This window comes from Streptomyces sp. NPDC043861, from assembly GCF_056435905.1.
Map to the genome: position 1 here is coordinate 517,725 of NZ_JBWKDP010000001.1, position 40,501 is coordinate 558,225.

Annotated in this window: 27 protein-coding genes and 1 tRNA gene (1 of these 28 running past the window's edge); 21 read left to right on the plus strand and 7 right to left on the minus strand. The window is 69.1% G+C overall.

Annotated features, from left to right (window positions below):
* The 19 genes from AC068D_RS02115 to AC068D_RS02205 form a co-directional block, all read left to right on the plus strand.
* Positions 1-34, plus strand: the 3' portion of a protein-coding gene (locus AC068D_RS02115; RefSeq protein WP_478820982.1) for a VOC family protein. 350 nt of this gene lie to the left of the window's left edge; 34 of the gene's 384 nt are visible here — the last part of the coding sequence; its start codon lies off the left edge, out of view; it ends in the stop codon at positions 32-34.
* Positions 35-155: 121 nt separating this feature from the next.
* On the plus strand, positions 156-1,103 hold the full coding sequence (locus AC068D_RS02120) for a beta-ketoacyl-ACP synthase III (protein WP_478820983.1): 948 nt from the start codon (positions 156-158) through the stop codon (positions 1,101-1,103).
* Positions 1,104-1,305: 202 nt separating this feature from the next.
* The gene (locus tag AC068D_RS02125) at positions 1,306-4,005 is read left to right on the plus strand and encodes a SpoIIE family protein phosphatase (protein WP_478820984.1); all 2,700 of its coding nucleotides are present in this window, start codon (positions 1,306-1,308) and stop codon (positions 4,003-4,005) included.
* A gap of 282 nt (positions 4,006-4,287) precedes the next feature.
* On the plus strand, positions 4,288-5,469 hold the full coding sequence (locus AC068D_RS02130; RefSeq protein ID WP_478820985.1) for an ROK family transcriptional regulator: 1,182 nt from the start codon (positions 4,288-4,290) through the stop codon (positions 5,467-5,469).
* Between the two features lie 295 nt (positions 5,470-5,764).
* Complete coding sequence (locus tag AC068D_RS02135; protein WP_478820986.1) at positions 5,765-7,303, plus strand: sugar ABC transporter ATP-binding protein; 1,539 nt, start codon at positions 5,765-5,767, stop codon at positions 7,301-7,303.
* The gene (locus tag AC068D_RS02140; protein ID WP_478820987.1) at positions 7,300-8,370 is read left to right on the plus strand and encodes an ABC transporter permease; all 1,071 of its coding nucleotides are present in this window, start codon (positions 7,300-7,302) and stop codon (positions 8,368-8,370) included. The genes AC068D_RS02135 and AC068D_RS02140 overlap by 4 nt, the downstream gene beginning before the upstream one ends.
* 96 nt (positions 8,371-8,466) lie before the next feature.
* Positions 8,467-9,513 carry a substrate-binding domain-containing protein gene (locus tag AC068D_RS02145; protein WP_478820988.1) on the plus strand — a complete coding sequence of 349 codons (1,047 nt, stop codon included), beginning with the start codon at positions 8,467-8,469 and terminating at the stop codon, positions 9,511-9,513.
* A gap of 203 nt (positions 9,514-9,716) precedes the next feature.
* A complete protein-coding gene (locus AC068D_RS02150) occupies positions 9,717-10,865 on the plus strand; it encodes a Gfo/Idh/MocA family protein (protein ID WP_478821387.1) in 1,149 nt (382 codons plus the stop codon).
* 13 nt (positions 10,866-10,878) lie between these two features.
* Positions 10,879-11,883, plus strand: a complete 1,005-nt coding sequence (locus AC068D_RS02155) for a sugar phosphate isomerase/epimerase family protein (RefSeq protein ID WP_478820989.1) — start codon at positions 10,879-10,881, stop codon at positions 11,881-11,883.
* A 301-nt stretch (positions 11,884-12,184) separates the two neighbouring features.
* Positions 12,185-15,892: a ThuA domain-containing protein gene (locus tag AC068D_RS02160; RefSeq protein ID WP_478820990.1), complete on the plus strand. Its 3,708-nt coding sequence runs from the start codon at positions 12,185-12,187 to the stop codon at positions 15,890-15,892.
* A gap of 88 nt (positions 15,893-15,980) precedes the next feature.
* Positions 15,981-17,111, plus strand: a complete 1,131-nt coding sequence (locus AC068D_RS02165) for an inositol-3-phosphate synthase (protein ID WP_478820991.1) — start codon at positions 15,981-15,983, stop codon at positions 17,109-17,111.
* A 146-nt stretch (positions 17,112-17,257) separates the two neighbouring features.
* Positions 17,258-18,544, plus strand: a complete 1,287-nt coding sequence (locus AC068D_RS02170; protein WP_478820992.1) for an SCO3242 family prenyltransferase — start codon at positions 17,258-17,260, stop codon at positions 18,542-18,544.
* A complete protein-coding gene (locus AC068D_RS02175; RefSeq protein WP_478820993.1) occupies positions 18,541-19,386 on the plus strand; it encodes a sugar phosphate isomerase/epimerase family protein in 846 nt (281 codons plus the stop codon). Before AC068D_RS02170 ends, AC068D_RS02175 begins: the two co-directional genes overlap by 4 nt.
* A complete protein-coding gene (locus AC068D_RS02180; RefSeq protein WP_478820994.1) occupies positions 19,383-20,006 on the plus strand; it encodes an EboA domain-containing protein in 624 nt (207 codons plus the stop codon). The genes AC068D_RS02175 and AC068D_RS02180 overlap by 4 nt, the downstream gene beginning before the upstream one ends.
* Positions 20,006-20,854, plus strand: a complete 849-nt coding sequence (locus AC068D_RS02185; RefSeq protein WP_478820995.1) for a TatD family hydrolase — start codon at positions 20,006-20,008, stop codon at positions 20,852-20,854. The genes AC068D_RS02180 and AC068D_RS02185 overlap by 1 nt, the downstream gene beginning before the upstream one ends.
* A 13-nt stretch (positions 20,855-20,867) precedes the next feature.
* Positions 20,868-22,067 (plus strand): metabolite traffic protein EboE, encoded by a 1,200-nt coding sequence (gene eboE, locus AC068D_RS02190; protein WP_478820996.1) that lies wholly within the window; start codon positions 20,868-20,870, stop codon positions 22,065-22,067.
* Entirely contained in the window at positions 22,064-23,488 is a 1,425-nt protein-coding gene (locus tag AC068D_RS02195; protein ID WP_478820997.1) for an alkaline phosphatase family protein, read from the plus strand. Before eboE ends, AC068D_RS02195 begins: the two co-directional genes overlap by 4 nt.
* Positions 23,489-23,522: 34 nt before the next feature.
* A complete protein-coding gene (locus AC068D_RS02200; protein WP_478820998.1) occupies positions 23,523-24,551 on the plus strand; it encodes a sugar phosphate isomerase/epimerase family protein in 1,029 nt (342 codons plus the stop codon).
* 214 nt (positions 24,552-24,765) lie between these two features.
* The gene (locus AC068D_RS02205; RefSeq protein WP_478820999.1) at positions 24,766-25,407 is read left to right on the plus strand and encodes an HAD family acid phosphatase; all 642 of its coding nucleotides are present in this window, start codon (positions 24,766-24,768) and stop codon (positions 25,405-25,407) included.
* A 183-nt stretch (positions 25,408-25,590) separates the two neighbouring features.
* Here AC068D_RS02205 and AC068D_RS02210 read toward each other — a convergent pair whose 3' ends face one another.
* A complete protein-coding gene (locus AC068D_RS02210; RefSeq protein WP_478821000.1) occupies positions 25,591-26,898 on the minus strand; it encodes a DUF2254 domain-containing protein in 1,308 nt (435 codons plus the stop codon).
* 212 nt (positions 26,899-27,110) lie between these two features.
* Here AC068D_RS02210 and AC068D_RS02215 point away from each other — a divergent pair.
* Positions 27,111-27,195, plus strand: a tRNA-Leu gene (locus AC068D_RS02215).
* On the opposite strand, the gene AC068D_RS02220 is transcribed toward AC068D_RS02215, so the two are convergent.
* From AC068D_RS02220 to AC068D_RS02245, 6 genes are all read right to left on the minus strand, one after another.
* Positions 27,160-27,699, minus strand: a complete 540-nt coding sequence (locus AC068D_RS02220; protein ID WP_478821001.1) for a hypothetical protein — start codon at positions 27,697-27,699, stop codon at positions 27,160-27,162. The two genes, AC068D_RS02215 and AC068D_RS02220, sit on opposite strands and share 36 nt — an antisense overlap.
* A gap of 642 nt (positions 27,700-28,341) precedes the next feature.
* A complete protein-coding gene (locus AC068D_RS02225; RefSeq protein WP_478821002.1) occupies positions 28,342-31,236 on the minus strand; it encodes a SpoIIE family protein phosphatase in 2,895 nt (964 codons plus the stop codon).
* 252 nt (positions 31,237-31,488) lie between these two features.
* On the minus strand, positions 31,489-31,971 hold the full coding sequence (locus AC068D_RS02230) for a hypothetical protein (RefSeq protein WP_478821003.1): 483 nt from the start codon (positions 31,969-31,971) through the stop codon (positions 31,489-31,491).
* A gap of 605 nt (positions 31,972-32,576) precedes the next feature.
* A complete protein-coding gene (locus AC068D_RS02235; RefSeq protein WP_478821004.1) occupies positions 32,577-35,210 on the minus strand; it encodes a helix-turn-helix transcriptional regulator in 2,634 nt (877 codons plus the stop codon).
* A gap of 593 nt (positions 35,211-35,803) precedes the next feature.
* Complete coding sequence (locus AC068D_RS02240; RefSeq protein WP_478821005.1) at positions 35,804-38,437, minus strand: LuxR C-terminal-related transcriptional regulator; 2,634 nt, start codon at positions 38,435-38,437, stop codon at positions 35,804-35,806.
* 242 nt (positions 38,438-38,679) lie between these two features.
* On the minus strand, positions 38,680-39,195 hold the full coding sequence (locus AC068D_RS02245) for a WhiB family transcriptional regulator (protein WP_478821388.1): 516 nt from the start codon (positions 39,193-39,195) through the stop codon (positions 38,680-38,682).
* 468 nt (positions 39,196-39,663) lie between these two features.
* Here AC068D_RS02245 and AC068D_RS02250 point away from each other — a divergent pair.
* On the plus strand, positions 39,664-40,501 hold an 838-nt coding region (locus AC068D_RS02250), incomplete at its 3' end, for a HAMP domain-containing protein (protein ID WP_478821006.1).

Sequence of the window (40,501 nt, forward strand, 5' to 3'; positions counted from 1 at the left end):
CGAGCCTCCCGCCGGCGCGACCGGCGCCGCCTGAACCGCTGCGGGAGTCTCCAACAGGCCGGTCGGTTTCCTGTGGGATCACCCGCCCCCCTACCCGTGAGTCGCTGACGAGACTGGAACGCTCCGACACCGACGACAAAAGGGGGACCCCGGGCATGACCGGCACGCGAATCGCCGCGCTCGGGCACTACCAGCCCGCCCAGGTACTCACCAACGCCGACCTGGCGGCCATGGTCGACACCAATGACGAGTGGATCACCAGCCGGGTCGGGATCAGGACCCGCCATGTGGCCGGACCCGACGAGCCCGTGGACGAACTTGCTGCCCATGCCGCGGCGAAGGCGCTCGCATCCGCCGGGCTGGCGCCCGCCGACATCGACCTGGTCCTGGTCGCCACCTCCACGGCGACCGACCGCTCTCCCAACACCGCTGCCCGTGTCGCCGCCCGCCTCGGGATGGCCGCGCCCGCGACGATGGACCTCAACGTCGTGTGCGCGGGTTTCACCCACGCCCTTGCCACCGCCGACCACGCCGTGCGGGCCGGTTCCGCGGCCCGTGCGCTGGTGATCGGCGCCGACAAGATGTCCGACGTCACGGACTGGACCGACCGCAGCACCTGCGTACTCGTCGGCGACGGCGCGGGGGCCGCCGTGGTGGAAGCGTGCCCCGATGCGGCCGGGGCGGGCATCGGACCGGTGCTGTGGGGTTCGGTCCCGGGGATGGGTCACGCCGTACGGATCGAGGGCATGCCGCCCCGCTTCGCCCAGGAGGGCCAGACCGTCTACCGCTGGGCCACGACCCAGCTGCCCCCGATCGCCCGCGAGGTGTGCGAGCGGGCCGGGGTCGCCCCCGAGGACCTCGCGGCCGTCGTCCTGCACCAGGCCAATCTGCGCATCATCGAGCCCCTGGCCCGGCGCATCGGCGCGGTGAACGCCGTCGTCGCCCGTGACGTCGTCGAATCCGGCAACACCTCGGCTGCCTCCATCCCGATGGCCCTCGCCAAGCTGGTGGAACGCGGCGAGGTCGCCCCGGGCGCACCTGCGCTGCTCTTCGGCTTCGGCGGCAATCTGTCCTACGCGGGTCAGGTCGTCCGCTGCCCGTGAACGGCAGGGCGGTCCGCCGCCCGTGAACCGCAGGGCGTCCGCCGCCCGAATGGGCATGGCCATGACCCCCTTGCACGACGGCACCTGTCGAATGGGTGTGCGGGACGGGGGTGGGAGCGGCCCTGGGCGAGCACTGGCACTCCTCGGGGCGGAAGGCGCCCTGGAGGTGCGCGGCGGCCCACCCCTGACGCATCCTTGCTGTGTGACCTGGTACGGCGCGGCCAGGCGCGGCCAGGCCCGGGAGGACAGGCCGAAGCGCGGGCCGGGCAAGAGCGGTGTCCACCGCCCGGACGAGCTGGACCTGGTGCTCGCCGAGGCCGCGGTCAATGCGATCGGTGCGGTCGGTGGCTACGCCGGCGGGGTGTACCTGCGCTCGGAGACGCCGGGGCTGCTACGCCTGGCCGTGTTGGTGGGACTGCCCGGTGAGCTGTTCAGGCCCTGGTGGCGGATGCATGTGAACCGCCCGTTCCCCGTCGCCGAGGCGTTCCGCTCGGGAAAGGCCATCCATCTCGCCGATGCCGAGGATGCGATGCGCCTGTTCCCGCAGCTCATGGCCGGACTGCCCTTTCCGTTCGGCTCGCTGTACGCCCCCGTCCACAGTGGCAGTGACCGGTTCGGAGTCCTTGTGGCGCTGCGACCCGCCACAAGCGGCGAGCCGGTCGGAGAGGCCGACCGCCGCCGTTTCGACGATGCGGCCGAGCGACTGGGTACCGCCCTCGCCCGGCTCGAGTCACGGGGGACCCATGTCCGCTGGGCCGGCGAACCCGTCGTCGCCCAGGCCACCGAGGGTGCGGGGCCCCCGTTGCGCATCGGCCGCTTCGAGTGGGACCTCGGGAGCGGCCGGCTGACCGCGGACGCCGAACTGTGCGACATCCTCGGCATCGAACCGTCGCGCTTCGGCGGCACGATCGATGCTCTGGCGGCGGCCGTGGACCCCGAGGACGTGCACCAGTTGTGGGCGGTCGCTCAGCAGCCGGACCAGGACGACGGATCCGTGAGCCGCAGGCTGCGGTTGCGGCGTGCCGACGGCTCCGCGTCGCTCGTGGAGTTCATGGGACGGTTCGACCGCCGGTCCGGGGATGCAAAGGGCGCCACCGGCAACGGCACGGACAGCGACGCCGGAGGGGGAGCAGTCACAGGGGCGGATTCCGGTGCGGGCTCGGGAGCGGACCGGGACGTACCCGGGGAGGGCCACCAGGAGACGGCCCGGACAACACCGCCCGGCACCGGCGGAGGACGGCGGCTGACCGGGTTCGTCGTCGACCTGGGCTCGGGGGCGACCGCGGGCGAGGCGGGCGACCGCCTGCCCGAAGGCCTGTTCTCCCTCGACAGATCCGGACGGATCACCTATGCCAACCGCAGCGCACTGGCACTGCTCGGCGGCACGCGCCAGGAGCTGACCGGGCGGGTGCTGTGGGAGGCCGTGCCCTGGCTGGACCGGCCGGCGTACGAGGACTACTACCGTGCATCGCTGCTCTCGGACGAAACCGTCGACTTCCAGGTCCGGCGGCCTCAGGGGGACTGGGTCTCCCTCGTCCTCCACCCCGGACACCACGGCGTGACGGGCCAGATATCGGCTCTGGACCATCCTGGCCACGAGCCCGGTTCCGTCGCTCGGCCGGGCACCGGGAACCGGCAGTTCGCCTCCCCGGCCGACCGGGCGAGCGCGCTGTACCGGCCGGTCGCCCTGGCCATCGCGCTGACCGAGGCCATCACTGCCCGTCAGGTGTCCGCCGTCGTCACCGAGGAACTGCTGCCCGCGTTCGGCGGCCGTCAGCTGGCCATCTACGTCCTGCACGAGCGGCATCTGTATCTGGCCTGGGAGACCGGCTTCCCGCCCGGCTTCCTCGAACCCTTCGACGGGGTGGGGCTCGACGCCCGGCTGCCGGGAGTGGAAACGCTCACCACCGGGCGTCCGCTCTTCTACGAGTCCATGCAGCAGCTGGGCGCCGCGTACCCCGGTATCCCGATGGACGCCTCCGTCGGCGCCCGCGCCTTCCTGCCGCTCATCGCCTCGGGCCGCCCGGTGGGCACCTGCATCCTCGGTTTCGACCAGCCGCGGGGCTTCGCCCCCGAGGAGCGCACGGTCCTCACCGCGCTCGCCGGACTGATCGCACAGGCACTCGCCCGCGCGCAGCGGTACGACACGGAGGCGGCACTCGCCCGGGGCCTCCAGGACGCACTGCTGCCGCGCAGGCTTCCCGTGCTCGAGAACGTGGAAACCGTCGCGCGCTATCTCCCCGGCACGCAGGGAATGGAGGTCGGCGGCGACTGGTACGACGTCATCGAGACGGGCCAGGGCATCGCGCTCGTCATCGGGGACGTGCAGGGCCACGGCGTTTCGGCTGCCGCGACCATGGGCCAACTGCGCAGCGCGGTACGAGCGTTCGCGCTCGCCGGCCGGGAACCGCAGGAGGTGATGAGGGGCACCAACCGACTCCTCATCGATCTCGATCCCGGCCAGTTCGCCACCTGCTGCTACATCTGTCTCGATCTGGACTCCGGGGTCGCCCAGGCCGTACGCGCCGGGCATCCGCAGCCCCTGCTGCGGATGCCCGACGGACGGACCGAGGTGCTGGAGCTCCCCGGCGGAGTCGTTCTGGGTGTGGACACGGACGAGACGTATCCCGTCAGCGAGCTCACCATCGATCCCGGGGCGGTGCTGGCCCTGTTCACCGACGGGCTGATCGAGCGTCCCGGCAAGGACATCGACCATGGCATCGAGCGGCTGCGCAGCACCCTCGCCCGGGCCGGAGGGACGACCATCGCCGATGCCGCCGACCGCCTGATCCGCGAGGCACGCCAGGCCACGGACCGGCCCGACGACATCGCGCTGCTGCTCACCGCGCGCTGGTCCGCGCTCGATTCCGACCGGACCCTGGGCGGCCCGGCCGGTACCTGACCCGGCTGCTGGTGCTGTGACCGGATGGGTTCACCGGCTCGCGACGCCCTGCACGGCACTCCCCGCACGCGCACCGACACCACAACGCCGGGCGGCGCGAGGGCGCTCCGAAGGCTTTGTCCTGGGTGTGGAGAAAGTTGTGATGCATTGCTGCTCGACTTCTTCCCCGCCGGGGACGGCGCTGCTACGTTCCCCTCGAAAGCCCGACGGAACAGGCCGGCCCCGGAGCCGACCGGGGTTCCCCATGCCGCAAGCCGGAGGAGGGGAGGGAACGTGAGACGAATGACGGCTCGACCCGCCAATGCGCATCAGGCGCGACTGCTGAAACTGTTGCGTGATGGTGGCCCCAACTCCCGTGCACAGCTGGGGGACCAGGTCGAACTCTCGCGCTCCAAGCTCGCCGTCGAGGTCGACCGGCTGCTGGAGACCGGCCTTGTCGTCGCGGACGGCCTCGCCGCCTCACGCGGCGGGCGGCGATCGCACAACATCCGGCTCGCGCCCGGCCTGCGTTTCCTCGGCGTCGACATCGGGGCCACCTCGATCGATGTCGCGGTCACCAACGCCGAGTTGGAGGTCCTCGGGCATCTCAACCACCCGATGGACGTCCGCGAGGGTCCGGTCGCCGTCTTCGAGCAGGTCCTCGCGATGGCCGCCAAACTCAAGGTGTCGGGGCTCGCAGAGGGCTTCGACGGGGCCGGGGTCGGCGTTCCGGGCCCCGTCCGCTTCCCCGAGGGCGTTCCCGTGGCGCCCCCGATCATGCCCGGCTGGGACGGATTCCCGGTCCGTGAGGCTCTCAGCCAGGAACTCGGCTGTCCGGTCATGGTCGACAACGATGTGAACCTCATGGCCATGGGGGAACAACACGCGGGAGTGGCACGGTCCGTCGGTGACTTCCTCTGCGTCAAGATCGGCACGGGGATCGGCTGCGGCATCGTCGTCGGTGGCGAGGTCCACCGGGGCACGACCGGGAGCGCGGGCGACATCGGCCATATCCAGGTCGAGCCCTACGGGCGCGCCTGTGCCTGTGGCAACAAGGGCTGCCTGGAAGCGCACTTCAGCGGCGCCGCGCTGGCCCGTGACGCGGAGGAGAGCGCCCGTACGGGACAGTCTCCGGAACTCGCCGCGCGGCTGGAGGCGGCAGGGAAGCTCACCGCCGTCGACGTTGCCGCGGCGGCAGCCGCCGGTGACGCCACGGCACTCGACCTTGTCCGCGAGGGCGGCAACCGCGTCGGCCAGGTCATCGCCGGGCTCGTCAGCTTCTTCAACCCCGGCCTGGTCGTGATCGGCGGCGGTGTCACGGGCCTCGGACACACCCTGCTCGCCAGTGTGCGCACCCAGGTCTACCGGAAGTCGCTGCCACTGGCCACCGGCAATCTTCCGATCGTGCTGGGCGAACTGGGCCCCGCTGCCGGAGTGATCGGCGCAGCCCGGCTCATCAGCGACCATCTGTTCTCCCCGGCCTGACCTCTCGGACCGGCGGCCCGCACCCCAGCAGACCCCGGAGCGCCGCAGCCATCGCGGATCATCGCAACGGCGCACCACAACGGCGCACCACAACGGCGCACCACAACGGCGCACCACAACGGCGCACCACAACGGCACCGTGCACCGCGACCGGCACACCGCGGTGCACCGCAACGGCACAGCGCACCGGTACCACCCCGCCCGCTCACCGGCCGCAGACTCGCCGAGGGGATTCGTCATGGCACCAGAACCACCACCGCCATCGCCGACGCCATCCGCACCGCCGCTCCTCACCATGTCCGGGATCACCAAGTCGTTCCCCGGTGTCCGCGCCCTCGACGGGGTCGACCTCGATGTCCAGGCGGGCGAGGTCCACTGCCTCCTCGGCCAGAACGGCGCCGGCAAGTCCACCCTGATCAAGGTGCTCGCCGGAGCGCACCAGCCCGACGACGGACGGATCACCTGGCGCGGTGACCCGGTTTCGCTCAGGTCGCCCATCGCCGCGATGCGCCTCGGCATCGCCACCATCTACCAGGAACTCGACCTGGTCGAGGGCCTGTCCGTGGCCGAGAACGTCTTCCTCGGCCATGAACCGACTTCGGCCGGGTTCGTCGTCCGTGGCCGGGAGGCCAGACGGTCCACCGCCGCACTCCTGCGCCGCCTGGGCCACCCCGAGATCGACCCCGTCCGGGCCGTGGGTGAACTCTCCGCCGCCCAGCAGCAGATCGTCTCGATGGCCCGCGCGCTCTCCCACGACGTACGCCTCATCGTCATGGACGAGCCTTCGGCGGCCCTGGACCCCGATGAGACTGCCAATCTCTTCCGGATCGTCTCCGACCTCACCTCCGACGGCGTCGCCGTCGTGTACATCTCCCACCGCCTGGAGGAGATCCGGCGTATCGGCGACCGCGTGACCGTTCTCAAGGACGGCCGGGCGGTGGCCTGCGGACTGCCGGCCGAGGGCACCCCCACCCGTGACATCGTTGCCATGATGACCGGTCGCAGTGTCGAGTACGTCTTCCCCGACCGGCCCCGTGAACCTCCCGCCGGCGCACCCGTCCTCCGGGTCGAAGGGCTCACCAGGAAAGGAGAGTTCGCCCTCGTCGACCTCGAGGTGCGCCCTGGCGAGATCGTCGGTCTGGCAGGGCTCGTGGGCTCCGGGCGCTCGGAGATCCTGGAGACCGTCTACGGCGCGAGGCGGGCCGACGCGGGCCGCATCACCGTCGACGGCCGTTCGCTCAGGCCCGGCAGCGTACGCTCCGCGGTCCGGGCGGGTCTCGGACTCGCCCCCGAGGAACGCAAGGCCCAGGGTCTGCTGATGCTCGAGTCCGTCACCCGCAATGTGTCGGTGTCCTCCCTCTCCCGCTTCTCGCGCGGCGGGTGGATCAAGCGGAACGAGGAGCGACGGGCCGCCCGGGAGGCGACGCGGGAGCTGTCGCTGCGCCCGGACGACCCCGACGCCCGTATTCGTACCCTCTCCGGCGGCAACCAGCAGAAGGCCGTTCTCGCCCGCTGGCTGCTCAAGGGTTGCCGTGTCCTGCTGCTCGACGAGCCGACCCGTGGTGTCGACGTCGGTGCACGCGCCGAGCTCTACGCGGTGATCCGGCGTCTCGCCGGGGAAGGCCTGGCCGTCCTCCTGGTCTCCAGCGAGGTGCCCGAGGTCCTCGGGCTCGCCGACCGGGTCGTCGTCCTGCGCGAGGGCCGGGTCGTGCACACGGCCCCGGCCCGGGATCTCGACGAGCACCGTGTACTGGACCTGGTCATGGAAGGCAGCTCCTCCGGTCGGTCCGCCGGGCCGAACGCCGGCGCACGTCCGCGAAGGGAGTCCCAGTGACACAGCAGCAGGTGCCGTCCGCGCCGCAGGACGGCACAGGCCCCGCACATGGCGGGGGAGGAGGGCCGGCCGGTCCCGCAGCCGCCAGGACCTTCGCCCGGGCCGGCGGCGGCCGGGCACTCGGACTGCGTGCCGACGTCCGCAACCTCTCCCTCCTGGGCGTCCTCGCCGCGCTGATCGCCGTCGGAGGCCTCACCAGTCCGGACACCTTCCTGGACACCGTCAATCTCCAACTGGTGCTCACCCAGGCGTCCGTCATCGGTGTCGTCACGGTCGGCATGACGTTCGTCATCACCAGCGGCGGCATCGATCTGTCCGTCGGTGCGATCGTCGCCCTCGCGTCGGTGTGGGCGACGACGGTCGCCACCCAGGAATACGGTTTCGCCGGCATCCTCTTCACGTCGGTCGTCGTCGGCCTCGGCTGCGGACTGGTGAACGGGCTGCTCATCGCGTACGGGGGGATGGTGCCGTTCATCGCGACCCTGGCCATGCTTGCCTCGGCGCGCGGCCTCGCGCTCCAGATCACCGAGGGCAGAACACAGATCGTGACCGTGCAGCCGGTACTCGACCTCGGTGTCCCCGACGCGTACCTGCTCGGGGTGCCGCCGCTGGTCCTGGTCTTCGCCGCGGTCACGGTGATCGGCTGGCTGCTGCTGAACCGGACGACGTTCGGGCGCCGTACCGTCGCCGTCGGCGGGAACGCTGAAGCCGCCCGCCTCGCCGGTATCGATGTCCGCCGCCAGCGGCTCCATCTCTATCTGCTGTCCGGGCTGTGCTGCGGAATCGCGGCCTTCCTGCTGATCATCCTGTCCGGATCAGGCCAGAACACCAACGGCAACCTGTACGAACTCGACGCCATTGCCGCCGCGATCATCGGCGGCACCCTGCTGAGCGGCGGCCGCGGCACCATCGTCGGCTCCGTCCTCGGTGTCCTCGTCTTCACCACGATCACCAACATCTTCGCCCTCAGCAATCTGCAGAGCGACGTTCAGCAGATAGCCAAGGGCGCGATCATCGTCGCCGCCGTGCTGGTCCAGCGCCGGACCTTGCGCGGCGACGAGACCTGACGCACCACACACACCACACGCACCCCCCGCACCACGCGCACCACCGCCCGGCCGGGTCCCCCGCCCGCACGCCCGATCCCGAAGGGTTTCATCGCCATGCCGGAAATCCCCTCCACCAGCCGCAGAGGACTGCTCTTCGGCACCGCAGCCGTCTCCGCCGGCGCCCTGCTCACCGCGTGCACCAGCAACGAGCCTTCGAGGAAGGAAGCGGCCGCCGACGACGCGGCGGCCGTCGACGACAAGCCGGGCAGGCCGGTCACCATCGGCTTCGCCGGACCCCAGGCAGACCACGGCTGGCTGAACGCCATCAACGAGAACGCCAAGGAGCGTGCGAAGAAGTACTCCGATGTGACCCTGGAGATCACTGAGGGCTCGAACGACACCGCCACCCAGATCGGCCAGATCCAGACGCTCATCAACAAGAAGGTCGATGTGCTGGTGATCCTTCCGGCCGACGGCAAGGCCCTCACCCAGATCGGACTTCAGGCGATGAAGGCCGGGATCCCCGTGGTCAACCTGGACCGGATCTTCGCGTCCCCGCAGGCCTACCGCTGCTGGATCGGGGGCGACAACTACGGGATGGGCCTCAACGCAGGCCGCTACATCGGTGAACGGCTGAGGGACAAGCGGGACGCCAGGGTCGTCGAGCTCGCCGGGATGGACAACCTGGAGCTCACCCAGCAGCGCACGCAGGGCTTCGACGACGCCCTCAAGAACTACCCCAACATCACGAAGGTCGCCCGCCAGGCGGCCGAGTTCACCGTGGAGTCCGGCCAGGCCAGGATGGCCCAACTGCTGCAGGCACAGAAGAGGTTCGACGCCCTGTGGAACCACGACGACGACCAGGGAGTGGGCGCCCTGCGCGCGATCCAGCAGGCCGGCCGCAGCGATTTCCTGATGGTCGGCGGTGCGGGTGCCAGATCCGCGATGGACGCCATCAAAGCCGACAAGGGCGTACTGAAGGCGACCGTCCTCTATCCGCCCACGATGTCCGCATCGGCCGTCGACCTGGCGCGGGCGCTGGCCCAGGGCAAGGGCGTCGGCGGGCTGGCGGAGCTGGAGATCCCGGCCTCCATCACCCTCTACTCGGGCGTCGTCACCAAGGAGAACGTCGACGACTACCTGCCCACGGGCTTCAGCTGAGCCGCGCCGGCCCGCCCCCACCGAGCAATCGACGAGGAGGAACCCGCATGGAGCAGAGGGACAGCGATGCCGGAGAGGCCGGTGGCACCGCCGGATCCGGCGCGGGCGGTGCTGCCAGTGGTGTCGGCGGAACCGGCAGCTCCCCAGGGGCAGGTGGTGCCGTCGGCTCCGGCCGCGCGGCCCCGACTGCGCTCGGCGTCGGCATGGTCGGGTACGCGTTCATGGGAGCCGCGCACTCCCAGGGCTGGCGGACCGTGGGCCGAGTCTTCGACCTGCCGGTGCAACCGGCCCTCGCCGCGGTCTGCGGCCGTGACGCCGCAGCTGTCCGGGCCGCGGCGGACAAGCACGGCTGGGCAGCCGTGGAGACCGACTGGCGTGCCCTCGTCACCCGGGACGACGTACAGATCGTGGACATCTGCACACCGGGCGACAGCCATGCGCAGATCGCGATCGCCGCGCTGGAGGCGGGCAAGCACGTCCTGTGCGAGAAGCCCCTGGCCAACTCGGTGGCCGAGGCCGAGGCCATGGCCGCGGCGGCCGAAAGCGCCAGGGCGCACGGCCAAGTGGCGATGGCCGGCTTCAACTACCGGCGCGTACCGGCGATTTCCTACGCACGTCGACTTATCGGCGACGGACGGCTCGGATCCCTGCGCCATCTCAGGTTCACCTATCTCCAGGACTGGCTGGTCGACCCGGACTTCCCGCTCACCTGGCGTCTCCGGCGCGAGCACGCCGGATCAGGGGCGCTCGGCGATCTGGGTGCCCACATCGTGGACCTTGCCCAGTATCTGGCGGGGGAGCCGCTGGTCGGTGTGTCGGCGCTGGCCGAGACATTCGTACGGGAACGGCCGCTGCCGGCTCGTGCGTCGGCCGGGCTGTCGTCACCGGGCGGCTCCGGCCGGGGAGCGGTCACGGTCGACGACGCGACCCTGTTCACCGGCCGGCTGGCCTCGGGGGCGCTCGCATCCTTCGAGGCCACCCGGATGGCGTCCGGGCGCAAGAACGCGCTGCGGTTCGAGATCAACGGCGAACGGGGGTCGCTCGCCTTCGACCTGGAGCGGCTCAACGAACTGTCCTTCCACGACAACACCGAACCCGCAGCGGCCTCCGGCTTCCGGCGGATCCTGGTCACCGAACCCGACCATCCCTATCTGGGGGCCTGGTGGCCGCCCGGCCACGCGCTCGGCTACGAGCACACCTTCACCCACCAGGCACGCGACCTGGTGCACGCCATCGCCGAGGGCACCGAACCGGCCCCGACGTTCGCCGACGGGCTGCAGGTGCAGCGGGTGCTCGCGGCGGTGGAGGAGAGCGCGGAGAAGAACGCTGTCTACACAACCGTCCCCGTCTGAGGAGGTCCTCGCCGTGCCACGCCCCTTCACCCTCTTCACCGGCCAATGGGCCGACCTTCCGCTGGAGGAGGTCTGCCGGCTCGCCCGCGACTTCGGCTACGACGGCCTTGAACTCGCCTGCTGGGGGGACCACTTCGAGGTCGACAAGGCCCTGGCCGACCCGTCGTACCTGGACGGGCGCAGGGCACTGCTCGACAAGTACGGGCTGAAGTGCTGGGCGATCTCCAATCACCTCGTCGGGCAGGCCGTCTGCGACCACCCGATCGACGAGCGGCACCAGGCGATCGTCCCCGCGCGGATCTGGGGTGACGGCGAGCCGGAAGGCGTACGCCGGCGGGCGGCACGCGAAATGGCCGACACCGCGCGTGCCGCGGCGGCCTTCGGGGTTCGTACCGTCATCGGTTTCACCGGCTCGTCCATATGGCACCTCGTCGCCATGTTCCCCCCGGTGCCGGAGCGGATGATCGATCGGGGCTACGAGGACTTCGCCGAGCGGTGGGAGCCGGTCCTCGACGTGTTCGACGCGGAGGGAGTGCGCTTCGCCCACGAGGTCCATCCGAGCGAGATCGCCTACGACTACTGGACCACGCATCGTGCGCTGGAGGCCCTCGGCCGTCGACCGGCGTTCGGGCTGAACTTCGACCCGAGCCATTTCGTGTGGCAGGACCTCGATCCGGTCGGCTTTCTCTACGACTTCCGTGACCGGATCTACCACGTCGACTGCAAGGAGGCGCGGCGCCGGCTCGACGGCCGCAACGGGCGGCTCGGCTCGCATCTTCCGTGGGGCGACCCGCGGCGCGGCTGGGACTTCGTCTCGGCCGGGCACGGGGACGTGCCGTGGGAGGACGTGTTCCGGATGCTGCGCTCCATCGGCTACGACGGCCCTGTCTCGGTCGAGTGGGAGGACGCCGGAATGGACCGTCTGATGGGTGCTCCGGAAGCGCTTTCCACCCTGAAGCGCTACGACTTCGATCCCCCGACGGCATCGTTCGACGCGGCGTTCGGGGGTAACGACTAGAGCATCGATGCTGGCCAGGCCCGGTGGTACGAAACGCTGCCGGGCCCGTCCGGCCTGCCCCTTCCCGGCTTTGTCCTCCCTAAGGAGAAAGTTCAACTTCATTGGTGTGCAAGGGCTTTCGGCTCGAGATGAACCCGGCTACCGTCCCTGAGGCGTACAGGACACAGCGCAAGGGGTCGTCCCCGATCTCGACCAGCGTGACGGCGCACGCCGGTCCCCGGAGTTCCCGCGGCACGTCCGCGCGCGGAACCGCACGGCAGCAGCACCCGCCCGTACGACCGGCTACTTCCGGAGGACACACGTGCACAGAACACGGCCCGGAGCAAGCAGAGTCAGGAAGGGACTCGCGCTCCTCACCGGCGGCCTGCTGGCCGCGACGTCACTCACGATGGCCGCCCCCGTGGGGGCCGCCCAATCCGCAGCAGATGCGGGAGGCGCCGCGGCGGCCGAGGTATTCCAGCAGGTCAGCCTCGCCAAGGGTGAACCCGAGGTCGGCGAGCCGATGTCGCTCGCCGTCCTCCCCGACCGAAGCGTCCTGCACACCTCGCGCGACGGCGAGCTGCGCATGACCGACGCCGCGGGCAACACCCGCGTCATAGGAACCGTCCCCGTCTACTCACACGACGAGGAGGGACTCCAAGGCGTCGGCATCGACCCCCGGTTCAGCGAGAACCGTGCGATCTACCTCTACTACGCGCCCCCGCTGGACACACCCACCGGCGACGCTCCCGACGACGGCACGGCGGCGGACTTCGCCGAGTACGACGGGGTCAACCGGCTCTCCCGCTTCGTGCTCAGGGCCGACGGCACCCTCGACAACGCCAGCGAGAAGAAGGTCATCGACATCCCCGCGACCCGTGGCATCTGCTGCCACGTCGGCGGCGACATCGACTTCGACGCTCAGGGCAATCTGTACCTGTCGACGGGTGACGACTCCAACCCGTTCGCCTCCGACGGCTACACCCCCATCGACGAGCGGCCCACCCGCAACCCGGCGTACGACGCCCGCCGCACCTCCGGCAACACCAACGACCTGCGCGGCAAGGTCCTGCGCATCAAGGTCGCCGAAGACGGCTCCTACACCGTTCCCGACGGCAATCTCTTCGCCCCGGGCACGGCAAGGACACGGCCCGAGATCTACGCGATGGGCTTCCGCAACCCGTTCCGCTTCAGCGTCGACAAGAGGACCGGCGTGCTGTACGTCGGTGATTACGGTCCCGACGCCGGTGCGGCCGACCCCGAGCGCGGACCGGCCGGACAGGTCGAGTTCACCCGGGTCACCAAGCCGGGCAATTTCGGCTGGCCCTTCTGCACCGGCAAGAACGACCCCTTCGTGGACTACGACTTCGCGACGAAGGTCTCGGGTGGGACGTTCGACTGCGCCGCGCCGAGGAACGACTCACCGCACAACACCGGTCTCGTCGAGCTGCCGCCCGCCGAACCGGCCTGGATCCCCTACGACGACGGCTCCGTCCCCGAGTTCGGCACCGGCTCCGAGTCGCCGATCGGCGGGCCCGTCTACCACTACGACGCCGCACTCGACTCGCCCGTCAAGTTCCCCGAGGCCTACGACGGCGACTTCTTCGCCGGTGAGTTCGGCCGCCGCTGGATCAAACGCATTTCACACCGCACCGACGGTGCGGTCGAGTCGATCAACCCTGTCGCCTGGACCGGGACGCAGATCATGGACATGGCCTTCGGCCCCGACGGTGCGCTGTACGTCCTCGACTACGGCACCGCCTGGTTCGGTGGCGACGAGCACTCAGGGCTCTACCGCATCGAGAACGCGACGGACGGCCGTTCGCCGGTCGCAGAGGCGGCGGCCGACAGGACTTCGGGCAGGGCCCCGCTGCGGGTCGCGTTCTCCTCGGCCGGCACGAGCGATGCGGACGGCGACGCTCTGACGTACACCTGGGACTTCGGCGACGGCGGTACGTCCACGTCCGCCAACCCGACGTACACGTACCGGAAGAACGGCACCTACACGGCGACCGTGACGGCGAAGGACCCGACCGGGCGAGCCGGCTCGGCCGGTGTCCGGGTCGTGGTGGGCAACACGGCACCCAAGGTGACGCTGGAACTGCCCGCCGAGGGAGCGCTCTTCGCCTTCGGGGACGAGATCCCGTTCAAGGTGACGGTGAGCGACCCGGAGGACGGCCCCGTCGACTGCGCCAAGGTCAAGGTCACCTATGTGCTCGGCCACGACAGCCACGGCCACCCCGTGACCTCCGCCAACGGCTGCACGGGCGCCATCAGGACCTCCGCCGACGGGGGCCACGACCCCCACGCGAACATCTTCGGTGTCATCGACGCCGAGTACACGGACGGCGGGGGCGGCGGCCAGGCCGCGCTCACCGGCCACGATCAGGCACAGCTGCAGCCTCGCCACCGGCAGGCCGAGCACTTCACCGGCTCGTCAGGCGTCGGCGTCATCAACAAGACGCCCGCAAACGGAGGCAGAACCGTGGGCGACATCGACGACGGAGACTGGATCTCCTTCAAGCCCTACAACCTCACCGGCTCCACCAAGCTCACCGCCCGTATCTCCTCCGGTGGCTCGGGCGGCTTCCTCGAAGTCCGCACCGGCTCCCCGGACGGCACCCTGCTGGGCTCGGCGCCGGTACCGGTGACCGGCGGCTGGGAGACCTTCCAGGACATCGACGTACCACTGCGAGCCGTGCCGAAGAGGACCACCGAGCTCTTCCTGGTCTTCAAGGGCGGGTCGGGTGCGCTCTACGACGTCGACGACTTCGAGCTCTCCAGCACACCCGTCGACCGGACCGCCAAACGCGTCCTGGTCTTCACCAGGACCGCCGGCTTCCGCCACGACTCCATCCCGGCCGGCATCGCGGCTCTGAAGGAACTCGCAAGGACCAGCAACATCACGGTCGACGCGACGGAAGAGGCGGCCCAGTTCACCACGGGCAACCTCGCCCGCTACGACGCAGTGGTGTTCCTGTCGACCACCGGTGACGTACTCGACGCCGAGCAGCAGAGGGCGTTCGAGAACTACGTCGCCACAGGCGGCGGCTACATGGGCGTCCACGCGGCCGCCGACACCGAGTACGACTGGGAGTTCTACGGCGGACTCGTCGGCGCGTACTTCGAGTCGCACCCGCAGATCCAGAAGGCGACGGTGCGGGTGGAGGACCGCGCCCATCCGGCCACCTCCCACCTGGACCAGGCATGGGAACGCACGGACGAGTGGTACAACTACCGCACCAACCCGCGCGGTCGGGCCCGGATCCTCGCCACACTCGACGAAACCACCTATCAGGGCGGCACGATGAAGGGCGACCACCCGATCGCCTGGTGCCGGAGCTATCAGGGAGGACGCGCTTTCTACACGGGCGGTGGACACACCACGGAGTCCTACGCCGAACCCGCGTTCCGGCAGCATCTGCTCGGCGGGCTGCGCTACGCCTCCGGGCAGGTCAACGCCGACTGCAGGCCGCAGGCCGGCTACCGGGACCTGTTCAACGGCCGGACGCTGGAGGGCTGGAAACAGGCCGGGCCGGGAAAGTTCGACGTCGTGGACGGCGAGCTCCGGTCCGAGGGCGGCATGGGAATGCTCTGGTACCAGGCCAAGGAGCTCAACGCGTACTCGCTCAGGCTCGACTGGAAGACGGCGGGTGACGACAACTCCGGGGTCTTCGTGGGCTTTCTCGCCTCGGACGACCCCTGGTCCGCCGTGAACAAGGGCTACGAGATACAGATCGACGCCACTGATGCACCCGAGCGCACCACCGGAGCGGTCTACGGCTTCAAATCGGCCGACCTCGAGGCCCGCGACCGGGTGCTGCGACCGCCCGGACAGTGGAACGGCTACGAGATCCGGGTGCAGGGGGAGCGGCTCACCGTCCTCCTCAACGGCGTGAAGATCAACTCCTTTACGAACACGGACCCGGTCCGGAGCCTCAAGGACGGATACATCGGCATCCAGAACCACGGCGCCGACGACCAGGTGTCCTTCCGCAACATCCAGCTCAAGGAGCTGCCCTCGTCGTAGACGGTCCGCGGCTCCGACAGGCCGGCGGCGGGCGGGGACGCCGTACCCCCGCCCGCCGTCCCCACCACCGCATCCAGGGAGGCTGTCCGTGACGAACCCGAACGACCCGACGGTACGCACCGGGATCTGGCTGATCGGAGCACGCGGCTCCGTCGCCACCACCACGGTCACCGGCTGCGCGGCGGTCGCGGCGGGGCTTCACATGCCGACGGGCATGGCGACGGAGACACCGCCGTTCGCCGCCTCCCGACTGCCATCGTTGTCATCGCTGGTCTTCGGCGGCCACGACACGGTCGGCTGCCCGCTGCCGAAGCGGGCCGAACAGCTGGCCGAGGGCGGCGTCCTGCCCCACGGACTGCCGTCGGCGGTGCGCTCCGAACTCGCCGCGGCGGACGAGGAGATCCGCACAGGCGGCCCGCTCCCCGGCGACACCCGCACCGACACGGAAGTGATCGCCGGCTTCGCGTCCGACATCGCATCCTTCCGGCGACGTCACGAGCTCGCGCGAGTGGTCGTGGTGCACCTCGCCTCGACGGAACCCGCCCCGGCCCCGGACTCCACGAGGCAGCCCGCGAGCTCGCTCTACGCCGCGGCGGCCGTCGAGGCCGGCTGTCCCTACGCCAACTTCACGCCCTCCACCGGGTTGCGCACGGCCGCTCTCGCCGATGCGGCCTCCTCCCGGGGACTCCCGTATGCGGGCCGCGACGGCAAGACGGGCCAGACACTGCTCCGCTCCGTCCTCGCCCCCATGTTCGTACAGCGTGCTCTTTCGGTGCGCGCGTGGTCCGGCACCAATCTGCTGGGCGGCGGCGACGGGGCGGCGCTGGCCGACCCCGCGGCCGCCGCCGCGAAGAACGCGGGCAAGGAACGCGTCCTCGCCGACACTCTCGGGACGGCTCCGGAGGGCGAGGTCCACATCGACGACGTCCCGGCGCTCGGCGACTGGAAGACCGCCTGGGACCACATCGCCTTCGACGGCTTCCTCGGCGCCCGTATGGTGCTGCAGACCACCTGGCAGGGCTGCGACTCCGCGCTCGCCGCCCCGCTCGTGCTCGACCTGGCCCGGCTGCTGGCCCGCGCCCACGAAGCGGGGTTCTCGGGCCCCCGTCCCGAGCTCGCCTTCTACTTCAAGGATCCGGATCCCGGCGCATCCGCGGCTCTGCCGGACCAGTACGCGGCGCTGCTGGCGTTCGCGGACCGCCTCCGGGAGAACCGGTGACCCGCGCCCGGCGCGGCATTCTCGGGGCCCTGCGCGGCCTGGTGCGGTCACCCGAGGATGCGGACCCGGTGGCGGCCCGCGGCGCGGCGTCGCCCGGCGGTTCGCGATCCCCAGCAGTGCGGAAGGCGGAACAAGGGAACGGGGAGGTGCGGGGCACGGACAGGCGTCCCGCTCTGCGGACCGGGGAGGCCGCCCAGCGCGAGGGGGTGTCAGGAGGCGCGGGGCGCGGGCCGGTGGCCGCGGACCGTGGCGGACCCCGGCCCGCGGGGACGGGAGCCGTACACGGGTGCCCGGATGCACAGGCGGCTTCGGCGGCCGCGGCTCCGCCGGGCGGAGCGGAGCACGGAGGAGCAGAGCAGGGAGGAGCGGAGCGGGGCGGGTCCGGGGGCGATGCGTCCGGGCCCGCGAGACCGGGGGACCCGTACGGGCACGAGGGCCGCAACGCCGTACGCACAGGTGGTCCTGCGCGGGCCTGGGCCGAACTGCTGCGGGTCTCCGCTCTGTTCACCGTGCCCGGCGACGCCCTCGCCGGTGCGGCAGCCGCCGGTCTGCGCCCCAACCGCGGCACCGTGCTCGCCGCGGGCGCCTCACTCTGCCTCTACGAGGCGGGCATGGCCCTCAACGACTGGGCGGACCGCGACGAGGACGCCATCGACCGCCCGCACCGCCCGATACCCTCTGGCCGTGTCTCACCGGCCGCAGCCCTCACCGCGGCAGGCGCCCTCACCGCGGCAGGGCTGGCACTGGCCGCCCGGGCGGGTCGCACCCCACTCGCGCTGGCCACCGGCCTGGCGGCGACGGTCTGGTCGTACGACCTGTATGCGAAGCACACCCCTGCGGGCCCGGCGGCGATGGCCTCGGCCCGCACGCTGGACCTCCTCCTCGGTGCGACGGCCACTCACCCGCCCGCGCTGCGTGCCGCTGCCGCGCACGCCGGACTGCTCGGTGCCCACACCTACGCCCTCACCGCCGTCTCCCGCCATGAGGTCCACGGCGGCTCCACCAGGATCCCCCTCGCCGCGCTTGGCACTGCACTCACCATCACCGCAGCCCTGACGGCCCGCACCAGGTCATCCCTCCACCCCCGGATCGGTTCGGGCGGCGGGAGCACGCCCGCCCGCCCCGATCGGGCATCCGGCCCACCCGGCAACAGTCGGCCGTACAACCCCGGCCTCCCGGGGCACCGGCTGTCCGCCCTGTCCACAGTGCTCGCCGCCGGCGCCTACGCACACACCACTGCCCGTCCCTTTCTGCACGCCGCGCTCAACCCCTCTCCGGCCCTCACCCAGGGGGCCGTCGGTGCCGGGATCCGTGCGGTCATCCCGCTGCAGGCCGCCCTGGCCCTGCGGTCCGGTGCGACCGGCACGGGGCTGGCCGTCCTCGCACTCGCGCCCGTCGCCCGTCGTATCGCCCGGAAGGTGAGCCCGACATGAGCCTGCGTCTCGGCTACGGAACCAACGGCCTGACCGACCTCCGCCTCGACGACGCCCTCGCCCTGCTCGCGGACCTCGGCTACGACGGTGTCGGGCTCACCCTCGACCACATGCACCTCGACCCCCTCGCCCCCGGCCTCGCCGCTCGCACCCGCGTACTCGCGAGGCGCCTGGAGGACCTGGGGCTGGAGGTCACCGTCGAGACCGGCGCCCGCTACGTCCTCGACCCACGCCGCAAGCACGGACCCTCCCTCCTCGACCCCGAGCCCGACGCCCGCGCCGCCCGCACCGGACTGCTCGTCCGTGCCGTACAGGTCGCCGCGGACCTCGGCGCACACGCCGTCCACTGCTTCAGCGGCATCACCCCCGGGGCCACGTCCCCTTCCACCGCCTGGAAGCGCCTCGAAAGCGCCCTCACCCCCGTCCTGGGGGCCGCGGCGGATGCCCGTGTCCCCCTCGCCGTCGAGCCCGAACCCGGCCATCTCCTCGCCACCCTCGAGGACTTCCACCACCTGCGCACCCTCCTCGGCAATCCCGAACCCCTCGGCCTCACTCTCGACATCGGCCACTGCCAGTGCCTTGAACCCGCGGCTCCCGCCGACTGCGTCACGCAGGCCGCCCCGTGGCTGCGGCACGTACAGATCGAGGACATGCGCCGCGGCGTCCATGAACACCTCCCGTTCGGCGAGGGCGAGATCGACTTCCCGCCCGTCCTCGACGCCCTCACCGCCACCGGCTACCGGGGCCTCACCGTCGTCGAACTGCCCCGCCACTCCCACGCGGGCCCCGAACTCGCCCGCAACTCCATCGAGTTCCTGCGTACGCGAGGAGCACCGGTATGACGACGCCGACCCGAGAGCAACTCGACACGCGGCTCGGCGGCGCCGCCCGCGCCTGGCTGCACGAAGCACTCGCCGAGGCCGCCCATGCCGCCGCACGGGACGGCGTTGCCACCGCTCACGCCGTACCGGTGTGGGAACTGCGCTTCGCCGCCGCAGGCCGCCACTGCGGACAGGAGCACGCCGACTCCGTACGCACGCTCCTCCTCCACGAGGCCCACGCCGACGCGGCCACCCTCACCCGCCTCTACCGGCACGGCACCGCCGGCGAACGCCGCGCCGTCCTTCTCGCCCTGCCCCTTCTCGCCCCGGATCCCGCCGACGGCCTCCCACTCCTCGAGGACGCACTCCGCACCAATGACCCCCGGCTCGTCGCCGCCGCCGTGGGCCCGTACGCCGCCGAGCACCTCGCCCCCCACGCCTGGCGCCACGCGCTGCTCAAGTGCCTGTTCACCGGCGTGCCCGCGGCAGCCGCCCACGGCCTCCGACGACGTGCCCGAGGAGATGCCGAACTCGCCCGGATGCTCGGCGACTACGCCGCCGAGCGCACCGCCGCCGGGCGCACCGTGCCCGTCGACGTCCACCGTGTACTCGCCCTGACGTCCCCCACGGAGGAACCCTGATGCGCATCTTCGACCCGCACATCCATATGACGTCGCGCACCACGGACGACTACCGGGCGATGTACGCCGCGGGTGTCCGTGCCCTCGTGGAACCCTCGTTCTGGCTCGGCCAGCCCCGCACCTCACCCGACTCCTTCCTCGACTACTTCGACTCCCTGCTCGGCTGGGAACCGTTCCGCGCGGCCCAGTACGGCATCGCCCACCACTGCGCGATCGCCCTCAACCCCAAAGAGGCCAACGATCCCCGCTGCACCCCCGTCCTCGACGCACTGCCCCGCTATCTCGTCAAGGACGGCGTCGTCGCCGTCGGCGAGATCGGCTACGACTCGATGACACCGGCGGAGGACACCGCCCTTGCAGTCCAGCTCCAGCTCGCCGCGGACCACGACCTCCCCGCCCTGGTGCACACCCCGCACCGCGACAAGCTCGCCGGTCTGCGCCGCACCGTCGACGTCGTCCGGGAGTCGGCACTCGCCCCCGAGCGCGTCCTCCTCGACCACCTGAACGAGACGACCGTGAAGGAAGCCGCCGACAGCGGATGCTGGCTCGGGTTCTCGATATACCCCGACACCAAGATGGACGAGGACCGCATGGTCGCCCTGCTCAAGAGCCATGGCACCCATCAGGTCCTGGTCAACTCGGCAGCGGACTGGGGCAGCAGTGATCCGCTCAAGACCCGGAGGGTCGCCGACGCCATGCTCGCCGCCGGATTCACCGCCGACGAGGTGGATCAGGTCCTGTGGCGCAACCCGGTGGCCTTCTACGGCCCGAGCGGCCGTCTCCAGCTCGACGTCCCGGCCCCGGGGTCCCTGCACGAGGGCAACTCCGTCCTCCGCGGCGGGGAATGAGGAGGCGAAACGCATGCGCTTCCGTCATCCCGACGGATCCACCGTCCACCTGTCCTACTGCACCAATGTCCACCCGGCCGAGACTCTCGACGGTGTCCTCGCCCAGCTCCGCGACCACTGCGAACCCGTACGCAAACGCCTCGGCCGCGACCGCCTGGGCATCGGTCTGTGGCTCGCCAGGGATGCCGCCCGAGGCCTCATCGCCGACCCGTCGGCCATGCGTGGGCTGCGCGCCGAAATCGACCGGCGTGGACTCGAGGTCGTCACCCTCAACGGCTTCCCTTATGAGGGCTTCGGCGCCGACAAGGTCAAATACCGTGTCTACCGCCCGGACTGGACCGAGCCGGAACGGCTCGACCACACGACAGATCTTGCCAGACTGCTGGTCTCGCTCCTCCCCGACGACGTCACCGAAGGGTCGGTCTCGACCCTTCCGCTCGCCTGGCGCACGTCGTTCGACCAGAACGCCGCCCTCACCGCCCGCACAGCCCTCGCCACTCTCGCCGAGCGCCTCGACGGTCTCGAAGAGCTCACCGGGAAATCCGTCCTCGTCGCCCTCGAACCCGAACCCGGTTGCATCGTCGAGACCACGGCGGACGCCATCCGGCACCTCACCGCCATATCCAGCCCCCGTATCGGAGTCTGCGTCGACACCTGCCATCTCGCCACCTCCTTCGAAGACCCCGGCCGCGCACTCCAGGCACTCACGGCCGCCGGCATCACCATCCCCAAGGCGCAGCTCTCCGCCGCACTGCACGCCGAACAGCCCAGCCTCCCCGAAGTACGAGAAGCCCTCGCCGCCTTCGCCGAGCCCCGGTTCCTCCACCAGACCCGCGCACTCGCCCGAGACCTCCGGGACGGGAGAACCTCCGCCACGGCCGAACTGCGCGGCACCGACGACCTCCATGAGGCGCTCACCGCCGGAACCCTCCCGGACGACGCCCCCTGGCGTGCCCACTTCCACATCCCCCTCCATGCGCCCCCCGCACCACCACTCGGCTCCACCCTGCCCGTGCTCCAGGACACCCTGGCCCGACTCGTCGGCGGCCCCGCACCTCTCACCCGGCACCTGGAGGTCGAGACGTACACCTGGCACGCCCTCCCCGTTGAGCTGCGTCCCCGCAGCCGCACCCAGCTCGCCGACGGCATCGCCGCCGAACTCGCACTCGCCCGTGATCTGCTCACCGACCTCGGCCTCAAGGAACTGCCATGAGCGGCCCTCCCGACGGCGACACCCGCCTGCACCGCACCGCGCGACCCACCCCCCTTCTCGTGCTGGACGTCGTCGGACTCACCCCCCGGCTCCTGGAGCACATGCCACGGCTGAAGCAGCTCTCCGCCGCCGGTTCCCGAGCCTCACTCGGCACGGTCCTCCCCGCCGTCACCTGCGCCGCACAGTCCACCTTCCTCACCGGCACGCTCCCTGCGGAGCACGGCATCGTCGGCAACGGCTGGTACTTCCGCGACATCGGCGAAGTGCTCCTGTGGCGCCAGCACAACGGACTGGTCGGCGGCGACAAACTCTGGGACGCCGCCCGCCGTGCCCACCCCGGCTACACCGTCGCCAACATCTGCTGGTGGTACGCCATGGGCGCGGACACCGACATCACCGTCACACCCCGCCCCGTCTACTACGCCGACGGACGCAAGGAACCGGACTGCTACACCCGGCCACCAGCCCTGCACGACGAACTCACCGACAGATTCGGCACGTTCCCCCTCTTCCACTTCTGGGGCCCGGGCGCCGGCATCACCTCAAGCCGGTGGATCGTCGACGCCACCCGTCACATCCTGCGGACCCGCACTCCCGACCTCGCGCTCTGCTACCTCCCTCACCTCGACTACGACCTCCAGCGGTACGGCCCCGACGACCCCCGCTCCTTCCGGGCCGCCGCAGACCTGGACGCGGCGATGGCTCCCCTCCTCGACGACGCACGAAGCGAACGCCGAACCGTCGTTGCCCTCTCCGAATACGGCATCACCCGCGTCACCAGACACATCGACATCAACCGCGAACTGCGCCGGGCCGGCCTCCTCGAGGTGCACACCCAGGACGGCATGGAATACCTGGACGCAATGGCGTCCCGAGCCTTCGCCGTTGCCGACCACCAGATCGCCCATGTCCATGTGCGCCGCCCCGAGGACCTCGACGCCACTCACGAGGTCCTCGCGGGCCTTCCCGGCATCGCCGAACTGCTCGACGACGAAGGCAAGAAGCAGTACGGCCTGGATCACCCCCGCTCCGGCGAGCTCGTCGCCGTCGCCGAACCCGACGCCTGGTTCACGTACTACTACTGGCTCGACGATGCACGCGCACCCGACTTCGCACAGCTCGTCGAGATCCACCGGAAGCCGGGCTACGACCCCGTCGAACTGTTCATGGACCCCGAGGACCCCTATGTGCGCGTCAAGGCCGCCGCGGCCCTTGCCCGCAAGAAGCTCGGTATGCGCTACCGCATGGCGGTCGTACCACTCGATCCCTCACCTATTCGCGGCAGCCATGGCCGCCTTCCCGCGAGCGACGACACCGACAACGGACCGCTCATCCTGTGCTCCACCCCCCGCGCCGTAAGCGGCCGCGTCGCGGCCACCGATGTGAAGTCCCTGCTGCTTCGACTCGCCGGACTCCACTGAACCAGAAACCACCGACAACGAGGAGTTATCCACAATGAGCCGCACGAGCAGGACCCCCGATCCCGAGCTCGGCCACCAGCTCAGCAGACGCGGCATGCTCGGCGTCGCCGCCGGAACCGCGGCCTCCGCCCTCCTCGGCGCGGCCGCCCCCGCCGCCGCCCATGGATCCGGCCGCGGCCGCCCCGTACTGCCCCCGGGGCGCCTCGGTATCCAGCTCTACTCCCTCCGCGACAAGGTCTCCACCCTCGGCTTCGCCCCGGTGTTCGCCGAACTCGAGAAGTACGGTTATGACGAAGTCGAGTTCGCGGGCTACACCCAGGGCTCGGCGGGCCCCATCACCCTCGCACGGCTGCGCCGGCTCACCCGCGACCACGGACTGCGCGCCATCGGCAGCCACGTCGGCTACTACAACGACGGCGACCCGAACGCGTACACCTTCGCCCAGAACCTCGACAAGGTGCTCGACGACGCTCAGGCCCTCGGCCTCGACCACATCGGCACCGCCTCCGGCCCCTGGCGCTACGGCGCCACCGTCGACGGCTGGAAGCGCTGCGCCGAGGAGTTCAACGAGTTCGGTGCCGCAGCCAGGGCCCGCGGCATGAAGTTCTACCAGCACAACCACGCGGAGGAGTTCTCCTTCGCCACCGATCGCCCGGACGTACGCCTCTACGACGTCCTGCTCGCTGAGACCGATCCCGGCCTGGTGTACCTGGAGATGGACATCTACTGGGCCTATGCCGGTCAGTTCCGCTTCTCCAGGCGCGCCGACGGCACCCCCGCGCCCTTCGATCCGCTCCGCTACGTCCTCGACCGGCCCGGTCGCTACCCGCTGTTCCATGTCAAGGACGGTGAAAGGGACGACTCCGCCCGTGACGGCTACCGCATGGTGGACGTCGGGGACGGCGACATTGCATACAAGCGGTTCATCTCGGCCGTCTCCAGGGCGCGTGGTGGCCGCATCGACCACCACTGGCAGGCGGAACACGACGACCCCGCCGAGTCGTTCGACTTTGCCCGGAAATCGAGCAGGCATCTCCACTCGCTGCGAGAGAAGGACTGCTGAGAGGGGTCCCCGCCGAGCCGCGCCCGTTCCGCCCGCGCCGAGTCGTTCGTCGCGGGCGGAGCCGTGTGCCCGGACAGTCGTCGAAACTTCTCGCTACTGACCGGTAGATGGAATGTTGCATTCCGTACATCATTGAGCGCGAGCATGCCAACACCGTCGCCAGAGCCCGGCGAACGGTTTCCTGAGCCATCCCCGAACCCAGGAGAAACCCCCCATGCATGCACGCAGTTGGAGAACCGGAGTGGCCGCGGCCCTCACCGCGGCAACCCTCACCATGGCCACCCCGGTGGCATCGGCCGCTGCCCCGGCACCGCCGGCCGGCCAGTCCCGCGCGTCGTCAACCGCCGCACAGGCGGCGGGCGTCGACTACGCGACCTGGCAGCGTGACGTCGCAGCGGTCATCGCCGTGGCCCGCCCCTACATCGAGGAGCGGTCCGCGCAGACAGGCGGTCGGAAGCAGGCGATCGTCCTCGACATCGACAACACCTCGCTCGAGACGGACTTCCACTACTTCTGGGAGTGGCCGACACCCGCGGTCCAGCAGGTCCGCGACCTGGCCCGGTTCGCCGACTCCCGTGGTGTGGACGTCTTCTTCGTCACGGCCCGCCCCGGCATCATCTACTCGATCACCGACTACAACCTGAGGAAGGCCGGCTACCCGGTCGACGGGCTGTACGTCCGGGATCTGCCCGATCTCTTCGAGGAGGTCAGCAAGTACAAGACCGGCAAGCGGGCCGAGATCGAGGCGAAGGGCTACACGATCATCGCCAACATCGGAAACCGGAGCACCGACCTCGTGGGCGGTCACGCCGAGAGGACGTTCAAGCTGCCCGACTACGACGGCCAGCTGTCCTGACCCACACGGCCGGCCTGCCGTGGTGACCGGTCTTCCGGCCACCACGGCGGCTGTCCTGACCCCAACGGAGAGCCTGCCGTGGTGACCGTCTTCCGGCCACCACGGCGACCGTGGCTCCGCTCCTCCGGCTGCCTCCGGTTCGCCGACCGTTCCGTGGTCCGGAGCCGGTCCGGGGGCCTGTCGTCAACCGATGCCCTGCCGGTCGGGCTCCAGCGCGAACGCCCGCTCGGCGGCCTGCGGCACTGTGCGCTCCACGGCCTGGACCAGGAGCGTACGGTGCCGGACCAAGGGCTCCCGTCGCTCCCGCGGCACGAGCGGCATGAGATCGTCGATTCCCGCCAGGAGCCGGCGCGACACCTGGGGGCTGCCCACCGCGTGCCCACGAATCTCCGTGAATCCCAGGTCCACCAGATCCGCCCACTCGGGAACGTCCTGCACCAGCCGCACCGCCCCCTCGCCGTCCCGGTGATGCACGGCTCCCAGCGGCCGGTCCGCAAGCGCCGCCAGAAACTCCACGATCCGGTCGATGCACTGCACAGCGGTCGTGGGATCGTTCACGGCCGGCGAGAGGGCGCGCAGCGCGATGTCGGAGAGCTGCCGTAGTCCGAACCCGAGATCCTGGTGGAATGTCCGCTCGACGCCGACCGACACGGTGTACCTGAGCGACGCCGGCGTCGGCACGCGCCGGCCGTGCACGGCGAACACGGCGGTCCCCGGTACGACGTAGTCCCCGATCCTCGGCAGGAGCCGCAGCACCACACCGTGTCGCCGCGCGATCCGCACCAGCCGTGCGATGTGCACATCACGCAGCACACCCGCGCGCCCCTGATGGCTCAGCCGCGCGATCTCGGGCGTCGGCGGGAGCCCGTCAGGCCCCAGCACCGGCACTGCAGCGAGGACTCCGAACGCCTCCTTGTTGATCCGCTCGGTCACCGGGCCGACTTTCATCAGCTGAAGCGTCTGCGTCACATAAGCGATGAACAGCAGCAGACTGAGACCGACCATGACGAGCGTCAGCGCACTCTGCACCAGCGGCACGACACTCACGTCCTGGGGCTCCGCCTCGCTCTCGTACGACGTCAGCACAAGCAGGGACAGCAGGAACGTCGCCAGGAACACGGCGAAGGTGAGCTTGGTGATCCTGCTCCTGATGAAAATCCGGATGATGCGGGGAGTGAAGTTCCCCGCCGCCATCTGGACGGCGACGAGGGAGATGCTGAAGACGACACCGATGAAGGTCATCATCGCCGAGCTGATGGTGGTGATGATCGTCTTGGCGTCTTCGGCGATACCGGTGAGGTAGCGGATGGTGTCGTAGTCGCCCTCCGTCCGGAGCGTGTCCACGATCTTCGTGTCGAGGGCGTCCGCCGCACCCCAGAGCACACAGACGAGGAGCAGCGTCGCCGTGGGCGCGAACCAGAAGGTGTCCCGCAGATGCTCCCGCAACGGTGAGAGGGCTCGGGGCCTGCGACGGCGGTGTTCACGGCTCACCCCGCGAAGGCTAGAGGACCGGGCACCTTCCGTAGGTGCGACATCACACTGCGTTCATGACGCGTTGCGGCAGGCACGGCAGTGGCCGCGATGGGGCTTCCCGTGCCCCGGCAACCCACTGACCACCAGAAATGCGGTTCAGAGGCACCTCGAACCCCTGGTAGAGTTGTCCATGTCGCCGCGGGGAACACCCAGGAGCGACAAAACACCTGGTCCGGGTGGCGGAATGGCAGACGCGCTAGCTTGAGGTGCTAGTGCCCTTTATCGGGCGTGGGGGTTCAAGTCCCCCCTCGGACACTCGCTATAACGATACGGATGCGAGGGCCTCGACCTTACGGTCGCGGTCCTCGTTTCGTGTTCGCAGGTGATCGTGATGCCGAGGGCTTCGTAGAGCGGGCCCTTCTTGTCGGCGCCGGCTGTGTGAATGCGTTGTGCGATGTCTCCGAGGCCCTCCGTGATCTGTCGGATGCGCTGGGCGTCGAGTGGTGGCTCCTTCTGTCGGCTCGCGTGGGGGAGTGTGTCGAGCTGCTTCTGGGCGCCTTCCCTGTCTCTGCGTGCTTCGTTGAACCAGTAGGTGACGACGGCGGGGTCGGCGCCGGCGTCGAGGGCGGCTTGGCAGCGGGTGAGGCGACGGTCGCAGTCCTTGATCGCTTTGCGGGCTTGGGCCTGCTCGGGTGTCGGTGACTCGGCGGCGCTTGCGGCGGCGCTGGCGCGGGTGAAGGCTTCGATGGTGGCGGTGAGCCGGTCGGGTGCGAAGGCGCGGGCGATCCACAGCGCGGCCGGAGGTTGTGTGCACGGCACCCGCCTCCGGGCGGACCGCCCCGACGGCTGCCGCCTGCCGTCAACCGCCGGTCACCGGACCCGACGTGCCCGTTCGTGCCGCCGGACGTTCTTTGAGTACGTGATACGCATGCTCGTCACCGCCTCAGCGCCTTGGATGGAGCCTTGTCGGCGGCCGATCCGCCCGACAGTGCTCAGCAAGGAGTGACACCATTGCCCGGTTCCAGGTACTCGAGTTCAGCAACGGGACAAAGAGACGGCCACAGGGAAGGCCGTGAGCGTCGAGCCGGGGACTTTCCGGCCGATGTGATCCCGCTGCAGTCGGCTTTCGCCCGCCGTCATGCACCAGGAACCCGTGAGGGGGAACCGATCGCTCCCTTGCCGCGACGTACGCCTCAGCAGGCTCTGGAACGACTCCGCGAAGCCCAAGCCATCCACAGCGAGCCACATGAAGTCATGTTCCACGTCTCCCCGCGCCTGCCATGGAGTCGGAACGTCGGCGGGCAGGCACGAACGGACGGAACGGAATCCTCCGTCGAGTCGGCCGTACGGTCGCCCAGATCCAGTGGGGGCGGACCGCCATCGGCGACGTCCCGAAGGGCGCCCAGGGCACAGCACCGGCGAAAGTCGATCGACTCCTCCCGCTTCGGGCTCCGCCACTTGCTAATCGGTCTGTTCGCGGCCGCAGTGGTCGGCTGGCTCGCCGTTCCCCACCTCATCGGACGGCACTGAGCCGCACCATGGCGTCCCGTGGCCGTTCAGGGCTTGCTCTGCCCAGATGACCTTGCCTTCGGGCGTGTACCGTACGCCCCAGCGTTCCACCAGTTGAGCGACGAGGAACAGGCCTCTGCCTCCCTCGTCCGTCATGGCGGCGTATCGAAGGTGAGGCGAGGTGCTGCTGCCGTCGGACACCTCGCAGGTCAGTACGCGGTCGCGCAGGAGCCGTACCCGGATCGGTGCGCAGCCGTGGCAGATGGCGTTGGTGGTGAGCTCACTGAGCACGAGTTCTGTACTGAAGACCAGATCGTCCAGACCCCACTCGTCCAGTTTCCGGGCCGCGTCCGTGCGCATCGATGACACAGCTGCCGGGTCGGCAGGCACCTCCCAGTCCGCGAAGTGGTCCACGGGGGTGGTCCGGGTGCGGGCGATGAGCAATGCCACATCGTCCTTGGGGCGGTGAGGAAGCATCGCGTCAAGCACCGCCCGGCAGCTGTCCTCCGGTTGTCGGTGCGGACGGCCGGTCAGCGCCCGGAGGAGCATGTCCATGCCTACGTCCAAGTCCCTGGACCGGTCCTCGATGAGGCCATCGGTGTACAGGACCATCTGGGTCCCTTCCGCCAGCTCCAGATCTACGGTCTGGAACGGCATGCCGCCCACGCCCAGCGGCGGCCCGGCCGGCAGGGCGGCGAACTCCGCCCTGCCGTCAGGTCGTACGAGGGCAGGCTCGGGGTGGCCGGCTCGTGCTATGAGGCAATGCCGAGACACCGGGTCATAGACGGCGTACAGGCATGTCGCTCCCACCACGCCTGCGCCCACCTCCGTGACTGCCTCCTCCTGGTCCATGCGCCCGACCAACTCGTCCATGTGTCCGAGTAGTTCGTCGGGAGGCAGGTCAAGGGTGGAGAAGTTGTGCACCGCGGTACGCAGCCGTCCCATGGTGGCCGCCGCGTGCAGCCCGTGCCCCACGACGTCGCCCACCACCATGGCCACGCGCCCACCCGGAAGAGGAATGACATCGAACCAGTCACCGCTCACTCCGGACTGTGCGGGGAGGTAGCGGCAGGCGACCTGGAGTGCACTCTGCTCGGGCAGGGCCTGCGGCAGCAGGCTGCGCTGCAACTCCACCGCCAGGGTGTGCTCGCGAGTGAACCGGCGGGCGTTGTCAATGTGGACGGCTGCACGCGCGGCCAGTTCCTCCGCCAACGACAGCTCCGCCTGGTCGAACGGCTCGGGCTTCTCCGCACGCCAGAAGTGGGCCATCCCCAGGAGGACGCCCCGCGCCTTGAGCGGTGTCGCGATCAGGGAGTGGATGCCGTACTCGACAACGCTCTGTGCGCACTCCGGCCCTTGTGCGAGCCAGCCTGGTGCGGTGGAGAGCGACGGTACCAGCTGGGCGCGGGCAGTACCCAGGACGCGGGCCTGCGGCATCGGCGGGAGGAAGGCGACCAACTCGCCGAGCGGATGTAGCGGGGCGTCGTCACGGATGCCGCGGAGGGCGGTGCGGCGCATCTCGCGGACAATTGTGCCGTCGGGTTCCTCGCCGAGCAGCACGGGGGCAGCCAGATCGACCGTCACGAAGTCGGCGAGTCGTGGGACGGCCACCGACGCCAGTTCGTCTGCCGTTCGGGCCACGTCCAGGGTCGTGCCCATGCACAGCCCGGCGTCGTAGAGCAGTCTGAGGTGTTCACGGGCGGTCTCTGTCTTCACCGACACCGCCTGCAGCGTGCTGGAGTCCCGAGCGCCGCGGGCCGTGATCAGGAAGCCCACCGCGATCAGCGCAGGGGTGGCGGCCTGAGCCGGGACGGTGGTGAGCAGTGGCGTGAGGAAGAGTGTTACAGCGAAGAGAAGGCCAGTGACGATCGATGCCAGTCCCGTGGCGGCGTTACCGCCGTCCGCAGCGGACTCGGCGTAGCAGGTGTTGCCGAGGCAGAGACAACTGAGCATCACGATGAGGACGAACAGCAGCCCGGGAAGCAACCCGATGTACTCGAAGCCCCCGAGCAGCGTCATGCTGCTGACCAGGCCGAAGTCGGGGGCTGCGATGGGCCTGCCCGGCCACTGCGGCACGGTCAGCCCCCACGCGGAAGCCTTGCCACTCGCGACCACGTTGGCGAGCACGGCGACCGCGGTCATCGCCACCACGCTGATCAGAATGGCTCCGGGTACCTTACGGGTGATCAGCAGGAGAGTGAGCAGCGCACCCAGGACGAAGATCAGCGTCGGCCAGCCGATGAGATGCCCGTTCGCGTCGAGCTGGAACGGCACGGCGGTGCGCGAGGTATCCGGGGCGCGGCTGACGGATGCCACGTCGATCATTCCCAGCAGCACGATGAACAGGCCGATCCCGATCGTGATCGCCCGGCACACCCCTCTGGGCACGACGCTCGTCACACGTTCACGAACGCCCGCGGCTATCAGCAGCGTGATGGCTGACCCCACGAGGACGACCAGTCCCATCGCGTCCGGCCAGCTCATTCTCGGCGCGAGCTGCAAGGTCACGATGGTGTTCACGGCGATGCCGACGACGAGGGCCACCGGCGCGTTGCCGATGACGCCCATCAGGAGGGCGGTGAATACGGCGGTCACCACGGTGGCCGTGACCAGCTGACCGCTGTCGAGTCGCTGGCCGAATCTGTCCGTCCCCGAGCCGAGGATGATGGGATTGAGAACGACGGTGCAGGCCATCGCGCAAAAGGTGGCCGTGCCTCTGAAGATCTCGCGGGCGAACGATGAACCCTGCTCGGAGATCCTGAAGAACCGGTCCAGCACCCCGCGATCGGCAGGATCGGGACACTGCCGGGACAGGGGCACCACCTTGGCCGTGGCCGATGGGAACATAGCGGTCCTCGAAGGAACGGTGAGGAGGCGGGTCGATCAGCTTGCGGAGCCTGCCGGTCGTCTCCGGGCTCTGTCGCCCCGCAAGAGCAGCATCCGGCGCACGTCGTCAGCCGCGAGGCAGACGGCAACCACTTCCCTTGTGCCGTGGTGGGCCGAGGTCGCCCTCCAGGTGTCGTACGCGTTCTCGCGCGGGAACCCGGCGACGAGAACACCGTATGGCGGGGAGGGACGGCGCACATGAGCAATCGGTACCTAAGCGGGACGGTCCCCAGGTCCGGGCCTGTGCGGGGAGAGCCCCTCACGAGCGGGGGCGCAGTCCCCAGGTTCTCGCCCGCGAAGGCCGAGGATGGCCGCCGGCAGAGTGGTCGACACTGCCACTGCAACCAGAACGGCGCCAGCAGCAGCGAGGCACATCATGGCCAGGAACGGGATGGTGACGACGGCCGGACCGTCCAAGGCCGCGGCCAAGCCCGGGCCGGTGACATGTGCGCCGGCCGGGGCGGCGAAGACGATCCGAGCGCTTGTGCCGGCCGTCCCCGGGAACTCGTGGTCCATCGCATCGAGCCCCTGCTGCGATTCCCGGTCCGCAAGGCTGAAGGCGTTGTGCGGCTTGTTCTCGCAGCCCACCGTCGCCAAGCCGGCGAGCAGACCGGCAAGCAGGACCAGCCCGGCGGCAAGTACATGGCCGCGGCGCCGACGGACGCCGCGGCTGTTCCGGTGCAGGATCATGGCCATCGAAGTATGTTCCTTGAGTCGCGCTGCTGCCGCTCCGCCAGGCGCTCCGGGGACTGAGTCGTCGTGCCCTTGCCTCTGGATGCGGCCGCCATCACAGCCGGCTGTACTCCCGGGGAAACGACTGTCAAGCGAAGCATCGTGACAAGCCTGATCAGGCGCGAGACATGGCCCCGGTTTCACGGCAAACCATGCTCGCAACGACAGTTTCCGGCACTCGTCACGCCGCAGCCTGAGTACGTGCTGCTCACATCTCAGGGGCCGTGTCCGGGCGGACTCACTACCGAACAGGCCGAGATGTAAGTACCTGCTGCTCAGGCCGAGGAGACTCTCACGGGAGACAGTTGACGCTGCCATTCCTTCATCCGAGAGAGATGCTGAGGACCATGATGGACGGTTGTACCTCCTTCGTTCCTGGGACCTGTCATTGCCGCTTCTCGAGCCGCACGATCAGTTGCCTCTTCCTGCTGATCGTTGAAAGCTCATGGACCATTGCGGAGGAGCGATACCTCAGGGACCTCGCGATGCAGGCTCGAAAGATCCCGCCTCCGTCACCTCCGAGCTCATTCTCGTGAGGGGCCTTCGCGTACCGAGCAGGCCCTGGGACGTCACGTGAACTTGAAGGCATCGCGCAGTTGACGGCGCGAAGCGATGCCCAACTTCGTGTAGACCTGATGGAGATGGTTGTTGACGGTACGCGGCGACAGATGGAGAACGGCGGCGATCTCCTTGCTCGGCACGCGGTTGGCTGCCAGAAGGGCGATCTCCCGCTCGCGGCTTGTGAGTGGTGTCATGGCGGGAGCAGAGGTCTGAAGCAGTGGAGTACGCGCGTCCTGGCAATGAGCCCTGTAGGTGGCCGCCTGACGAGCCGCGGACATGGCAGGCCGTGTGGAGTCGGTGGCCTGCCAGACTGCTGAGGCGGCCATGGCCGCCTCAGCAGCGACGAGATCCATTCCCCGTGCCTCGAACTCGCCGGCGATGGCGAGCAGTTGTTCCGCATCATCGGCGGCCAGCGCTGCGACCAGATCCGCACGCGCCGACACCAGTGTGCTGTCGCATTCGGCAGCGAGGTCTGCGAGACGCTGCTGGACACTCCTTGCCCCGCCGAACCGTGCGATGTCAGTGAGGAACTGGGCCTCGATGGAAGCCCAGCCGCCCTGCCTGGCTTTCTGAGCCGCATCGCTGAGTACGGCACGCGCTTGGTGCAGCCGTCCACGCGCTGCCAGCAGCCAGGCCTCGGCGAGGTGCTCCTCGCGTTCAGGGGGAAGAGAAGGGGGGTAGGACCGGGCCTCCTGTAGAGCAGCTTCGGCCGCCCCCACATCACCCTGGACGGCAGCTGCGGCCGACAGGCCGGAAAGCACTCGGCGCATCAGCCGGAAGTTGCGGTAAACACGGCACTGGGCTGCGGACTCGGCGTACCAGCGGCGTGCGTCGCCGACGTGGCCGGCATTCCATTCCGTGTTGGCCTGCTGGTACGGCAGGATGATCCAGGGCAGAGGGGGATCGTGTGTCTCCCTGAGCCTCGTCCAGGCGCGACTGCTGACGTCCCGCGCTTCGTCGAGTCTTCCGGACAGATTGAGGGTGGCTACCAAGCTGATGAGATAGGCGACCCGGTTGAAGAGCACCAGGGGTGCGGGATCGGTCAGTTCGCAGCGCCGCTCGTAGGCATGCTCGGCCAGCTCCACTGCCTCCCGGCATCGCCCCACAGCTGCGAGGGCCGCGGGTTTGAGGAGGGATGCCATCAGCCAGACCCCGATGTCGGCGCCTTCGGAAGGGTCACGCTCCAGATCTTCGAGCAGCTTCAGACCACGTTTGAGATCGCCCGTCATGAGCCGCAGGCAGCCTTCGTTGATATGCAGCATGCGCTGTTCCCGGAGACCTGTCAGCCGCGTCAAGGCCGTGCTGTTGAGGGCGAGTGCGTCGCCAACGCGGTCAGCGGCCCAGCTGAGGTTCATGCTGCGGATGAAAACGGTCTGGAGCGCCTCCTGGTCGCTGCACGGCATGTTCTGTGCGCACATCAGCGTTTCTTCGGCCTGCTCCGGCTCCCCGGACTCGAAAAGCGACGCGCCGAGCATGAGGAGGCTACCGGCACTGGTCCTCTCGTCAGGAAGAGCCTTGAGGAGGGTGACCGCCTGCCGGTAGTCGCAGGAATGGCGAGCCAGGGCGGCGCCTTGGAGAAGGAGGGCCGGATCAGCCGTGCCTGTGGCACTGAGTTGCCAGTTGGCGATGTGGAGTGCGTCATCGCGGCGACGGGCTCCCGTTCTCTCGGTACGCCGCGCCTGAGCCTTGAGCAGAGCGCGACGTCGAACGGCGGGAAGGCCCTCTTGCAGAACCTCTCCGTAGAGCGGATGCGCCAAGGCCGCTACAGTGCGACGGCCCTCGGTCATGATGCGGATCAGTCCTGCCACTTCGAGGTCCGACACAACTTCGGGGCCGGCGAAGTACTCGGCGTCGGCCAGGGGAAGCGAACCGCACAATGCGAGCAGATCCAGTACGGGGCCGGCCTCCGACGCCGCAGCTGCCAGACGTCCTCTGATCAGTTCCGTCAGCTGCCAGGTGCTCGGCAGATGGCCGCCGGCCAGTTCCCAGACCTCTCCTTGATTCTGGAGCATGTTCGCGACGAGAGCTCCATGGACGAGTTCACGCAGGAACAGCGCGTTGCCCCCGGAAGCCGTGAACAGGGTGTTGAGGGTGCGCCTTCCCACCGAGCCGCCCAGAACCGTTTCCAGTACCTCCTCCACGGCGTCCCGGCTGAACTCCCGGAGTTCCACGCAGTACGCCGCGCTTCCGCTTGTCAGGGCATCGACCGCGTTGCCGAGAGGTTCCCCGGTACGAACCGTCGCGATGACGCGAAGTACATCCGCGTCCATGAGCTGGCGCAGCAGGACCGCTGACGCCTCGTCCAACAAGTGCAGATCGTCAACCAGTACGGTCCACTTGTCACTTGCGAGTTGGTTCGTCACCGCCGCGAAGGCCGCGACGGGATCCGACAAGTCGATCCCTGTCGGAATGAGGTGCGCGATTGCCCCCAGTGGAACCGTACTTGCGGCCCGGCTCGCCGTCGCTTTGCCGATGCGGATCCGCTCGATACCTGCGATCCGTTCCAGGCACTCCTCAGCCAGATGGGACTTACCCACTCCGGCCGCACCACAGACCACGAATGCGCAGCACCATCGCTCTGCCCACATGCGCGTGAAGGAGTTGAGCTCCGCCTCGCGACCTACCAGGGGCCAGCGCCCCACCAGACTTGTCTGCTCCACGACACACCTCGAGCCCGAACGACACCGCGCCGCATCAGCCCCCTCGCAGTCACGGCACCTCTCCTTCCCTGCCGGCCCCACGCTGTGAAAACTCAATTATTCCCGTCAAGAGTACAGCCGGGAAGGGGATCGAGTGCGGTGGCGTGGTTGTCCCTTTCCGCAGGACCGTCCCCGCGCCCTCCGCCCTGGTGTCCGTACGGAACCGACATGAAGGGTTTTCGTCGACCACTTCTTGCGGTTCGCCGAGTTCTTCTCCGAAGCTGCACGTGCACGATTGCTGCCGCAACGCACGCTGGAGCGAGCAGGGCAAGGGCGGACCAGAGGAAAGTCCAGCCGCCACCCAGGGTGGTGAGGGCCCATACCTCGATAATGACGATCGCCGTCATCCCGAAGGCCACGACGTAGGCTGCGAGTCTTACCGCTCCCCTTAGGAGTTGCGCTTTTCTGTCACCTGCGGGTCGGTCGTCCGGAGGCCATGTGATGCCGTCTCTCCTCGGTGGTCTTCTCTCCTGACAGTGCGGCTCCACGGTGACGCCTTCTCCTTTCCTGCCTCGGTGCTGCGGATATTTGGATCGCTAGGGAAACTCAGGCCGGAGAACAACCTTCAGGGATCTCCGACTGGTAACCCCAAGCTTTCTGTACGCGCTCTGCAAATGATTGTCCACGGTGCGCCTGGAAATCATTATGCGTTCAGCTATCTCCGCGCTGGTGAGCCCTTCGCATGCAAGCATGGCGATCTCTTTCTCACGACCGGTCAGTGGCGTCGACGCCAGGCTGGTGAGAAGAATCGGCGTACGCGCCCGATCACAGAGCTCAGCAAGGCGGGCCGCTCTGTTCTGAGCCGCCGTGGCCGTTCGGGCGCGTCCCTGATGCCGCCAAGCCGCTGCCGCCGCGGTCACCGCCTCCGCGGCCAGCAGCGACGCCCCGGCTCTTTCCAGGTCGTCCGCACTGGCCATCAGCGCGTCTGAGTTTCCACGAGCCAGCGCGTCCACGTAGTCGGCTCGAAGGACGGTGAGGAACCCGTCGGACAGCCGGGACAGCTCGGCAAGCCGCTCGGAAACAGCACTCGCAGCACCCATGCGCGCGACGTCGGTGAGCAGGCGGGCCTCGGACGACACATGATTGGCTTTCCGTGCGGCGTCTGCCGCTTTCCCGAGCGCAGTCCTTCCGGCCCCCAGATCGCCGTTGGCGACTGCGAGCCACGCCTCCCCGAGCGCCATGTCGGCTTCCACCGTCTCCCGGGCACGAAGGGCCGATGCCTCCGCGAGGCAGTCTGTGGCCGCGGCCACGTCACCGAGCAGTGCTGCGGCTTCCGCGAGCCGCGCCAGCGCCGGGCACAAGGACCTGGTCATACCATGGCGCCTCGCCAGGGCAGCCGCCTGTCCCGCCCACCGGCGTGCGCGTACAGGCGCCCCCTGCAACAGCGAACACTCCGCCAGGGACAGTGAAAGGCCGATCTGGGCTTCGGGGGTCCCGTCGGAGGCGACCCTCTCCCATTCCTGCCGGCCGATGCGGTACGCCTCCTGCAATCGCCCCGACTCCGCCATGGCGAAGATCACCGGCGCGAGAAAGCAGGCTGGATGGGAAAGGGTGACCGGGTCCACCAGTTGCTGCCGGTCGACGTAGCTGGCCCTGGCGACCTCGAGCCCTTCTTCCACTCTGCCCGTGGAAACCAGGGCCACCGCCTTGGCGCTCTGGTAGTTGACAGCGGCCTGTACATGGCCGATCGTCCGGGCCTCGTCCATGACGGCGAGCGCTTCGTCGTGTTTCCCGTACGAAGCCAGTACCGCCGCACGGACGGCGCGCATGGCCGTTCTGGCTTCCTGCGACCCGACCTTGCGGGAAATCTCATCACTGATCAGCAGGAGTTCCCCGACCTCGGCGGCACCTCGGTCCGCGTTCCGCATGCGTTGTACGGCGACCAGGACGAGTTCTTCGTCGCCGGCGGCCCGGCCTTCAGCGTCGGCCAGCACCCGCTCGGCCTGACGCAGGTCTCCCAGCTCCGTCAGGGCCTCTCCGAGCAGAAGTCTCGGCCAGAACCCGGTGTCGACCTTGCAAGCCGCCGTAGCGAGCGTCAGCACCTGGTGAAGGTCCTGGGCATGGCGGGCAAGTCTGGCCCCACGCAGTAGCAGCATGGGGTCGGATCTGCCTGTTGCAGCGAGCTCCCAGCTGACGATCCGCAGGACGTCTTCCCTTCGGCGCGCTCCGTTGGCGCGAATCCTGGCCACCTGTTCCAGCAGCAGCGTCCGCTGCTTCGCCGCCGTCAAACCGGATCTCAGAATGACGCCGTAGAGCGGATGCGCCAAGGTCGCTATTTCACGGCCCCCTTTTCTGGAGATCTGGATGAGGCCGGCACTCTCCAATTCATTCATCGTCGAAGGAGAATGCTCGCGCACACCCACAGGTTCACACAGAGCCACCAGCTCGAGTACGCGCAGAGCCTCTTCGTGAACGCTCTCCAGACGCGTCACCAGCAGATCGCTCAGCCGGCGTGTGCATTCCGGCGGGCCGATCAGCTGCCACACCTCACCGTCCGTGGTGAGTGAGTCTTTGGCCAAAGCCCCGAGCGTCAACTCCCTGAGATAGAGAGGATTCCCGCCGCTGACCTCGAACAGTATGTCCACCGAGCGGGGCTCCAGGGGTCCCCGCAGTGCAGCGACCAAGGCATTCTCAACATGTTTCCGGTCAAACTCTGAGACTTCTATTCGGTAGACCGAATCCCCTTTTTCCAGAGCAGCTGCGACATCATGAAGTCTTCTGCCGAAGCACAGTGTTGCGAGCAGAAACGCAGCACCGGAATCAAGAAGTTGACTGATCAAAGTGGCGGAGGCCGAATCCACGAGGTCGAGGTCGTCCACGAGAATCACGAAGCGTTTCCTGGAGCGACCCCGAGAATTGTCTCGAGACTGCAATGCCTCAAGCACGCAGCGGAAAGCCTGTACTGGATTGGACGTGTCGAGGCCGACGGGCAGCAAATGAGCGATGGCCCCCAGAGGGACACCCGTCGCCGCGTTCGGCACAGCCCGACCGCAGCGGAAACCCGAGCGACGAGCCTGGATCAGACACTCGTTCGCCAGCCGGGACTTTCCCACCCCGACGGGGCCACGGATAATGAAAGCGCGATACCTGTCATCCGCTACTGCTTCGATGAACTTCCCGATCTCAACATCCCTGCCGATGAATGGCCAGCTCTCAATAGCGTGGTGCACGATGAAGCTCCGTCGATGCCACGGGAATCCCCGTCAGTGACTGCGCCGGCGTCCCCCCCGACCGGCGAGAACGCTGTGTATGCCGAGGTTGTCAAAGCGTGCACGGCCGGCGCCTGAGCATTTGATACTCAGACGTAGCCATTCAGGCCGGCCGGTTGCCGGCGGGGCTTTGCTCACCAACAGCCGTTCACCGATCGAGAGGAGGCTGAACACGTTCCGCGCTCGCCCGTCGACCCCCAGAGTCACACGGCAGTGCCCGTCGCTCCTGTTGGGACCTGCCTCCTGCGGTGACCGTAGCTGTCCCAGCCGCGTTGCCCGGCGGTAAGCCCCGCCCATATCCCGTACGGTTCCGGCATCGTCTCCGCGTGCCTACGGCACTGGGCCGTCACAGGGCAGGACAGGCAGACGGCCCGTGCCGCACGACCATGCTTCTCACGGCTGACGAAAAAGAGTTCGGGGTCGACGCCGACGCAAGCAGCTCGCGCACGCCAGTCGCCTGAACTCGACGGGTTTTCCGGATCGTCCGGCGCAGCCGAAGCCGTTGCACCCGTGTGACCGTCTCTCGCCACAGCAAGACACCTCTCCCCGGCATTCCGCGATCCGTCGGCCTGGCGCCCGGGCCGTCGGGCAGTCCGGCGCGGCAGGCCCGGCCTGTCAACGAAGCCCAACACTGTCGGTGCGACGACGTCTTCGCATTCGACCCAGGCTGAAGAACCATCGGACCACGCTGTCCAGCCCGTATGCCATGAGCAGTTCATACTCACGCCAGGAAGCCCGAGAACGCATGAACCTCCGCGCGGGTCAGGTTCACGGGGCAGGGTCCCGAGCGCATTCGCCCACCTCGAGGCCCTTCGGCGGCCAGCGGGGCCGCTTTAGGTACAAGTTACTCATGAACGTGCACACGATGTTCGGATAGTCATGTTTGCACGTGAAGGAACCATTTAAGGGGGGCATGACCGACCCCGTGAGCGCACAACGGCAGTGCCGACGGCTCCTCGGACATCCCGTACGGGACGGTTCGTGGCCTCACCGCCGGATCAGCTGCTGGAGGGCCGTCGCCCGGCCCCGCATGCGGGGATTACCGCGTCCCCAGTGGCGCCGGCAATGGGAGACAAGCTGTGGAGACGAGACCGTACGGAACCGCTGCCGTGTGTGCCGAGAGTGATGAGTCGCCGCGTAAGGCCGGATGGGTTCGCCACCACGATCTGCGTCCCCTGCTTGCGGCGATGACCGCGCTGCGGGACGGCGACTTCAGGATCAGACTGCCTGCCGAAGACGACGGCATCGCCAGTGAGCTGGCCGCGGCGTTCAACCAGATCGCCGACCGTAATCAGCACTTCATGGACGAACTGAACAGGGTGCGCCGGGAAGTGATCCGTAACGGTCGTCTTGACGAACGGCTGTCTGCCGGCCCAGGGCTGGGTGCCTGGGCCGGGGACGTGGCAGCGGCGAACACGCTCATGGATGCCCTGATCGTGCCCACGGCGAACGCCACGCGCGTGCTGGATGCGGTGGCGGGTGGCGATCTGACGCAACGCGTGGACCTGCACGACGGCAATCGCCAATTGAGGGGAGACCTGCGCCGACTGGGCCGAGGAGTCAACCACATGGTCGACCAGCTGTCGCTGTTCACCGGGGAGGTGACACGGGTGGCGCGTGAGGTCGGCATTGAAGGACGGCTCGGAGGCCGGGCCCAGGTACGGGGCCTGTCGGGCAGCTGGCGCGACGTCACTGAGGCGGTCAATACGATGGCCACCCGGCTTACCGCTCAGGTGCGGGACATCGCGGTGGTGACGACTGCTGTGGCTCGTGGCGACCTGACCCGTTCGGTGACGGTGGAAGCCACCGGCGAGCTGCTCGAGCTCAAACTGACGGTGAACACGATGGTCGATCAGCTCTCCGCGTTCGCCGACGAAGTCACCCGTGTCGCCCGCGAAGTGGGCACCGAAGGCCAACTCGGCGGCCAGGCACATGTCCGCGGCGTCTCGGGCGTGTGGAAAGACCTCACCGACAACGTCAACTTCATGGCGTCCAACCTGACCTCGCAGGTCCGTAACATCGCTC

Excerpts from the sequence above, each read along its gene's own strand:
- AC068D_RS02120 (WP_478820983.1), top strand. The coding sequence starts at position 156 with ATGACCGGCACGCGAATCGCCGCGCTCGGGCACTACCAGCCCGCCCAG.
- AC068D_RS02130 (WP_478820985.1), top strand. The coding sequence starts at position 4,288 with ATGACGGCTCGACCCGCCAATGCGCATCAGGCGCGACTGCTGAAACTG.
- AC068D_RS02135 (WP_478820986.1), top strand. The coding sequence starts at position 5,765 with ATGTCCGGGATCACCAAGTCGTTCCCCGGTGTCCGCGCCCTCGACGGG.
- AC068D_RS02145 (WP_478820988.1), top strand. The coding sequence starts at position 8,467 with ATGCCGGAAATCCCCTCCACCAGCCGCAGAGGACTGCTCTTCGGCACC.
- AC068D_RS02150 (WP_478821387.1), top strand. The coding sequence starts at position 9,717 with ATGGTCGGGTACGCGTTCATGGGAGCCGCGCACTCCCAGGGCTGGCGG.
- AC068D_RS02175 (WP_478820993.1), top strand. The coding sequence starts at position 18,541 with ATGAGCCTGCGTCTCGGCTACGGAACCAACGGCCTGACCGACCTCCGC.
- AC068D_RS02180 (WP_478820994.1), top strand. The coding sequence starts at position 19,383 with ATGACGACGCCGACCCGAGAGCAACTCGACACGCGGCTCGGCGGCGCC.
- AC068D_RS02185 (WP_478820995.1), top strand. The coding sequence starts at position 20,006 with ATGCGCATCTTCGACCCGCACATCCATATGACGTCGCGCACCACGGAC.
- eboE (WP_478820996.1), top strand. The coding sequence starts at position 20,868 with ATGCGCTTCCGTCATCCCGACGGATCCACCGTCCACCTGTCCTACTGC.
- AC068D_RS02195 (WP_478820997.1), top strand. The coding sequence starts at position 22,064 with ATGAGCGGCCCTCCCGACGGCGACACCCGCCTGCACCGCACCGCGCGA.
- AC068D_RS02200 (WP_478820998.1), top strand. The coding sequence starts at position 23,523 with ATGAGCCGCACGAGCAGGACCCCCGATCCCGAGCTCGGCCACCAGCTC.
- AC068D_RS02205 (WP_478820999.1), top strand. The coding sequence starts at position 24,766 with ATGCATGCACGCAGTTGGAGAACCGGAGTGGCCGCGGCCCTCACCGCG.
- AC068D_RS02225 (WP_478821002.1), bottom strand. The coding sequence starts at position 31,236 with ATGTTCCCATCGGCCACGGCCAAGGTGGTGCCCCTGTCCCGGCAGTGT.
- AC068D_RS02230 (WP_478821003.1), bottom strand. The coding sequence starts at position 31,971 with ATGGCCATGATCCTGCACCGGAACAGCCGCGGCGTCCGTCGGCGCCGC.
- AC068D_RS02245 (WP_478821388.1), bottom strand. The coding sequence starts at position 39,195 with ATGAACTGCTCATGGCATACGGGCTGGACAGCGTGGTCCGATGGTTCT.